Here is a 56,321-nt window from a genome sequence, read left to right as displayed (position 1 = left end):
TCAGCCTGCACACCCTGGAAAGCGACCTGCTCAACCTGAGCGCGGTGCTGGAAGGCGAAACCATCACTATTCAGGGAGCCCAGTACCTGCTGACCAAAGACGGGTTTAAGCTGATTAAAACCCTGTAGCCCGGGGCCAGCCACCGGGCAGCCTGCGGTAGCGGTACCTTTGCGGCCCATTCCCGTTGGCCCCATGAAGCAACACCCCACCGCCGGCTCGCCGGAAAAAGCCGCTCTGCACCCGCGAAACCGCCACCAGGGCCGCTACGACTTCGCCCAGCTGCTGGCCCTCAGCCCCGAGCTGGCCGCGTATGTACGGCCCAACGAGCACCAGGCCGACAGTATAGACTTTGCCGACCCCGCCGCCGTGAAGGCCATGAACCGGGCCCTGCTGAAGCAGTACTACGGCATTGGCATCTGGGACATTCCGCCCGGCTACCTCTGCCCGCCCATTCCCGGCCGGGCTGACTACCTGCACCACCTGGCCGACCTGCTGGCCGCCAGCAACGGCGGCCAGATTCCGCGCGGCAAAGGCATTCGGGTGCTCGACGTGGGCGTGGGGGCCAACTGCATCTACCCCATTATCGGGCACCGCGAGTACGGCTGGCGCTTCGTGGGCTCCGACATCGACCCGGTGGCCATTCGGGTGGCCCGGCAGATTGTGGCGGCCAACCCCGGCCTGGCCGGCACCATCGACTGCCGCCTGCAGCCCAACCCGGCCGACATCTTCCGGGGCGTCCTCAAGCCCGGCGAGCTGTTCGACCTGGTGCTGTGCAACCCGCCCTTCCACGCCTCGGCCGAGGATGCCGCCGGCGCCAACGGCCGCAAGCGGCAGCAGCTGGGCACGGCCCCGGCCCAGCCCGCCCTCAACTTTGGCGGGCAGGCCGGTGAGCTGTGGTGCACCGGCGGCGAAGAAGGCTTTGTGCGCCGCATGGTGGCCGAAAGCGCCCGCCTGCCCACGGCCTGCTTCTGGTTTACGGCCCTGGTGTCTAAAAGAGACTCGCTCTATGGCATCCAGAAGGCGCTGGACAAGGCCGGAGCCCGGGCCGTGCGCATCGTGCCCATGGCCCAGGGCCACAAAGCCAGCCGCTTCATCGCCTGGACGTTTCTGGATGAAGCCCAGCAGCAGGAGTGGCGCGAGAAGCGGTGGAAGTAGTTGGCTATGTAGTTGTCAGTTGTTCGTTGTCAGTTGTTAGTGAGCTTTTGGGCGCTGCAATGATGGCCGCAGCAATTAGAATGCGGCCACGCCCGCAACAGCCTTCATCTGCCAGGACATACTATAGGAATTCACCCTGGCTGCCTGGCGGCATGTAGATGAACGCGCCTACGGACTGCCCTCGCCATAACAGCGCCCCTATGCTCACCGACAACTGACAACGAACAGCTGACAACTACATAGCCAACCCATGCCCCACCGCCACTTCATCCTGCACAAGCCCTATGGCTACCTCAGCCAGTTCCGGAGCCAGGACCGGAACGAGCGGAAAAAGCGTTTTCTGGGCGAGCTGTACGACTTTCCGGACGGCACCATGGCCGTGGGCCGGCTCGACGAAGCCAGCGAGGGCCTGCTGCTGCTGACCACCGACGGACAGCTAAGCGCCGAAATCCGCAGCCAGCACGTGGAAAAGGAATACTACGCCCAGGTAGATGGGCTGATAAGCGAAGCGGCCCTGGAGCAGCTGCGGCAGGGCGTGGAGATAGGCTTGGCCGAGGGACGCTACCTCACCCTTCCCTGCCAGGCCCGGCTGCTGCCCGCCCCGCCCGACTTCCCGCCCCGCACGCGCAAGGTGCGCGACGACCGGCACGGGCCTACCAGCTGGGTATCCATCACCCTCACCGAGGGCCGGTTCCGGCAGGTGCGCAAGATGACGGCCGCCGTCGGCTTTCCGACCCTGCGCCTGTTTCGCGTGCGCATTGGCGGCATCCAGCTGGGCAGCCTGCCGGCCGGTGCCGTGCTGGAAGTACCCGATTTTCCGGGGCTGGCCGGCTGTAGTGCCGCATAGCCCGGCCGTGGGCGCTGGCAATGCTCTACCTTGCGGCTTCTCTTACACAATTTTCATGCTGCAGCGCCGCACCTATTTTATCCGTGAGCAAGTCGGGATTTTCAAGCTCAAGGACACGTACGACATTCTCGCTCCCGAAACCCAGGAGCTTATCGGGCAGGCCACGGAGGCCACCCCCCAATGGGCAGTTTATCTGCGCCTGCTGCTGCACAAGCGCCACCTGCCCATGTCGGTGGTGGTGCGCGAAACGCCGGAAGCGGCACCGGTGCTGCGCATCGAGCGGGGCTGGTCGTTTATGCGCTCCAAGGTGTCGGTGGTTGATGCCCAGGACGTAACCATCGGCTACTTTAAAAGCAAGCTCTTTTCATTTTCGGGCGGCTTTTACGTCTACAATACCGAGGGTGTACAGGTGGCCGAAATCAAGGGCAGTTGGAAAAGCTGGGACTTCAAATTCATCAGCGATACAGGCCAGGAAATTGGGGTCGTGACGAAAAAGTGGGCTGGCTTTGGCCAGGAGCTGTTTACAACCGCCGACAACTACCTCATTTCGATTAACGACATGGGCGCGGCCCAGCCCGCCTCCAGCATACTGCTGCTGGCCGCCGGACTAGCCATCGACACTGTATTTAACGAGCAGCAGTAAGCCCGCCCATCCCCGCCTCCGCTTATTCGGCAGGCTTGGCCGGGGAAGCGGCACAGCCTGCGGCTGTTTTCCGTATCTTCGCGAACATCACACCCTGTTTTGACCGCCCAATCACGTTTGGCAAAGCAGGCTTCGCTTAAACCAACAACTATGGGTAGGTCACAAGAATCCTTTGGTAAAAAAGACAACGAGAAGAAGCGCCTGAAAAAGCGCACCGAGAAAGAGGAGAAGCGCGAGGAGCGCAAGGCCAACGCCAAAGCCGGCCAGGCCCTGGAGGAAATGTTTGCCTACGTCGACGAAAACGGCAACATCACCAGCACGCCGCCCGACCCCACCAAGAAGCGCGTCATCAAAGACGAGGACATCCGCATCAGCGTGGCCAAGCAGGAAGACCGCGAAGAAGACGACCCGCTGCGTACTGGCACGGTAAGCTTTTTCAACGACTCCAAGGGCTATGGCTTTATAAAAGACAGCCAGACCCAGGAAAGCATTTTTGTGCACGCCAACGGCCTGGCCGCCGGCCCCATCCGGGAAGGCGACAAGGTGCAGTTTGAAGTGGAGATGGGCCAAAAAGGGCCCACGGCCGTGCGCGTGAAGCACGCCAGCGCCACGCCCCCACCGCCCGCCGCCGAATAGCCGCCGCACGAACACCCCGCACTACAGGCGGCCGAAGCTCGGGAAGCTTCGGCCGCCTTTTTGTTGCCCCTGTAATTCACTTCATTTGTGCGGCCTGACTCCGTGCCGGCCACTTCTTTTTCTTGCCCTGCTGCATATGGAAACCCTGCTCACCGCCCCCGCCGCCACCCACCAGCTCCTGCAGCTGCACAGCGAAGCCAGCGGGCAGGTAGCCCTGGAGCTGCTGCTCTTCGATGGGGAGTCGCCGTTTCAGGCCGTGCAGCGGCTCAACCGCTACTCCCTGCTGTGGCTGCAGGCCGGCCCGGCCGAGTGCCGGGTCGAAACCCAGGCGCAGCCGGTAGCCGAGCACTCCCTGCTGTTTTTCACCCCCTACCAGCCGTTTCAGCTGCTGGCCGCCGGGCCGGTGCGGGGGGTGGCCCTGCGCTTTGCCCCCGAGTTTTTCTGCATCGAGCTGCACAAGCGGGAGGTGGGCTGCAACGGCGTGCTGTTCAACAACGTGTTTGAGTTTCCGGTGCTGCCCCTGCCCGAGGAGGCCCGGCCCGAGTTTGCCGAGCTGCTGCAGAAGCTGGCCCGCGAGCTGGGGCAGGCCAGCCTGGCCCAGGAAGAGCTGGTATTTTCCTACCTCAAGATTCTGCTCATTGCCGCCACCCGCCTCAAGGTGGCCCAGCTGGCCGCGCTGCCGCCCAGCACCGCCGAGCCCCACGTGCTTAGCCGCCTGAAAAGCCTGCTGGAAACCCACTTCCGCGAGCACCACCAGGTGCAGTACTACGCCGAGCGCCTGCACCTGACGCCCAAGGCCCTGGGCAAAATCGTGGCCCGCACCTACGGCAAGTCGGTGTCGCAGCTGATTCAGGAGCGCCTCATCATCGAAGCCAAGCGCGAGCTCTACCTCACACCCAGGTGCGTGAAGGAAATCGGCTACGCCCTGGGGTTTGAGGACAGCGCCTACTTCAGCCGCTTCTTTAAGAAGGCTGCCGGCGTCACGGCCGAGGAGTACCGGCAGCGGGTGGGCAATGTGTCCAATCTTCGGCTCCCTTTGTCCATTTTACCCGATTAAGGGCCGCCGGACCTTTGTCTTGTTCTTATTCAACCACCAAACACAAGACAAGCTCATGGCCCGATTTCACGCCCTGAACCCCGCAGCCGCCACCGGCAAAGCCCTGGACCTGCTCACCGCCGTACAGAACAAGCTCGGCGTAACACCCAACATGATGCGCACCATGGCCAGCTCGCCGGCCGTGCTCGACGCCTACCTCGCCTTCAGCGGCGCCCTGAGCAAGGGCAGCCTGGGCGGCAAGCTGGGCGAGCAGATTGCCCTGGCCGTGGCCGAAGCCAACAGCTGCCAGTACTGCGCCTCGGCCCACGCCGTGCTGGGCCAGCGCGCCGGCCTCGACGATGCCGCCATTCAAGCCAGCCGCCGCGGCGCGCCGCTCGATGCCCGCACCGACGCGGCCCTGCGCTTCGCCCGCACCCTGGTAGCCCGGCAGGGCCTGGTGACGGCCACCGACGTAGCCGCCGTGCGCGCCGCCGGCCTCTCGGAAGGGGAAGTAGGCGAAATCATTGCCCACGTGGCCCTCAACACCTTCACCAACTACTTCAACAACACCGCCGAAACCGACATTGACTTTCCGGTGGTGGAGCTGCTGGAAAAGGAAGTAGCCTAACAGCACCCTAGCTCCTAAAGCACAACAGGCCGCCGCTCCGGGAGCGGCGGCCTGTTGTGCTTAACTGGCGTTGCACAAAGAGCCTAGGCCCCGTTTTCGTCCAGAGCCGCCAGGCTTTCCTCGGCCGCGGCCATGTCGGCAGTAGGTGCGGTGCTGCCGTTCAGGCGCCGGGCCAGCAAGCCGAGGCCCACGGCCAGCAGGGCTGCGCCGCCCACTACTTTCTGGGTGGTGCTAAGCCGGCTTTTGCGCAGCTTCTTAATGGATTTGGTGGCGCCGCTGAGCACAGACTTGCGGGCCGCCTTCTTCTTTTTGGTCTTTTTCATAGCTGATTGGAAAGGGTGCTTGGTGTGTATTTTTCGACGACATGCTTCTACTCGCCGGAGCTATCCGTCGATTTCCTGCTGCCGCTGTGCGACTTGCTTGATTTCGGGCTTTTGCGGCTTTTGCGAGGAGCGTCCGGCTGTTTGGCTGGCGTGGGCTCATCTGCTTTCACTTCATCTGTCGCCTCCGCTTTGGCTTCGGGCAGCCTGTCGGTAGCAGCTGACACGCCGGACGGTCCTTTGTCTTCTGACTCCACGTCCTGCACCACCAGGTAGAGCAGGCCGGCGGCTACCAGGGCAGCCCCGCCCAGCAGCTTCTGCCCGGTGCTGAGCTTGCCAATCTCCCGGGTTACTTTCCGGAACTTCTTAACCGACAGGACGGCTGCGTCCAGCAGGTCGCCGGAAACCGTTTCCTTGTTCGAGTGCTTTTTCTTGCCTTTGCCCATGCTGGTAGGAGGATGAATGCGGTGCGGAATGAAACAGGCCCCGCCTGTAGCTGGCGGGGCTTGGGTATTCGCAAGCGTGGGCGTTAAGGTTGCTGCCCGTAAGGAATTCGTGCAGCAGGACCGCACCGGACTACTCCCGGTCGACGTTGGCGCGCTTGTTCAGGGCGGCCAGGCGCACGGTTTCGGCTACGCGGCGGGCGCGGGTTTCCGGTCGCCTGGCTCCCAGCACCCAGGTCAGTATCACAGACCTGCTGGGGCTGAGGCTACTCCCCTACCCGAAACATCCTGCCATTTCGGTAGCGGTAGCGGCCGGCGGCCAGCCGGGTAAGCTCGTTGTCGCCGTTGTCGCGGCCCAGACCTTCGGGCTCGCCTACCACGATGTCGCGCTTCAGCTCGATGCTGCGCGTCCAGCCGGTGGTGCGCTCGTAGTCGGGGTCGTGGGTGCGGCCGTCGGGCTCGCTGTTGTCGCGGCCGAAGTTCTCGTCTTCTATTTCCGCCATGGCCCCCAGCAGCCGTTTGGGCTCCTGCGTGATATCCAGCAAGCATTTGTAGGCCCAGCGCCGCCCGCCGCCCGAGCCATAGCTGTGCTTGTTAACTGTCACCAGGACCTCCGGGGCACCCTGGCGGTCCAGGTTGGCGGTATCAAGCTCTAAGGTGGCCCAGGTCCAGTCATCTCCGTCAAATTCGGGCAGGGCCAAATCCACTTCCCGCCACTGGACGGCTCGTGGGTCGGCTTTGTAGAAGAGCCGGGGCACGGAGCCGGGCTCCCGCACTTGCAGAAAGCGGCCCAGCAGCGTGTCTACCGTCAGCCTCGTTGCCTGGTCGGGCCGCAGTCCATCCAGGTTTACCTGCTGCCAGGCCAGCGCTACTGGTCCCAGGCTGTCGCGTACCGGTGAGCTGTCCAAGGGCGGCGGCAGGTTGAAAGGAACGGCCGCCTCGGCCGGGGCCCTGGCTGGGTGCGGAGCCGGCACGGGCGGGGCAACCGTTGAGGTTGCCTGCGGCGGCGTTTGTGATTCACAGGAACAGCAAATCACACAACCCCACAGCAGAATGCGAGAGTGTAGCATTAGCTAAAAGATGCAGCATCGGACTACAAAAGGCAACTTATCGGGGGCTTAGCCTGCCCGCCGTTCAGGGTAGCCTACCCGCGTCTTCTCCCCACTTCATCACGTCATTTTACTGCTATGCTCCGCACCTTCGTAACCTGCTGCCTGGTCTTTTCCCTGGCGAGCAGCACCACCGCCTTTGGCCAGGCTGGCAAACGCCCGACCAAGGCAGGGCGGCCATACCGGCTGCGGCGGCTCCCGCGGCCAGGCCGGCCGGGCCCAGCGAGCTGTACCAGACCGTGGCCCGGCTCGACACCGAGCTGTTCGCGGCCTTCAATGCCAAGGATGTCGATAAGCTCATGTCCTACTTCGCCCCGGAGCTGGAATTCTACCACGACAAAGGCGACCTGAGCAGCTTCAGCCAGACCCGGGAAGGCTTTGTGCGCTGTTTGCCCAATCGCCCGACATCCGCCGCACGCTGGTACCGGGCAGCCTCGAAGTGTATTCCATCAAGGGCTACGGCGCCACGCACATCGCCACGCAGCGGTTTTGCCACGTCGAAAACGGCCGCGACGCCTGCGGCAACTCCAAATTCATGATGGTATGGCAGCAGCAGGGCGGCAGCTGGAAAATCACGCGCGTAGCGAGCTACGACCATTAGGCGGTGGCAGGGCCCGGGCGCGTAGCTTTGGCGGCGTTAAACATCCATTCTCACTTCTGCTGCTATGAAACATCTTTTCTGTTTGCTGCTGTCTTTTGGGCTCGTTGCCCAGGCTGCTGCCCAGAGCAAACCCGGCGAAATCCTGCTGCTGGGCACCTTCCACTATCACAACCCGGGCGCCGACCTTGTCAAAACCAAGACCTTCGATGTGATGACCCCCAAGGTGCAGGCCGAACTGGAAAACATCACCCAAAAAATCAGCGTCTTCCACCCCGATAAAATATTTGTGGAATGGGACTGGGAAAACCAAAAGGAGCTGGATGAGCTGTACAAAGCTTACCTCGGCGGCAACTACGAGCAGTACGTCAGCACTACGTATCCTAAGCTGAGCAGCCGGAGCTACTACCTGAAAAACGAAATTATTCAGCTGGCCTTTCGGGCGGGCAAAAAAGCTAAGCTTACCCGAATCTATGCCTTTGACTACCCCAAAGTCGCCCTGAATTTCGACAGCGTGATGAAGGCCATGCAGACGGCCAAGCAAACTGCCCTGATGCAACGCGTGCAGGATGTTACAAAAAACATTGAAACCCGCGAAAACCAAAAACTAGCTACCTACTCGCTCACGCAGCTGCTGCTGGATGCCAACATGCCCGCCAACCTGACTGCCAACAAAGGGCTCTATCTCGACATTCTCAACCAGGCTGGCAACCCCGACAATTTTGCCGGCCCTTTCCTCGTGTCGGAATGGTATCGGCGCAACCTGTACATGTACTCCCTGGTGCAAAAAACCATGACGCCTCAGGACAGCAAAGCCCTCGTGCTGGTCGGCTCCGGCCACGCCGCCATCATCAAGGAATTTATCGAAGCCGGCCAGCAGTTCCGCCTTAAAAGCCTGAAAGACGTGCTGAAGTAGAGCGGCTGTTGCCGCAGTGCCGGCCGAGCTATCCATATTTCTGAACCGGCCGCTGGCGCACGTCGCAGACGCGTGCCAGCAGGAGAGGTAAAGCAAAAAGCAGCGGAAGCTATAGCAGCTTCCGCTGCCTGGCATCGTGGCTTCGTCAGCGTTACTTCCCCACCCAAACCAAGTGGCCATTCCGGTATTGGTAGCGCCCGGATTTTAGAAGCGTAAGCAAACTCTTCCAACCGTATCGATTGGTTTTTATCCTGCTCACCACTACCTCGGCCATTAACTTCACATCTCGCTGCTCATAGTGAATTGAAAAGCCTTCATCCGACGAGTACCCAACGTCGCGCGTTTCGATGAGGGCACTCATTAATAATTTCGGCACCCCGTTAACATCGATAAGGTTGACGGCAGCCCACTCTGTATGCGACGTGCTGCCGCAACAATCCATTATAACGTGCAATAGCACTTCCGGCTCTCCCTGATGGTCTAGATTAGCGGTGTCTAGCTTAAAAATATCCATCTTCCGGTACCCTTCTACTTCCCATTTTAATGGCCCTCGGACCTCGTGACTGGCATAGTCTGGCAAGACCAGGTTGATAACCGTCCATACCGAATCAAGCCGATTTTTCCGGTACAATAAGGCAGGCTTTGCTTGTTTCCACCTTGCCCCATACTGGGTAGAGTCTGTTTCGCCACTAAATGAAACGAACCGTTTAGCAGAAGCTTGTGCCTGGTGCCGCTCCCGTGGGTTATTCCAGATTTGTCGCGATGTCAGCCGTTCAAAGGGCAAATCCTGTACTGGCAGCACCACAGATGCCTGCTGTTGCTGTTGGGCCTGCACCTTGCTTATGCAAAGAAACAAAAGCAGGAAAAGAAGCACGCGCAAACAAGCCATTGCGAATACAGTATTCATCAGACAGGAAATCAGCGTATAAAAAGCAGCGGAAGTTAGGGAAGCCCCCACTACTTGGCGTTGCGGCTGCAAGGGCAGGTTACGGGTGAATGGCCCGGTTCTCTGTGGCGGCCGGCTCCCACTCGCCCACCACGATGCCGGTGCGCTTGATTTCCTGCACGAAGGGGTTCCAGTCGATAAACTGCTTGGGCGAGAAGGTATGGGGCTCGATGTAGAAGAACGGAGCCCGGGCCAGCAGGTGAGCCATTGGCCGCACGTCAATCGGCCCGGCGCCGGTAAAATCTTCACTCACAAGGGCCACGTCAATATCCGACTCTTCCCTTTGCTCATTGCGGGCATACGAACCAAAAACAATAACTTTTTGCAGCCGCAAGCCCAGTTGCTCCAATTCGGCGGCAAAATGCTGCACCAGATTTAAGGCAGTGTGCTGAGTAAACATAGGCGGAAAAGTTTGGTATCGTCCAGGAGTTGCCGGGTATAGGACTCGGTGGCAACGCCGTATACCATACGTTGATAATCAGGATAACGCCCATCCATCTGAAATCTGTTCAACTCGGCGATTAGCACCTCCTGGTCGGGAGTGAGTACGACGGCGGTCGCAGCCAGCACCCGCGCCAGGTTGTGAATGCGCGGCGGGTAGTCGTCCACGTTGTCTTTCACCCAATGCGCTTTGCTGAGCTTTTCAATAGTGAGATGAGCCAGAAACAGGCACTGCAAATACCGCCTGGTTTGAAACAGGTCCTGCGCGGCCAGCCAATCACCCTCAGCTGTTTCTTTCCAGTGCAGTATATGGTCGTGCTTGGTCATGGTCCGAATATACAGGCAAAAGCGGCGGAAGCTTTGGGAACTGCAGGCGCTTTTGTTTCGGCAGCGCCTGGGCTACTTCCCCACCCAGACCAAACGGCCATCGCGGTATTGATAGCGGCCCGACACCAGCGGCGTCAGCTTCTGGTCGCCGCTACTTACCCCGATGCGCAGCTCCTGGCCAAATCGCACGGGCCGATTAGTGAAATGCACTCCGTAATCTATCTGAATCAGCGCGGTTAACAGCAGCCGGGGAGCTTGGCTGACGTCCAGCAGGTGGATTATCTTGGTGTTAATGCTTGATTTGTTCCTCTCGACGCTCCAGCAGGTTAGCAACACCTCCGGCATTCCCTTGCGGTCCATATTACAGGTGTCCAGCAGCGCAAAATCGTCGCGGTTGTGTGGGGAATAGTAGCCGCTACGAAAGCCCTCCAGTTCCCATTCGTTTACATAAACCGGCTCCTGGTCCCACAAGCGTCGTTGCGGCACCCGGATGCGCGTCCAAACCGTATCGGTGGTCGAGTGCCGGCAAAGTAGAAGGTGTCCGTTGTGTATGAGCAAAACGCGGGCGCGGGACTGCAGCACCTGCGCCAACCCCAGACTATCCAAGCCGAGTTGCACGGTGCTGACCGTGTCGTAGGCGACAGGCCGGCTGAGAATGACCACCGGCCGGACCGCCCGGTGCGGCGTGGGGCCACTGAGCCGCGCCTGCTGGGCAGTCGCTTGCGGCGCACCTCCAACTAGACCCAACAGCACCAGTGTCAGCAGCTTTTTTATGCGACAACCGCTGGCCGCACCGATTGCCCAATAGCGCAGATAATTGGCAAGCGTCATATAGCAACAAGATGTGTATCAACGCCCCATCCAAACCAAGTGCCCATTGCAGTACTGGTAGCGGCCAGGGACTAGGGGCGTGAGGTGATATCCAGAACCGGCAGCTTCCGAACGGCACTTGCCGATAATTAGGGTAGGTATAAAGAAAAAGCGACCGAAGTTAGCCTAACTCCGGTCGCTGCTCTTGATGTGACAACCAAAATCACATATGAATCGCCCGGTTCTCCGTAGCTGCTAAACAAGCCTCCTTCATGGCCTCGGCATACGTCGGATGCGCGTGGCTCATGCGGGCCACGTCCTCGGCGGAGGCGCGGAACTCCATGGCCGTTACGGCCTCAGCAATGAGGTCGGCGATGCGCGGGCCTATCATGTGCACGCCCAGGATTTCGTCGGTCTGCTTGTCGGCCAGCACCTTCACGAAGCCGTCGAGGTCCATGCTGGCGCGGGCGCGGCCGGAGGCACGGAAGGGGAAGGAGCCGGTTTTATAGGCGCGGCCTTCCTGCTTGAGCTGCTCTTCGGTGAAGCCCACGCCGGCCACTTCGGGCCAGGTGTACACCACGCCTGGAATCAGCAGGTAGTTGATGTGAGGCTTTTGCCCGGCCAGGGTTTCGGCCACGAACACGCCTTCCTCTTCGGCCTTGTGGGCCAGCATGGCGCCCTTAACCACGTCGCCGATGGCGTAGATGCCGGGCACGCTGGTTTGCAGGTGGGCATCTACCTTGATGCGGCCCCGCTCTTCCATCTCCACGCCGGCAGCGGCCAGGTTCAGGCCCTCGGTGTAGGGGGCGCGGCCCACGGCCACCAGGCAGTAGTCGCCCTCAAACTTCACCTCCTCGCCTTTCGGGTTGGTGGCCGTCACGGTCACGGTGTCGCCCTCGCGGGTGGCGCCGGTCACCTTGTGGCTGAGCTGAAACTGAATGCCGATTTTGCCCAGGATGCGCTTCAGCTCCTTGCCCAGGGCCAGGTCCATGGTCGGGATGATGCTGTCGGTGTACTCGATGATGGTGACCTTGGCGCCGAGGCGGGCATACACCGAAGCCATTTCCAGGCCGATGACGCCGCCGCCAATCACCATCATGTGCTTAGGCACTTCGCGAATGTTCAGCGCCTCGGTGCTGGTGATGATGCGCTCCTTATCCTGGGCGATGAAGGGCAGCACCGTGGGCTTGGAGCCGGTGGCGATGATGGTGTACTTGGTTTCAATCTGCTGGGCCTCGCCGCCCTCGGTAGGCGCGATGCTGATGTGGTTTTTGTCGACGAACGAGCCGACGCCGCGCAGCACGTCAATCTTGTTCTTCTTCATCAGGAACTGAATGCCGTCGGTGTTGGCCTTCACCACGCCGTTTTTGCGGTCGATGAGCTGGTTCATGTTAATCTGGAGGTTTTCCAGCTCAATGCCGTGCTCTTTGAAGGTGGTGTGGGCGTTGTGGTAGTGCTCGGTGCTGTCGAGCAGGGCCTTGCTGGGGATGCAGCCCACATTAAGGCAGGTGCCGCCCAGGGTGGGGTATTTCTCGATAAGCGCGGTTTTGAAGCCCAGCTGCGAGCAGCGGATGGCGGCCACGTAGCCCCCGGGACCGGAGCCGATAACGGTAACGTCGTATTGATTCATGGGAAGCAGTTGATGAAGCGGGGCAAAGGTAACAGGGAACGCGCCCTGATGCTTTTTCACCGCAGAGATGGCGCAGAAGGTATGCTGAGGTCTGGCCGGCCCGCCGGCCCCGGCGACGTCCGGTACCTTTGCCGGCCCGTATAAGGCTGCCGTTGTCAGCTTACCGGCTTTTCCCGCCTACAATGTCTTTACCTGTTGCGCCGGCCGCGCCCTCCCGTTTCCTGGTGGCGGCGGCTTTGCTTTCCCTTTACCTTATCTGGGGTTCCACCTATCTGGCCACGAAAGTGGCACTCACAGCATGGCCGCCGCTGCTGCTTTCCTCGGTGCGCTACCTGCTGGCGGGCGGCGTGCAGTATGCCGTGATGCGCTTCAGCGGCTCGCCTGCCCCCAGCCGGCAGGACTGGTTCCGGGCCTCGGTGGTGGGCTTCTGCCTGCTCTTGTTTGGCAACGGCGGCACCACGTTTTCGCAGCAGTACATTCCTTCGGGGCTGGCCGCGCTGATGGTGGCCTCGGTGCCCATGTTTCTGGCGCTGATGGGCTGGGCCAGCGGCATCACGCCGCGGCCCACAGCCAAGGTCACCGGGGGGCTGGTGCTGGGCATGGTGGGCATGTACCTGCTGGCCAGCAACCGCACGGCCACGGCGGTGCTTTACCCCGGCCACCACCTGCTGGGCGTGGGCCTGGTGCTCATGGCCGCCTTTATGTGGTCGGTGGGCTCGCTGTACTCCAAGAAAAACCCCACCAGCGGCTCGCCCTTCGTCGGGGTGGGCATGCAGATGCTGTGCGGCGGGGTGTTTCTCGGCATTGCCGGCCTGTTGCACGGCGAAGCCACCCAGGTCAACGTCTCGGCCATTTCGCCCAAGGCCTGGGGCGCCTTCGTGTACCTGGTTACCTTCGGCTCCTGGGTGGCATTTTCGGCTTACATCTGGCTGCTGCGGGTGGTAGAGCCCGCCCTGGCCGGCACCTACGCCTTCGTGAACCCGGCCGTGGCCGTGCTGCTGGGCTGGGCCTTCGGCGGTGAGGCCCTCAACCTGCAGATGGGCAGCGGCGCGGTACTCATCGTAGTAGCCGTGATGCTGGTGGTGCTGGGCGGCCGGCGGCCGAACCGGGCCAGTCCGGCCGGGTACGCCTCGGTTTCGGACGCTGAGCTGAGCTCAAAGTGAAGCCCGGCTCGGGCCCGCCGGCTACCCCACTGCCTTGAGCAGGGCCGCTCCGCCGCCCAGCACGACGGCGTCTTCGCCCACGCCCACGGCAGCCATATCGGCCCCCGATTGCGCGCTGATTTCCTTACGCAGGGCAAGGCTGAGGAAGGTAGCGGCTACGGCGCCCAGGCCGCCCACCAGGCCGCCGGCCAGGGCGCTGCCCGCGCGCGACTTATACCAGGCTGCCCCCACCAGCGCGCCCGACAGCAGGCGGCCCAGCAGCACGGGCGGGGCGGTGCGGTCGGGCATGCCCGGCATTTTGTCGGCTACCATCTCGCCGGCCGCCACCAGCTTCAGGCCCGTGGCTACCCAGGGCTTTTGCAGCACTTGCAGCGGCGAGTTGAGCAGAAACCACGAAGGCTTGTTCGACAAATGATGCGTGAGCAGGGCGGGTGCCGACATGCTGCGCATGCCGGCCAGGGTAGCAAAGCCCAGGGCAGGCCAGAATTTGGCGGGGCGGTATTTGGGGGAAGTTTCTGTTTTCATAAGGTGAAAGGAATGAGCACCTGTTAACGCAAGCCCGGGAGCCAGGTTGAGCAAATCATTGGCAGCGGAGCGCAAGTCCTTAAAACCAAAACACCCGTCGGCGCAAGCCCCGGCGGGTGTTGATGTAGTACTCCCCAGGCTCAGGCCTTGGCGTGGTGGTAGGCCGGCTTGCGCGGCGCCAGGTCGCGCAGGAAATACAAGTCCAGAATGCTGAAGCCCACCTTGGAAAAGAACGGCACCACCACAAACAGCAGCGTTTCGGTGGTCTGCCCAAACAAGTGCAGCCCCGACGGACCCAGCGCCCAGATGGTGGGGTAGCTAATCCAGAGAATGGTGAGAAAGCTCACCAGCTTAAAGTAGATGGCGCCCAGCTCGGGGTCGCTGCCGTTGGCGATGCGGCGCAGCGGGCCCCACACCAGGTACAGCACGCCCAGGAAGGCTCCCACACCACACATAAACCACATCAGGCGGGCGGTGCTCGACTCCGAGAGGTCGGCAAACAGGCCGCAGACTATCATCACCACATCGGCCGCCACCAGGCCGAAGAGCAGGGTTTTGCTGCGCTCCTCCTTGGCTACGTAGAACATGGCCGTGAAAGCCAGTGCCAGCAGCAGCAGCGGGGTGCTTACTACCCAGTCGGCGTAGCGGGCGTAGTGCGTTACCTGCCCGGCTACTTCGGTTTTGCCCTGGCCCAGTGCCATGCCCATGTATGCCAGCGCCGACCAGATGGGAATCATCATGGCGATGCTGTACTCGTACTGCGGCACGCCTTTGGGGTTGCGGCTCCAGGTCCAGAACAACAGCGCGCCACCAATCATGGCGCCTACATACAGCCAGTGCAGTAAAGTTTGGGTATCCATACAAATTAAAAAGTGGTAAACACAGGTTTACAAGCTCTACTTTACCAGGGCCTTTTAAGTTAGTTTTAATGACATTAGCTGGCAGTAGCAAGCAACAAAAAACCGGCCCCTGTTTACCAGAGGCCGGTTTTTTGTTGCTGTTATTTCTTGTAGCGCTTACACGCCCAGCAGCAGGCGAGTGGGGTCTTCGAGCAGCTCCTTCACGCGCACCAGGAAGCTCACCGACTCACGGCCGTCGATGATGCGGTGGTCGTAGCTCAGGGCCAGGTACATCATGGGACGAATCACTACCTGCCCGTTCTCAGCCACGGGGCGCTGCACGATGTTGTGCATGCCCAGGATGGCCGACTGCGGGGCATTGATGATGGGCGTGCTCATCATGGAGCCGAAGATGCCGCCGTTGGTGATGGTGAACGTGCCGCCGGTCATCTGCTCGATGGTGAGCTTGTTGTCGCGGGCCAGCGTGGCCAGGCGCACCACTTCCTTCTCGATGCCCTCGAACGACAGCTGCTCGGCGTTGCGAATCACCGGCACCACCAGCCCTTTGGGGGCCGACACGGCGATGCTGATGTCGCAGAAATCAGAGTACACGATTTCACCGTTGTCAATCTGGGCATTCACGGCCGGCCACTCCTGCAGGGCCACGCACACGGCTTTGGTGAAGAAGGACATAAAGCCCAGGTTCACCCCGTTCTTTTCCTTGAACCGGTCCTTGAACTTGGCGCGCAGGTCCATGATGGGCTGCATGTTCACCTCGTTGAAGGTGGTGAGCATGGCCGTCTCGTTTTTCACGCTCACCAGGCGGCGGGCCACCGTCTTGCGCAGGTTGCTCATGCGCTCGCGGCGCTGGTTGCGGCTGCCGGCAGTTGGTGCCTGGTTGTTGGCGCTTGGTGCCTGGGCGGCAGCCGCGGCAGGTGCAGCCTGCGGAGCCGGAGCTGCAGCCGGCTTGGCCTGGGCGTTTTGCGCGTCTTCCTTGGTGATGCGGCCGTCGCGGCCGGTGCCGCTCACGTCGCCGGGCTTGATGCCTTTTTCTTCCAGAATCTTGCCTGCCGCGGGCGAGGGCACGCCGGTAGCATAGGTGCTGGCACCGCCAGCCGAAGGCTGAGCCATGGCCGGCGTAGCCGCTGCCGGCGCCGGGGCGGCTTGCGGAGCGGCCGGAGCACCTCCACCGCTTACCCCGCCTTCAATGCGCGCAATCAGGGCGCCGATGGTGATGGTTTCACCTTCCTTCACGGCGTGTCGCAGGGTGCCGCTACCTTCGGCGGGCAGCTCAAAGGTGGCCTTGTCCGACTCCAGCTCGGCAATCACCTCGTCGCGGCTTACCTGGGCGCCGTCTTCCTTTAGCCACTTGGCCACCGTCACCTCGGTGATGGACTCGCCTACGGCGGGAATTTTCATCTCAATGGAGCCACCGCCCGCGCTGCCCGAAGCAGCACCGCTGGCCACCGGCGCACCGGGCGTATCGGGGTTGCTGCTGGCATTGCCGGCCGGCTCGCCGCCGTAGCCCGACTGGTTGCTGGCTTCGGGCGTAGACTCGCCCTTGGCGATGGGGTCGTCTGAGGAGGCAGCGGGCGCTGCTGCCGGCGATGCAGCGGGGGCAGCCGAAGCCCCGGCGGCACCGTCCAGGTCGGCGATTACCGTTCCGATGCCAATGGTTTCACCTTCGGCCACGCGGATTTTCAGCGTGCCGTCGGCTTCGGCGGGCAGCTCGAAAGTAGCCTTGTCCGACTCCAGCTCGGCGATAACCTCGTCGCGCTTCACGGCCTCGCCGTCTTTCTTAAGCCATTTGGCAATGGTGACTTCGGTGATGGATTCGCCAACGGCGGGGATTTTAATTTCCAGGGCCATACAAAGTGGGGTGGGCGAGAAAAGAATAAAGGTAAGGTTGGGGCCACGCGGCCGGGCACCGGGCGGCAGGATTTGATTTTAGCGGAACAGCAGCTAGTCGCTGGCCTTGGCCGTAGCCACGGTTTCCTTGATGTTGTCGTCGGCCACGGCTTCCCGGGGCTTGTCGAAGGCGCGGCCCACCAGGTCTTTCTGCTCCTTGATGTGGATTTTGTTGTAGCCCGTAGCTGGCGAAGCCGAGGGCTTGCGGGCAATAACATCTTCCAGCTCGCGGCGCAGGTAGCGCAGCATGTAGTTCCAGTAGCCCATGTTCTCAGGCTCTTCCTGCACCCAGTACAGCTTGGCCTTGGGGTACTTGGCCAGCTCGGCGTCGAGCTGCTTTTTAGGGAAGGGGTGCAGCTGCTCCAGGCGCACAATGGCCACATCGGTACGGCCCGAGGTGCGCTGCTCTTCCAGCAGGTCGAAGTACACCTTGCCCGAGCACAGCAGCACGCGCTTCACTTTCTTGGCTTCGGCGTAGGTGTCGCCCAGCACTTCGCGGAAGCTGCCGGAGGTGAACTCCTCCAGGGGCGACACGCACAGCGGGTGGCGCAGCATGCTCTTGGGCGACATCACCACCAGGGGCTTGCGGAAGCTCCAGGTGAGCTGCCGGCGCAGGGCGTGGAAGAAGTTGGCCGGCGTGGTCATGTTGGCCACGATGATGTTGTGCTCGGCCGAAAGCTGCAGGAACCGCTCGGGGCGGGCGTTGGAGTGCTCCGGGCCCTGGCCCTCGTAGCCGTGGGGCAGCAGCATCACCACGCCGTTCATGCGCTGCCACTTGCTTTCGGAGCTCACGATGAACTGGTCAATCATGGTCTGGGCGCCGTTGGCGAAGTCGCCGAACTGGGCTTCCCACACCACCAGGGCCGTGGGGTTGGCCATGGCGTAGCCGAATTCAAAGCCCAGCACGGCGTACTCGCTTAGCAGGGAGTTGTAGATGCTGAGGTTTTCCTGCTCGCCCTCCAGGTGGTTGAGCGAGGTGTAGGGCGCCGAAGTTTCGGCGTCGTGCAATACGGCGTGGCGGTGCGAGAAGGTGCCACGCTGCACGTCCTGCCCGCTTACGCGCACAATGTGGTTTTCGGCCAGCAACGAGCCATAGGCCAGCAGCTCGCCGGCGGCCCAGTTCAGCACGCGGGTGTCGTAGAACATCTTGCGGCGCTCCTTCAGCAGGTTATCAATCTGCTTGATGGGCTTGAAGCCTTCGGGAATGGTAGTCAAGGCCTTGGCCACTTTCTGCACCGTGTCTTCGCTGATGCCGGTTTCCGGCGACTGGTCGAAGTCCTCGGGCTTGGAGCGGCGCAGGCTGCGCCACTCGTTTTCCAGGGCCTGGTAGTTGTAGGGCAGCGGTTTCTGCTTCACCATGTCGAGGCGGGCCTGCAGGGTGTCGCGGAACTCCTTGTCCATCTGGCTGGCCAGCTCGGCATCTACGTCGCCGCGCTGCACCAGCATGGCGTTGTACACCTCCCGGGGGTTGGGGTGGCGGGAAATGACGTTGTACAGCGTGGGCTGGGTGAACTTGGGCTCGTCCGACTCGTTGTGGCCGTGGCGGCGGTAGCACACCATGTCGATGAAGATGTCGGCGTGGAACTGCTGGCGGTACTCGGTGGCCAGCTGCACGGCAAACACCACGGCTTCGGGGTCGTCGCCGTTCACGTGCAGCACAGGGGCATCAATGATTTTGGCCAGGTCGGTGGAGTAAATCGACGAGCGGGCGTCCTCAAAGTCGGTTGTGAAGCCCACCTGGTTGTTAATCACGAAGTGGACGGTACCCCCGGTCTTGTAGCCTTCCAGCTGCGACATCTGCGTCAGCTCGTAGCCAATGCCCTGCCCGGCCACGGCGGCGTCGCCGTGGATGAGGATGGGCAGAATCTGGTGGTAGTCGCCGCCGTACTGGTGGTCAATCTTGGCCCGCACGAAGCCTTCCACCACGGGGTTCACCGCCTCCAGGTGCGAGGGGTTGGGTGCCAGCTTCAGGTTTACTTTCTGGCCGCCGGCGGCTTCCACCTCCGAGCTATAGCCCATGTGGTATTTCACGTCGCCGTCGCCCATGGTCAGGTCGGGCACGGCCGTGCCTTCGAACTCCGAGAATATCTGCTCGTAGGTCTTGCCCATGATGTTGGCCAGCACGTTGAGGCGGCCGCGGTGGGCCATGCCAATCATCACCTCCTGCACGCCCAGCTCGGCGCCCTTGTTGATAATGGCATCCAGCGCGGGAATGGCCGTTTCGCCGCCTTCCAGCGAGAAGCGCTTCTGCCCCAGAAACTTGGTGTGCAGGAAGTTCTCGAAGACCACGGCTTCGTTCAGCTTCTTGAGAATGCGCTTCTTATAGTCTACGCCGGGGTTGAAGGCCAGCGAGTCTTTTTCCACTTTCTGCTGAAACCAGTCCAGCACCTGCGGGTCGCGGATGTACTTGTACTCGAAGCCGATGCTGCGGGTGTAAATCTTTTCCAGCGCGGCCACGATGTCGCGCAGCTTGGCATTCTGGCCCAGGCCCAGCTCTTCGCCCTGGCGAAAGGTCGTATCGAGGTCGGTCTCGCTCAGGCCGAAGTTTTGCAGGTCGAGGCGGGCTTTGCGGTCTTTGCGCTCCCGCACCGGGTTGGTTTTGGCCCGCAGGTGGCCGCGGCTGCGAAACGCATGGATGAGGTTGCGCACAGCCGTCTCTTTGTCGGCCGGGGCACCGCTACCGGTAGCAAAGCTGCCGGCATTATTAGTAGAAGCGCTGGTGTTCAGCACACCATAGTCCTGGGGCTGATTGCCATTGGGCCGGCTGGCGGCCCCGTTGGTCGCTGGCGTAGCGGCCCCGGCGGCACTGCCGTTCAGCGGCTGGCCTTCCTCCGGGAACTGCTGCGAAAAATCGAAGCCCTCGAAAAACTTGCGCCAGCCAAAGTCCACCGATTCGGGATTTTGCTGGTAAGCCTGATAAAGCGCCTCAATTGCCGCAGTGTCGGCGTTGGCGACATAAGAATAAGCATCCATAGAAGGTCAGGGAGCTGGGTGGAACAGCGCAAATGTAAAGCCTCTGAGAGCAAAGCAAAAACCTGTATTCGGGTTTACGAATCAACCTTACAATCAAAGGCTAATTTGAATAAGAAAACCCGCAGTAAGACCTTCTTTGCTGCCCCAAGCTACGCAGAAACAGCTGTTAACACCCAGAAAAAGAACGTCAAAATGCTAGCGCAGGGAATCGGCCAGCCCTTGCTGCTTCACGGCCGAGGGCGTGTGCAGGGTATCGGCCGCCTCTACCGGCACATCGTCGTCGACCTTCTTCTGATTGTGGTTACAGCTGCTGAGCCATAGGGCCGCGCCAATGGCCAACACAGTGTAGCCCTGCTGAAATAAACGTGGCAAACGCATAGTGGTAAGCATTTAGGTGAGGGCAGAGCCGCATTAGCCGGCCCGGCAGACCTTGTGGCATACGCCACTATCCCGTCAGCGTTTCGGCCCGGCGCTCCTCCCCTGCCTGCTAATGAGCCACGGAGTCGGCCACAGTAGCTGTGGTGGACGCGGCAGAGTCGCGAGCGGCGGGCGCAGTCCGGGGCACCGCTACCGACGGCGGTGGGTTAGCTGGCCCCAGTCGTACGGTTTCGGGCTCCGCCAAGGTCTGCTCCCGCCGCTCGGCCTGCGGTCCTTCCTCAATCGTAGCCGAAAGCGAGTCTTCGGCCGTTTTGCTGCCGCTGGTCAGGTGTTCCGAGGAGCGGTTGTTGAACGACAGGTAGAGCACCAGCGAGAGCAGGGCCAGCAGCCCGACTATGGACAGCACCAGGTTGAGCGGATTACGGGGCCGGGGGGCTTCAAACCCTTCCATCTCCTCGTCGGCCAGGGGCAGTCCGGTTACCGGGGGCGTTTCCTCGGCCGGGCCGCTCTGCCACAGCGCCGCCGGCTCCGTGACTAGCGTGGGCATGGGCGACGACTCAGCCGGGCCGGTAATGGGTACCTCCTCCGGCTGCAGCGGTAGTATATCAACACGGTTGTCGTCCGGGTCGGACGCAGCGGCACTTGGCGTTGGGCTGGTAAATACCAGCTGCTGCTTTAGCGTGTCGAACTCGGCGGGGGTAATGGTGCCCGCATCGAGCATTTCCTTGAGCTGGCGCAGGGTTTCAATCGGCGAGAGCGGATTTTGCATGCGTAATAGTACGACTCCAACGAGCCCAGGGCTAATTTTTACGGTCCAGGGCCGAGAGGCGGTCGCGGCGGCGCTGCAGGCGGGCCCGCTCCAGCTCGCGCTGCTGCCCGTTGCGAATCAGCTGGGTGGAGTCGGCCCGCGAGAGCAGGGTATTTTGCTCGTTCTGGCGCTTCAGCTCCTCGATTTTCAGCAGGTTGGCGGCGGTGTTGGCGGCCAGGCTGAGGCGCTCCTTTTCCAGGCGGTTCTTTTCCTTTTCGGTTTCCTTCAGCTTTTTCTCGGCCTCCTCAATCATGTCGCGGTACGCCTTGGTGCGGGCCGCGCTGGCGAAATTCTGCAGCATAGAGCGCAGGGCTGCGTGCTCGCTGGGGGTCTTCTCGGCATCGAAAAAGGTGTTGTCGTCGAAGCCGCCGAACAGGCCTACTTCCGATACCGTGTCGGAGGGCGCGATGATGGTGGCGTAGAGGTTCACTAGCTTGCCCGAGACGGTGCTGGCCTGCACGCCCTTGGCTTCGAGCACGGCATTTTTGCCCATGCCCATCACGCCACCGCTCTTGAACTTCACGTTGTAGCTGTCCTTCATCCACTTCTGCAGGTAGTCGCGCACGTTGCTGGCGCTGCCGTCTACCTGCACGTTAAGCGTAGCGCGGGCGCCCTTGTTGTAGCTGGTTTCGCCGGTGCGTACGTCGTAGAGCTGGGCCGAGGCCGCATGGCTGGTGAGCAGGCCCAGGGCCATCAGCAGTAGAATAACCTTATTCATAATATGTTTTTTGCAGTTAAAAGAACTCAGCGCAGCTCGTGCCGGTCGAATGCAGCCTGTAAGTCGGCCCGCATTGCGGCGAAGCGTGCAATGGCCGCTGCCAGAAACTCCTCGTCGAGCAGCTCCCGTACTTCGGCATCGGTGCCGGTGCTCAGGTCCAGCTCGGCCACCTTATAAGTCTGCTCCAGGTTGCCCTGCTCCAGCTTGAGCAGGAACTTGCCATTCCAGGCCAGCAGGGTGATTTTGACGGAAGGATGCGGAATATCGGCGACGTGGCGCATAAGGAATTCGAACAGCGTAAGCCGTGTGCGAAGATAGCCTCTTGCGAACAGTTGCCGCCCTTTTATCTGCCTTGTCGGGCAAAAAATTCAGTACACGCCAGGGCAGAAGCCAGCCGGCACCGCGCTTTGCTTTGCCAAGCTCAGCTATAACTACCTCCTGGCCCGTTCGTAAACCACCCGGCTGCTTCCTGACCGAAGCAACGTTCCTTCCACGTTTCCAACTACCTACTGCCATGTCACAGGGAGATAAATCCAAGTACACCGACAAGCAAAAGCGTCAGGCCGAGCACATCGAAGAAAGCTACGAAAAGCGCGGGGTATCGAAAGACGAAGCCGAAGCCCGCGCCTGGGCCACTGTCAACAAAAATGACGGCGGCGGGAAACATCCCGGCGGCTCCGGCCGTAAGAAGAGCTAAGAATTCACTGCGCTTATGCGCTACCTGTGGTCCTGAAGCCACCTAAAAAAGCCCCGCCAGTTTGACTGACGGGGCTTTTTCGTGGAATTCCGGGGAGGGACTGGTTTCTGGTTGCTTGTTGCGATAAATAAAATGCTTGTTCCACGGCCAATGCCAAGAGCAGGAAGCCTCTAACCAACAACTGAAACCCATAAACCAGAAACCAGCAACCTTAAACCAAATGCACGGCTGTAACTTGGCAGGCACATTTTCTGACGCATGACCAAACTACTCCCCGCAGCCCTGGCGCTGCTGCCCCTGGCCCTGGCAGCGCAAAATCCCACCAACGTCCTCACCCCTGAAAAGCTCTGGCAGCTGGGCCGCCTCAGCGAGATGCAGGTGTCGCCCGATGGCAAAACCGTGGCCTACACCGTGACCCGCTACAACATCGCCGACAACAAAGGCAACGCCGACATCTGGGTGGTACCCGTGGCCGGCGGCACGCCCAAGCAGCTCACCAGCACCCCCGGCTCAGAAAATACCCTGAACTGGCGCAACGACGGCAAGCTCACCTTCCTATCGGGCGAGAGCGGCACCGACCAGCTCTACGTGATAAACGCCGACGGCTCGGGCAAGGAGCAGCTCAGCAGCTTTCCCGACGAGGGCCTGGGCAACCTGAAGTACGCGCCCAAGGGCAACTTCATTCTGTACACCCAGGACGTGAAGGTGTCGCAGGATGCCAAGGACCTGTTTCCGGACCTGCCGAAGGCCGATGTCAAAATCATCGACGACCTGAACTACCGGCACTGGAGCTCCTGGGACGACCACAAGGCCAGCCACGTGTTCTTCCAGCCCATCGGCCCCGACGGCAAGCCCCAGGGCTACGGCAAGGACATCATGGCCGGCGAGAAGTTCGACGCGCCCCTGCAGCCCATGGGCGGCGCCGAGCAGCTGGCCTTTTCGCCCGACGGCTACCAGATAGCCTACACCAGCCGCAAGCTCACCGGCAAGGCCGAGGCCGAAAGCACCAACTCCGACATCTACCTCTACGACATTCACAACAACAAAACCCAGAACCTGAGCGAGGGCCTGATGGGCTACGACACCGAGCCGGTGTTCTCGCCCGACGGCAAGCAGCTGGCTTGGCTAAGCATGGCCACGCCCGGCTTCGAGAGCGACCGCAACGCCATTATGGTGTACGACTTCGCCACCAAAAAGCGGCAGGACCTCATTGCTGGCTCGGAGCTGAGCGGGGGCAACCTGCGCTGGAGCGCCGACGGCAAAACCATTTACTTCGCGTCCGTGGTGACCGGCGCCGAGCAGCTGTTTGAGGTACCGGCCAAGGGCGGCAAAATCCGCCAGATTACGACGGGACCGCAGAATTTCAACTCGTTTGAGCTTGTAGGGAAAGACCAAGTCGTAGCCAACACCACTAGCCTCACCTCCTTTGCTGATATTGCACTTATTAACCTAAAAACTGGGAAAGGGCAAATGCTGACATTCATTAATCAGCAGGAGCTATCGAATGTGCGGACGGGCCGCGTGGAAGACCGCCGCGTGACCACCACCGACGGCAAACAGATGCAGGTGTTCGTCATCTTCCCGCCCGACTTCGACCCCGGCAAGAAGTACCCCACCCTGCTCTACTGCCAGGGCGGGCCGCAGTCGCCCATCACCCAAACGCAGAGCTACCGCTGGAACTTCCAGCTCATGGCCGCCAACGGCTACATCGTGGTGGCGCCCAACCGCCGCGGCCTGCCGGGCTTTGGCCGGGAGTGGAACGACGCTATTTCGGGCGACTGGGGTGGGCAGCCCATCCGCGACTACCTCTCGGCCATCGACAAGGTGTCGGAAGAGCCGTATGTCGACAAGGACCGGCGCGGCTGCGTAGGGGCATCCTACGGCGGCTACTCGGTGTACTTCCTGGCTGGCAACCACCAGGGGCGCTTCAAAACGTTTATCTCGCACTGCGGCCTTTACAACCTCACCAGCTGGTACCCCAGCACCGAGGAGATGTTCTTTGCCAAGCACGACATCGGCGCCGCCCCCTGGAAAATGCCGCTGCACAAGTCCTACACCGACTTCAACCCCCAGCAGTTTGCCAAGAACTGGGACACGCCCATCCTGGTCATCCACGGGGGCAAAGACTTCCGCGTACCCGAAGGCCAGGGCATGGAAGCCTTCGGCACGGCCCAGCTGAAAGGCATTCCCAGCCGCTTCCTGTACTTCCCCAACGAAGGCCACTGGATTCTGAAGCCCCAGAACGCCATTGTGTGGCAGCGCGTGTTCTTCGACTGGCTGGGCCGCACGCTCAAGCCCGAGGGGCAGGCGGGCAAGTAAGGTTTTTTCAATATTAAAAAGGCCCGCGCTACTGGTAGCGCGGGCCTTTTTAGCTAGCCTTTCGCCTCACTTTGAAGCAGGCAGAAAGCTCATTGTCAAGCGACGGCGCAAACCGCTTTCGGCTGCCCCCGTAGGAGAAGGCAGCGTGATTGCATCTTTCTGCTGCCTTGTTTTTTACCTTACCAACTGTCTGTGTCCTTACGGTTACTGTTATTCTGCCTGGCTGCGTGCGCACTGCTGGCGCCTGGTCGGGCTATGGGAGCCGAGCCGCCCGGCCAGCTGCGCGACACGCTGCTGCTGAAAGACCCCAAAGGCGTGCACATCTCGGAAGCCTACCGCTACTACACTGAGCCCTTTGAGGTGGCCCCCAGCCCCGAGCAGGCCGAGGCCCGCTACCAGGAAGGCAGGTTCCAGCCCGGCCCCTGGCACAAGACCCTGAACCTGGGCATCCGGCACGAGCGGGTGTGGCTGCGGCTGCCTGTTCGCAACACCGAAGCCCAGCGCCTGCGCTTTGTGTGGAGCATCTTCAACTTCGTGGATAGCGCCGCGCTCTACGTGCGGCGGCAGGGCGACCCAAATTTCATCCGGCTGGCCACGGGAAGCTCCTGGGTGCCGGCCGCCGAGCGGCAGTTTCCGGCCCGCTCCGTAAGCCTGCCCTTTACCATGGCCCCGGGTGAGCCGGCCCTGCTGTACCTGCGCATCGACGTGCACACCGGCGGCCTGTATCTGCCCACCTACATCGAAACCGTGGAGCACTTCCTGGCCTGGGAGATGGGCTTTCCCTTCGAGCGGCACTGGGTGTGGCTGCTGGGCTTCTACCTCAGCAGCGCCCTGTTCAACCTGGTGCTGTACGCCTTCCTGCGCGACCGGATTCACCTGTGGTACATTGCCTACGTGCTGTGCGTCACGCTGTTTCTGATGATGGAAGACGGGCTCGACGCCATGCTCATGCCCACCGGACTGTACCAGCTGCTGTGGGCCATCGGCCAGTACAACCTGATGATACTGGCCGCGGCGGGGGGCATCCGCATCATGCAGCTGTTTCTGAGCCTGGGCAGCGGCTGGCCCCGCCTGCACCGGGCCGGCAACTGGCTGGCGGCGGGAGCCGTGGGGTTTGTAGCCGCCTATGCCAGCTTGTTTCCCTGGGCCGTGCGGCACAGCCTGGAGCTGGTTCAGGCCCTCAACACCGCCCGGGAGCTGCTGCTGGTGGCGGTGTTTGCCTACGGCTGGGGCTCGTTGCTTACGGTACTGCTCACCCGCCGGCGCCGGCAGCTGGCTGCCTCCTACGCCCTTACCTACTTCTTCTTTTTTACCGGCTTCGCCATTTTCTGGTTAAACCACCTGGGGTTTAGCAGCTTCAATCCCATCTACCCCAACACCCTCGCCTGGGGCCTGTTTCTGGAGCTGCTGCTGTTGAGCGCCCTGCTTACCGGCCGCTTCCGCCATGCCCTGCGCCACATCGAGCAGCTGCGCATCCGCCAGCTGCGCCAGCGTAACGCCTTAAGTGCCCGCCTCATTGCCGCCCAGGAAGAAGAGCGGGAGCAGCTGGCCCGCGAGCTGCACGACGCCCTGGGGCCCAACCTCACGGCGCTGCACCTGGCCTGGCAGGGCCCGGCCGTGCGCGAGGCCCTGGCCGCCTCCCCGGCTGCCGCCAGCGCCGGCCAGCAGGCCGAGCTGCTGCTGCGCCACCTGCGCGACGACGTGCGCACCTTCAGCCACGCTCTGCTGCCGGCTACCCCCGGTAAGAACAGCCTCGGCGAGTCGCTGCACGCGCTGGGCAGCCTCATCAGCCTGCACGGCAGCCCCAGCGTGCGCATGTACTGCGACCAGGGCCTCGACGAGCTGCCCTCCCCCCTACAGCAGGCCGCCTACCGCATCGCGGCCGAGCTCCTGAACAATGCCGTGCGCCACGCCGGGGCTACCGAGGTACACGTGCAAGTGCTGCGCCACCCCGACCTGCTGGAAGTGCTGGTGGAAGACAACGGCCGCGGCTTTGCCGAGCAGTCGGCGGCCTCGGGAATTGGCCTGCGCGGCGTCCGCGCCCGCGCCGACTACCTGCGGGGCCGGGTGCACATCGATAGCTCGCCCCAGGGCACCAGCGTGGTGGTGCAGCTCCCCTACTAGCTTCCGGCCCGTATATCCTTTTACTACTCTGCATCCTATTCCGCTATTTATTCCCGCCATGCCCTCCCTCCCCCTCTTTCGCTCATGCCCGCGCCCCATCGCCTATTGATTGTAGACGACCACCAAATGCTTACCCAAAGCCTGGCGGCTTTGCTTCACAGCGAAGCCGACCTGCAGGTGGTGGGCCAGCTGGCTTCCGGGGCCGACCTGCTGGCCTGGCTGCCCCAGCCCCCGGTGCCGGCCGCCGCCGACGTGCTGCTGCTCGACCTGCACCTGCCCCCACCCGATGGCTTTACGCTGCTGCCGCGCCTGCGCCAGGACTGGCCCGACTTGCGCGTACTGGTGTTCAGCACCCTCTCAACGACTGAGGTAGTGGCGCGCGTGCAGGCCGCCGGAGCGCATGGCTTTGTCTCAAAGGCCGCCGATGCCAGTCAGCTGCTGGCTGCCATCCGAAGCGTGGCGCAGGGCCAGCTCAGCTTTCCGCGTCTGCCGAGCACCATGGCACCGTCGCTCTCGCCCGATGCCGGCGCCCTGCTCAAGCTGCACCGGCTGTCGACGCGTGAGCGGGAAATCATCCGCCTTATCTGCGAAGGCCTTTCTACCCGCGACATGGCCGCCCGTCTTTCCCTTTCCGAGTTTACCATAGGCACGCACCGGCGCAACATTCTGCACAAGCTGGAGCTCCACAATGTGGCCGCCCTTATTCGCTTTGCCGGCGACCACGGCCTGTAGCAGGCCCCTTTTGGTGTTGAGCGGGCGCTCTAAAAACCTCAACCAACGGGCCCTGCCGGGTGGGTGCTTACCGGCCACGGTGCCCGCCTTCAACCAAAAAAGCCTACCCAACAGGGCAGGCTTTTTGGTTGAAAGAATAGTGGTGTGTGGTGTGGGTTGTTATTCGCGTACGATGCGGCAAACATCGACGCCGCCGGCGGTGCTCACGCGCAGCACATACACGCCGGCTGGAAGCAGGCTCAGGTCGAGCGGGAATGAGGTGCCTTGGGCGTTGGGGCTGGCAATGGCCGCCGACTGCACCGGCCGGCCCAGCACGTCGAACAGGACGAGCGTGGTAGCCTGCCGGTAGCCGCTGAGCAGCACAGTGAGGTGGCCGTCGGGGGTGGGATTGGGCACGATGCGCAGGCTGGAACCGGGCAGCGGCTGCCGGGTTGAAGACACTGCGACGGCAGCCGAGCGGCCCGACTCGCACTGCACGGCCCCACTGCCCGTACGCACCGCGACGGTGTAGCTGCCCGACACACTCGGCGTGAGCGTGTTGCCGGTGGCCCCGCTGATGGCGCTGTTATTTATAAACCATTGGTTGCCAGTGGCGGCGCTGCTTACCAGCATAGCGCCGCTGCGGCTGATATTGGGCGTTGGCGGCTGCGGCGCCACCTGAATCAGCACCGAGGCCGTATCGCCGCACACGCCCTGCTGGAAACCGTTGTTGGGGGTCACGTTGAGGCGGTAGCGGGTGGTGGCTTGCGGGGCCACGGTGATGCTGCGCGTGTTGGAAGTGCCCACAATGCCGGCGCCGGTCCAGGCGTAGCTGTAGGTCTGCAGCCCGTTGCGCACCGAGTCGGGCCGGCTTATCAGGCCGTGCAGCATCAGCGAGCCGCCCTGGCAGGCAGTGGCCAGGTTGGTGGTGACGCTGCTGGAGCCCGACGAGCCGCCCGTGACTGCAATAGTGGCCAGGTCGCGGCGGGCCTGGGCTATGCGCACTACTAGCACCTTTGTTTGGAAGCCCAGTACCGGGCAGGCATTGTCCAAAACAACAAAAGGAATGCGCAGTACCCGCCCGGCATGACTTGGTGATGGCTGAAAATCGAAGCGTATCCTTGGCTGGGCAGTACCATTGCCAGACAGGCTATAACTACCAATGTCGCCGCTTTGCAGAATGTCAGTATTAATGTCGCCTTGACCAGTGTAGATTACCGTCAGTAAGTCCTGGGGGTCGGGGTCAGTGAAGCGCAGTAGCACTCGCGAGTAGTTGCAGGGCTGAATCGTGATAAACAGCGAATCGGCTGTTGAAACGGTAGTAGTGCCCGATCCGGGAGTAGAGGAAGCAGTGGGTGGAGAAGGTACGCTATTGGTGCCGTTGATAATAATTATCACGATTTCGCGGCGCACTGAACCCACCAGGAAGCGGCGGTTACCAAAGCCGGGCAGGCGGCGGTACTCATCGACCTTGCCCACTACCACGTACTTGTTGTCGCCCGCGCTGGGCGCTGAGTTCACGTAGCTGGAGGGGGTGAAGGTAAAATAACCCGCGCTTGCATCAAAGACGAATTGACCACTATTAACCCCTTGCAGCACGGGACAGACTCCGGTAGTGCTAAAAGATAAGGGCATAGGTAGCATGGGGGTGTAATTGGCAGGCGTATTCGTTGGAGGCAGAATGTAGCAGGGCGGGTTGCTGCCCGGTACCACTGCAATAGTATTGTTGGGATAGGGCTTATAAACGACGGGAACGTTGCACTGGTCCAAAGGGGCAACCAATGAGTACACCAGCGAGTCGGTGTCGGGGGCTAGCGGGGTATTGTTAGGGTCGGTGGTGTTGAAGCCGATGGTGGTGCGCTGGTTGACGTACACAAAGGGCACCGGAATGTCCAAGAGCGAGTATTGAGCCGAGCTGTTCTGAATGTCCACGTTCTGACCATTCACCACAATGCGGTTGTTGAGCTGGGCCTCGTAGCGGAAGTTGCCCTGCCCCACAAGGTTAGCAGTATAGGGGCGGCAGCAGATTTCAGTGCTCATTGTCCACTGGCCAGGCAATACGGTAATGGTAGCTGTACGGTACTGCTCAGACTCAAAGTTAGGTAATGTACCAGCGCTGGTACACTGGGCCTGTTGCTGTTGGGCCGGACAGTACTGGCTACCTACATATCGAGAATTTGGTACAGCATTCATAGGGTAGGCAGGAGCCGGCGTGGCGGTGCAGCTGGTGGAGGGCCGCACGGTCAGGGTCATGCTGCCGGGCAGGCCAGCCCCGGAGCAGTCGCGGTACAGGGACAGCGTCACCACGTACTGATTGGGCCCAACGTTCACGTAGGTTAATTGCCCGCCCAGGATGTGGGTGGCGCGGGCCTGCTGTTGGCCACACAAAGCCAGGCCGCAGCTCATCAACAGCGATAACAGGAAGAGTAAAGAGTAGCGCATGGGCAAGCAGATTAGGTGTGAGAAAAATAGTTCCCGCTTAGCCGCAATTTTTACGCCACACATGAATACTCTCCTGATTTTCAGAATAATTATTCTCTAACGGCCGCCCGCGCGGCCAGTGCCTTGCCGGCCGTGGGGGCCAGCCTGCTCAGCCCTGGGCAATGGCTTCCGTTACCTTGCCAATGTCGGTGCTCACCTTCTGCAGGAAAGCCAGCTGCTCCAGCAGGGGCTTGTCGGTGGGCGCGGCGGCCAGAGCGGGCGTGGGCTCCAGAAAGCGGGGCTCGGCCGGCGGGGCCGGGGCCTGGGGCTGCAGGCGGGCCAGGCTTTTCTGCAGGGCAGTGGCGGCGCTGGCCAGGGCCCGGCGGCTTTCCAGGGCCGGCGCCGGAATGGCGCGCGGCACCTCCGGCAAGGCCGCCGTGAGCGAGGCGATGTTGGACGTGAGAATGTGGTTCAGCACCACGAACTCGTGGATTTCCCGGGGGTGGCGCTGGGTGCTCTTGGGCTCCGACAGCATGCGCTGAAAGGCCGCCGCCAGGTTGGCCGAAGCTACGTACACCTCTTTGCGCAGCAGCTTGTAGGCCGTGGGCGCCGGCGGGCGCCCGCCGAGGCGGTCGGCCAGCTGCCGCAGGTAGGCCAGGTTGGCCTTCAGCACAGCCGCCATGAAGTCGTGCAGCTGCTCCGACTCCCAGCGTGGAAACAGGAAGTAGCCCGCCGCAAACGCGATGCCACAGCCCATAAGAGTATCAATAACCCGCTCCTCGAAAATGCCCAGGTAGCCCAGGCCCAGAAAGCTGAACAGCACCAGCACGCACACCGTGAGAAACAGCACCGACACCGCATAGTAGGTACGCTGCACACTGAAGGCCACCAGCATACAGCCCAGCAGCACCAGCAGGCGGCCTTCGGCCTGGGGCAGCAGCCAGAGCAAGGCAGCGCCCAGGGCCCCACCAGCCAGCGTGCCCACAATGCGCTGCACGTTGCGCTGCCGCGTGAGGCTGAAGCCGGGCTTGAGCATGACGGTCACGGTCATCAGTATCCAGTAGCTGTGCCGGCCCTGCCACAGCGTTTCGGCCAGGGTAAACGCCAGCACGCAGGCCAGCATCATGCGCACGGCGTGCCGGAACACGGCCGAGTGGCGGGTCAGGTTTTGGCGGAAGGCCCCCGGCTCCAGGTCCTGGTGGGCCACGAAGCGGGCGTGCTCGGCGGCGCGGCGGCGGTTGCGCTGGGGCAGCAGGCTCTCGTCGAAGTAGCGCCGGATGTTTTCGACCCGCTTGATGATGTCGCGCAGGTTTACCAGGATTTTGCGCAGCACCCGGGTGCGGCCGGCCGCCTTGGGCTCGGCGTCGAGGGCGGCCACGTGGCTTTGCAGCTGGGCCAGCCCGGCTCCCAGGTTGCCTGACGGGCGCGTATAAGGCCGCCCCGCCTGAATGGCAGCTCCGAGGTGGTCGATTTCGGCGCCAATCTCACGAATCAGCCGGGATACTTCCGGCAGAATGCCGCTCTCGCCGAATACTGCCCGCACGTGGGCATAGTCGTAGTGGATGGCCGTGACGTGCTCAAACAAGTCCACCGTCTCGACAAAGGTGAGCACCAGGCGGCGGCCGGTGCTGGTGCTTTCGTTCACAATCTGCCGCGTGCGGAACAGCAGCTCGCGCACGGCCTCCTGCTTTTCATTTACCACTACCTGCTGGGCCACGAGGCGGCGGAAGTCGTCATCCAGGTCGGTGCTGGGGTCGTAGAAGCGGGCCTTCAAATCGAGGAAGTAAGCCAGGGCGTGCACGCACTCCCCTACTGCTTGCTGGGCCGGGCGGTAGGGCTGCACCCGATGCACCAGCAAGGCCAGGCCCATGTACCAGGCACCTCCCAGCCCCAGCTGCAGGGCGTGGGGCAGCACCTCGGCCAAAGGCAGGGGCCGGGCCAGCGTGAGCACCATGGCCAGCAGGGCTGCCGTACCCACAGCCGCAGCACGGGCGCCCCACACCAGCAGCATGGTAAACACAAATGCCTGCAGCGCCACGGCGGCCCCCAGCAGCCACGGCTGCCGGGCTACCAGGCCGGTGAGCACCGACGCCAGCAGCACAAAGCCCAGCGCCGCCAGCATGCCGTTGCGCTTGTGCCCCACCGGGCCGGGCATGTCGGTAATGCTGAGGCACAGGGCCCCGGTGGAAATGGTGAGGCCTTCGGCAAAGTGCCCCAGCTGCGCCAGTACCAGCGCCGGCAGCAGAATGGACAGCGTGATGCGCACCCCATCGGAGAAGTTCTGGCCGAAGAAGAAGTAGTGGAGGCGGCGCGTCTGGCTGTTCATGCAGATGGGCGAATGGCAGGAGCTGCAAAGATGGGCCTGCTGCATTGCTTTGGCATACCACAAGCCGCAAAGCGGCGGCTCATTGGCGTGGGTATGAATGCCGCCGCTTTGCGGCACTTGCTCGTCAAGGGTTTGCTACCAACGGGGCGCCGCTCCGCGGCTGGTTTGACAGGCCTTTTACGTAAGTCCCAGAGAAAACAAACGGTTGGCGCCAGGCTTTTGCCCCCTTTTCTTGCATGTTGCAAAAAAATATTATTACTATTTACAGAAGCACCGGATAATTAATTGCCTTTTAACAAGGTCGTTTTCCCTGGCTGTAAGTTTCAATTTCCCAATCCCTTAGCTAGCTCGCTAACTGGCCGCAGAAAGTATGCATGCTGAGTTTACTTGATTTTTTGATGAAATTTTCAATAAACCGGCAATCCTCCTGCGAATCCATTTCGTAAGTGCGAGCAATTCCTCCATTTTTTACAATCCCAGCTTACCACTTGCTATGAAGAGAATACTACTTATGGCGGCGCTCACAATGGGCAGCACCATGGCGGTAAAGGCTCAGGCCTTGATTGACCCCGAACTACAGGCTGCGGTGGCTGCTACGCCCGGCGTACATCAGGTTATTGTAACGTTCCAGGGCTCGGGTGCGCCCTCTGCGGCGGCACTGCAAGCGCTCAGCAGCGTGGGCATTACCAAGGGCATTACGCTGCGGGAGCTGCCCATTGCCGGCGTGCTGGCCACCGACGCCCAGATTGCCCAGCTGTCCGCCGACCCCAGCGTGCTTTCGCTCTACCTGAACCGCTCCCTGGCCCTGGACAACGACGGCGCCACGGCTCTCACCGGGGCTCAGCGCGTGCGGCTCAACCCCGCCTTTACCATGCGCAACGGCGGCCTGCCCGTTTCCGGCAATGGCATCGGGCTGGTGGTAAACGACAGCGGCATCGACGGCACCCACCCCGACCTGCGCCTGGGCGCCAACCTCAAGCAAAACGTGCTGGGCACTACCAACCTGAACGCCCAGGATGCCATGCTGCCCATCACATACGTTGAAAACGTAGCCAACACCGACCAGACCGGCGGCCACGGCACCCACGTAGCCGGCATCGCCGGCGGCACCGGCGCGGCTTCCAATGGCCTGCACGCCGGCGTGGCCCCCGGGGCCGACATCGTCGGCTACGGCACCGGCGCCGGCCTGTTCATCCTCGACGTTATCGGGGCCTTCGATTACGCCCTGGTCAACCAGTTCCGCTACAACATCCGCGTTATCACCAACTCGTTTGGTACGACCAGCGACATCAGCACCGATGTAGACACCCGCGACCCCATCACCATGGCCACCAAGCGCTGCGTCGACCGCAACATCGTGGTGGTGTTCTCGGCTGGCAACTCCGGCGCCGGCTCGGGCACCATCACCGGCAAGTACAAGAAAGCACCCTGGGTTATCACGGTAGCCAATTCCGACAAGGCCGGCGTGCTGGCGCCCTCGTCGTCGCGGGGCCGCAAGGGCGTGGGCGGCACCATCAGCGCCGACGGCCAGACCTTCAGCTGGCGCGATGAGCCCACGGTGACGGCGCCCGGCACCGACATTATCTCGGCCCGGGCCGTTTCCCCCATCGGGGCCCTCAGCACCCAGCAGGACATCAACTCGGGCATGTCGCCGGCTCACCTGCCCTTCTACACCCACCTCACCGGTACTTCCATGGCGGCGCCCCACGTAGCCGGCGTAGTGGCCCTGATGCTGGATGCCAACCCCGCCCTGACGCCCTACCAGGTGAAAGCCATTCTGGAGGAAACCGCCACCAACCTGCCCAACCGCGAATCCTGGGAAGTAGGCCGCGGCATGGTTAACGCCTTTGCCGCGGTGGACCGCGCCTTCCGCACCGCCGGCTACGGCACCTTCTCCAACGCTACCCGCATCTTCAACAGCAGCGTAAACTCCATCACCTCGCGCAGAAGCTTCACCATCAACTACAACCCGGCCACTACGGCCACCAACTCCACTACCTTTAGCGTGGCCAGCGGCACTTCCTCGCTGGAAGTAAACTGCAAGCTGACCGGCCTGCTCGGTGAAACCGGCAACCCCGTCAACCTGGTGCTGTTCTCGCCCAGCGGCCGCCGCTACGCGTCGGGCATCTCGGTACTGTTTGCCATCAGCCCCGGCCGTGCCGTGGCCGTAGCCTCGCCGGAGCCCGGCACCTGGACGGTGCGCCTCGATGGCCTGCAGGGTGCGGCTTTCCCGGAAACCGTTTCCGGCGCCATCATCCTGAACCAAGCAGCTGGTTCCACCGGCCTGGCCGATGTAGTGGGCCACCCCGCCGAGGCATCTATTCAGCTGGCCGTAAGCAAGCGCCTGGTTGATGGCCTGCCCTCGGGCTTCGCCCCCGACCGCGACCTGACCCGCATTCAGCTGGCCGACTACCTGATGATGGGCCAGGCCATTCGCCAGTACCTGCCCCTCGACGGCTCGGTAACGTTCGGCGACGTGAGCACCCGCGACCGGCTGCTGGCTGAGTCGGTGACGGCCCAGGGTGCGGCCCTGCGCGACCGGTACCAGACCAAAAACGGCGTGATGCTGCCCGTAGCCCCCGGCGTATTCTCGCCCAACGCCGCCGTGAACCGCGCCAGCTTGGCTTACTCCCTGGTGCAGAGCCTGGGCCTGCAGAACCGCGCCCAGAACAGCAGCGGCCCGGTAACGGTGCTGGTAAACGGCCAGCGCATTGCCATCGACGACGAAGCCCAGATTCCGGCCAGCCTGCGTGGCTACGTGCAGGTAGCCCTGGACATGAACATCATCAACGCCTTCTACAGCATCACCCAGGGGCCCAACGACCTGCAGCCCGTGCTGCACGCCACCTTCCGCCCGGCCCAAACCGTGAAGCGCGCCGATTTCGCCGTTATCGTAACCCGCACCCACGACCAGTGGAACATGCCCACCGCGGCCCGCGGCACGGCTACGGCTGGCACCAGCCAGGCTAGCCAGACCGAGGTTGTTGCCGCTGCTCCCAACCCTTTCCAGAACCAGACCGTGCTCACTTACAACCTACCCGAAGCCGGGGCCGTGCGCCTGGAAGTGTTTAACCTGCTGGGCCAGCGCGTGCAGACCCTCACCAGCGAAGTGCAGACTGCCGGCTGGCACGAACAAGTGTTCGATGGCTCCAAGCTGGCCGCCGGCACCTACGTGTACAAGCTCACCACCGCCAGCAAGTCCACTTCCGGCCGCATGGTGCTGACGCACTAAGCCCACTCAGCAATAGCAAAAAGCCCCGCCTGACTAATCAGGCGGGGCTTTCTGCTTTTAATACAATCTGGTTAGCGGTGCAAGTCTTCTTGTACGGGCAGGGTATACCGCTCGCCGTTGCTGAGAATGTGCACCCGCAAATCGCGAATGGTGAAGGGGTCACCGGGCTCAATAACGTGGATGTTGGTGTAGGTGCAGGCGTGCCCATCCACAATGGTTACCACGCCGGAGCCAATCACTTCCAGCTCGCAGCCGTTGGTAACCACCACGCCCGTGTCTTCTTCCAGCCCCAGGCCAATGCAGCCGGGGTTGGTGGAGATAATCTGGGCCATGCGGATGATGCGGCCCCGGGCCACGAAGTGGGTGTCGATGGCTACGTCGTGCAGAAACTCCAGGCCGGTGGTGACGTGGATTTCGTCTTTCATCATGCCCTGGTTGTTGCGGCCCTGGTAAATCATGGGCGTGCTCATGGCCGCAGCCCCGGCGCTAGTGCCCGCAATCACAATTTCGTCGGTGGTGTAGCGCTCCTTCAGGCGGCGCAGCCAGGGCGTGCCGCCCAGCAGGGCGGTGAGGCGCAGCTGGTCGCCCCCGGTAAACATCAGGCCGTCGGCCTCCTCCAGCTGGCGCAGCGCCTCCGGGTCGTGTCCCTGGGCGCGGTCGTTCAGGTCGAACACTTCCAGCTTGCCCACCTCCATGGTACCGAACACGTCGAGGTAGTCTTTGGCAGCTGCCTGCGGCTCCTCCGAGGCAATGGGGACAATCAGGATGTTTTTCTTGCCGCGCAGCTCGGACACAAAGCGCTGCAAAATGCTTTCGGTGGTGTATTCGGCATTGGGGTCGGTGCCGGGGGCGGGTGTTTTGTCTTCGTGGCCACCAATGGCGATAAGTATGCCCCGCGGGGGCGGGCAGGCCGTCTCATTCGGCTCTTTTTTGGTCTTGCGGGTAGGCATGAGGGGTCTGGGCGGGGTTTTCACCCGCAATTATTTATTAGTTAATAGTTAGCAGAATTTACTGTTGGGCTTATACCCAGAAGGCTCTATGCCTCACCCAGGCCGGTATTGGCCGGGCCGCTGAGTAGCTCGCCCAGGGCGGTGAAGCGGGAGCCGTGGCAGGGGCAGTCCCAGCTTTTTTCCAGGCCGTTCCAGTGCACCACGCAGCCCAGGTGCGGGCAGATGGCCGAGCACTCGTGGGTTTCGCCCTGCTCGTCTTTGTACACGGCCACTTTGGTAAGGCCCCGGCGCAGCACGGCGCCGTGCCCGGCCGGTATCTCGTCGGCCGACTTCACATCGCCGCCCGTCAGCAGCTCGGTGTACTCCATGGCCACGTTCGCATTCTCAATGAGGAACTCCTTGGTGCTTTCGGGCTTCACGGTCACGCGGCCGGGGTCGTAGAGCTTGGCCCAGGGGTTTTCGCGGCCCTCAATCAGGTCGGCCACAATCATGGGGCCCAGCGTGCCGTGCGTCATGCCGTGGCCCGAGTCGCCGGTGATGATGTACACATTATCGGAATCGAGGGGGTTGCGCCCGGCATAGCCCAGGCAGTCGACGGGCTCCATCACCTGCCCCGACCAGCGGTACTCGATGGTTTTGATGCTGGGGAACCGCTCGCGGGCCCACTCCTCCAGGCAGCGCAGGCGCGCGTCCGGGTCGTCGTGCTGCCCGGTTTTGTGGTCTTCGCCGCCCACAATCAGCAAGTCGTAGTCGACCTGCCCGCCGCGGGGGCCGGCCTGCACTTCCTGAGTGCGCACGTAGTGATAAGGGTCGGCCGTATCCCAGAACAATGCCTTGCTCACCGAGCCCTTGGGAATGCGGGCCCCGATAACGTAGGTGCGGTAAGGTGCCTGCTTGGTGTGCATCACCACCCGGTCGTTGAAGGGCGTGTTGGAGGCGATGACGATGCCGCGCCGGGCTTTCACCTCGGCACCGTCTTCGGTTACCACGCGGGCGGTACCGCCCCCATGCACCTCGCTCACGTGGGTGTGGGTGCAGATGCGGCCGCCCAGCCGCACAATGGCCTGGGCCAGGCCGCTGAGGTACTTCAGAATGTGAAACTGCCCCTGGTTGGGCCAGCGCAGGCACTCGCCGGTTTCGAAGCCGACGAGGCCGGCGCTGGGCAGCCACTCCACATCGGTGAAGCCTACGCGGTGGGCGGCGTCCAGCTCCTCGGTCAGCTCTTTGTGCTTGCCGTTGGCGGGCAGAAACAGATAGCCATCGAGGCGGGTGAAGTCGCAGTCGATTTTCTCCTCCAGTACAATCTGCTCAATCTTGTCGATAGCGGCCGCGTGGCTTTCGCCGGCCAGCCGGGCGCCCTCCTGGCCAAACAGGCCTTCCAGCGTGGTGTACCGGTCGTCGAGGGCGTACGAAAGGTGAGCGGTGGTGCGGCCCGACTCGCCGCTGGCAATGTCTCCATCTTCCAGCACCAGCACCTGGCGTCCTTTTTTGCTAAGTAGGTAAGCGGTGGTGAGGCCGGCGATGCCGGCCCCGACTATCACCACGTCGGCGGTGGTGTTTTCACGCAAGGGCTCAAAGGTGGGCAGGGCGGGCGCAGTGCCGAACCAGGAAGAAGTGGTGGCACCGGAAGTGCGGGCGGGGTTTGGGAGTTTGGCCATAGAGGTAAGCGAAAGAATAAGGTTCTTCCGCTTACGCCCCGACCCGGGTTCTGGTTAAGGTCGAGCTTCCCTAAAACGTCCTATTTCGGGACTGTGCTTGCCGGGCACCCGGCTCCGCCATCGCAGCGCGGAATGCCATTCCGCGACCCGCGGCTATTCCAGGAGCTACCCATTTGCTTAAAAAAGGCCAGACTCATCCTAATCCTTCTTTGCCGGCGAGCCGGGTGCCGGCTGTATCCGGTGGGCCTATCCGTGCCAGCACGTAGCGCAAAATACCAATCAGGTGGTATGGCAGCCCTGAGTTGAAGGCGGGAATTTTGTCTCACAATTCAAGTCACTCTTTCCCTCTTTTTCTATGTCCTTGATTAAGCGCCTTTCTTCCCTGTTTTCCCGCCCTGCCGGGGCCCTGCTGGCCGCTCTGCTGCTGCCTTGCCTCAGCAGCCAGGCGCAGAGTGCCGCACCCGCCTGGGCCTGGGCTGTTAATTCGGCTACGCCCACTGCCGCCGTGCGGGTATATGGCACAGCCGCCGATGCTGCCGGCAATGTGTACGTGGTAGGCCAGATAAACGGCAGCGGCACCTTTGGTGCCACTACCCTCAGCAATGTGACAGGCGCTTATGTAGGCAAGCTTAACCCGGCAGGCCAGTGGGAATGGCTGCAAACCGTACCCAACGCGTCTACCTTTTTCCCCAGCTATGCCACCGACGTTGCCATCGACAATGCCGGCAACGTGCTGGTGGGTGGCTTCTTCACCGGCACCATCACGGCGGGCAGCAGCCCTACCATTACGGCTACCGGTGGCAACAGCGGCTTTGTGGCCAAGCTGGACCCCAGCAACCGCACCTGGCTATGGGCCACCCGCAGTGCCGCCCTGTTTGGCTCTACCCACGAAACTATCCGTGGCCGGGGCCTGGCGGTGGATGCGGCTAACAACGTGGCCGTATCCGGCAGCTTCAGCGGCAGCATCACGCTGGGCAGCACCAGCCTCACTAGCATCAACAACACCGCCGATATGTACGTGGGCAAGCTCAACGGCAGCACCGGTCAGTGGCTGTGGGCGGTGCGCGCCGGCGGCGGGGGCGGCGATGTGGCCTCCAGTGTCGCCACTGACCCGGCTGGCAACGTTATTCTTACCGGTATGATAGAAGGGCAGGCGCCCACCGCCACGGTGGGCAGCACCATGGTGACCGGAGCCGGCAGCTACGACGGCCTGGTGGCGCGGTTTGCTGCGGCTACCGGCGTTGTGGAATGGGCTTACGCCGTGGGCAGCCCGCGCTCTGACAATTGCAATGCTGCAGCCTGCGACGCGCAGGGCAATGTATACATCACCGGTGGGTTTCAGTCGACCGTGACGCTGGGTAGCCTGACCCTGAACTCTGACTTCCTGCTCCGCATCGATGACATCTATGTGGCCAAGCTCAGCCCCTCTGGTCAGTGGCTGTGGGCCGTGAGCGGCGGCGGCGCGTCGGAAGACTTCGGCGAAGACCTGCAGCTTGATGCAGCCGGCAACCTCTACGTAGCCGCCACCGTGCGCTCCAGCACCCCAACTTTCGGCAGCGTTACCGTAAGCACGCCGCGGCGGGCGGCCTTTGTAGCGCATCTGCTGGCCAGCAACGGCGCCTGGCAGTGGGTAACCAGCGGCGGCGCCGCCCAACCCGCCTACACCTACAACCTGCACCTGACTGCAGCCCCCGGTGGCAACCCGGTGTACGTAACCGGCACGTATTCGCCCAGCGCCGTGTTTGGCCCCATTAACCTGGCCAACAACCGCACCAGCTACACCCCGCACTTCATTGCCAAGCTGGGCAGTGGCCCGGCTACGGGGGTGCGCGGCAGCCAGGCCGCCGCTCCGCTGGGTGCCTGGCCCAACCCCGTGGCGGCCGGCCGCATGCTGCAGCTGCCCTTCGGGGGCGAGCTGCGCCTGCTCGATGCCCTTGGCCGGGAAACGGCCCACACTCTGCTGCCAGCCTCTTTCCCCACCTGGCCTGTCCCGGTTCAGCTAGCCCCCGGCTCCTATACGGTACTGCTCACGGCGCCAAGCGGCAAGCTGTACCGCCAGCAGCTGCTCGTTACCCAATAGCTCTGATACAGCTTCCTGCGCGTTAGCCACCCTGGCGCCGTATCAGAGCACAAAAGCCCGTTGGCAGGTTAGAAGCGAGTATCCGCTTTTAACCTGCCAACGGGCTTTTGTGCCAGTCTGGCTTCGGAGGAATAGCCGGTGAGCTGCCTTGCTACAGAAGAGTGCCGTCTCTGCTACTCACATGGAAATTGACAGCACGAAACAGGTTTCCCGAAACAGAAAAGGCCTGCCCGCTTTGGCAACAGCCCCTCCGTTTTCCGTGCCCCATTACCGCATCACTTCACCTGCGCAATGCACTTTAGCTCGATGGCGATGGGCGTGGGCAGGCAGTTTATTTCCAAAGTGGTGCGGCAGGGCTGGGCCGTGGCGAAGTACTCGGCGTAGAGACGGTTGTAGGTAGGAAAGTCGTCCTTCATGTTGGTCAGGAACACGGTCACGTCCACCAGGTCGTTCCAGTCGGCGCCGGCCTCCTCGAGGATGTAGCGCACGTTCTGAAACACGGCGTGGCACTGGCTTTCGAAGTCGTACTTCAGAATGCTGCCATCGGGCGCCAGCTCCACGCCGGGTATTTCTTTCTGCCCACGCTGCCGCGGCCCCACGCCGGACAAAAACAGCAGGTTGCCTACGCGGCGGGTGTAGGGGTAGGCTCCAACGGGTTCGGGGGCGCGGCTTTCCATGCGAATAAGAAATAACGAGTGAGAATTTTCGGACGAAGGTAAAGCCGGCACCTTTTTTGGCACTATTTGCCGAAATGCTGAATTATGCTGTGCTTGGGGAGGCATAGTATCTTTAAAGCACAGCCGGACGCCGTTGCCAGGCAATCCGGCAGGGTTACATTGGTGCGGCAACCTGTCGGCCTACCTTCGCCTGAAACTCTCCATTCCTCACTCCTTATTCTTCATTAAAGTAATGAAAGCTCCGCTGCCCCTCCTGCTCTGCCTGCTGGGTCTCAGCTTTGGCGCCCACGCTCAGAAGCGTAAAATGCCAGCCAAGCCCGACGCCAGCACCGTGTACGACTCGGTATCCAAGCCCGCCGTGCCGCTGGGCGGCACCCAGAAGTACGCCCAGTTTCTGGCCAACCACCAGAAGTACCCGGCTGCCGCTATGCAGAAAGGCATTCAGGGCACCGTGCCCATTAGCTTTATTGTGGAAAAAACCGGCACTATCAGCAATGTAAAGGCCGACCAGCCCTTGTCGCCGGAGCTCGACGCCGAAGGCATCCGCCTCATCAAGAGCGGCCCGCAGTGGACGCCCGCGCAGCACATGGGCAAAGTGGTGCGGCAGCGCATCGTCGTGCCCGTGTCGTTTGTGATGTCGCCGGGCTCGGAAGTAGTAACGGTGGGCCCCAAAGGCACGCCCGCCGCCCCCGCCAACGCTGCCGACATTGCCGCTTCGGCCAACCCCGATACCCCGCCGGTAGTGGCCCCCGACAAGCCCACCCGCCCCGTGGGTGGCACCGAGGCCTTTTTCGACTGGATTGAGAAAAACCAGAAGTATCCCGACCTGGCCCGCCGCCGCAAGATTCAGGGCAAGGTCATGGTCGAATTCATGGTGCAGGCCGACGGCACCCTTACCGATGCCCGCGTCATCAAAAAGATGGGCTCCGGCCTGGACGAAGAAGCCCTGCGCCTGATTCGCACGGCGCCCAAGTGGGAACCGGCCACCTACAAGGGCAAGCCCTTAAAGCAAAAGATGGTGCTGCCCGTCTTGTTTCAGCTGTAGGGCTGCCGCAAGAACGCCAACACCCCTCCTTGCTAAGGGGGGATGTTTCAGCCTGCGGCTGAAACGGGGATGGTTATGAGCGTCTGCGCCAAAAGAACAAGAGGCGTCGCGCCTGTTATACCACTTCTGCCGGCTCCTGTTTTCGCACCGCTGCCCACAACCACCCCAGTTGCCGATGACGCGGCAACGCCCCTCCTTAACTACGCCGACCTTTGGTTGCTAAGGAGGAGAGTTTTCGCCCTGCTCACCCGCGCATGCCCACTTCCGCCCCCCAGCTGCTTACTTACTCGCCCACCCTGCTCTGGCCCCATCAGGTGCGCTACCGGCAGGTAGCCCAGGCCCTGGCCCAGGACCTGTTCGACTCGCTCGACGACGACCTGCAGCCCTTCGTGCTGCTGCTGGCCCTGCCCCTCGACCCCGCCCTGCCCGCCCGCTGCCTGGAGCCGGAAGACTGCGGCCTGCCCGCCGAGCGGTTTAACGAGGCCGTGGCCCGGGGCCGCGAAATCCAGCACAGCAGCTCCTGGAACTTCCTGGAGCGCGACGGCATGAGCCCGGCCATGATTCGGCGGCGGCACGAAGGCATGGGCGTGCGCACGGCCGTGCAGGAAGTGCTCGACGAGCTGGACCGCGACGCCCGCCACCAGCACATTGCCGGCTTCCCGGTGCAGATTCACGGGCACTTCGTGTTTACCATCCTGCGGGTGCAGCGCAAGCCGCTCAAGCTTTACCCCTCGCTGCGGCCCGACCGGTTCTACACCGACGGACGCCCCCTGGCGCCTTCGCTGCTGGTAGCCGCCATGTACCGCTTCAACGAGGAAGGCATGAAAGCCCTGAGCGAGCCCGAGCCCGGCGCCGGCTTTCTCAGCCGCCCCCGCGAAACCGAGGAGGTGCTGCGGGCCGCCGGCAAAACCTTTCTCGACACGCCCGCCCAGGCCCTAGGCCTGAACCCCGCCACGGCCAAGCTCTACGCCACCTTCAACACCATCTCCAGCCTGCGCTACGAGGGCGCCGAGGGCGTGGGCAAGATGCTGCTGGCCCGCCGCGGCCACCCCAACATCGAGGAGGTGTTTGCCCTCACCTGCCCCACCCAGATTACCGACTACCGCGCCGTGCGCAAGCTGCTGGCCATGGTGACGGCCGACGTACACCTGCTGGCCGATGGCGAAAACGTGTATGCGCTGGGCCGCAAGGTGGGCCAGTACGACCCTGCCCGGGAAGACCTGTTTGTGGTCAATTTCGTGACGCACTACGCCTGGGAGTTTATGCACGGCGGCCACGTGCTGCTGCGGGCTCACTACGGCCTGCCCAGCCTGCCCCGCACCCACCTCAACCGCAGCAGCTTCCGCCGCGACCTGCGCCGCACTTTCGGCCTCACCGACCTGCCCAAAGTGGAGCGCCTCTGGGACGTAGTACTCGAAGCCAGCCGGCAGAAGCACGGCACCCTGCTCGTCATCAGCACCGAGGCCCTGGCCGAGGCTGACCGACTCAAGCTGCAGTGCACCCTCATTGAGCCGGTGCCACTCACGCCCCTCATCACCCGCCTCGTCACCAGCATCGACGGGGCCGTGCTGCTCGACCCCGACGGCTACTGCTACTCCATCGGCGTCATCCTCGACGGCAAGGCCTCTGGCTACGGCGACGGCACCCGCGGCGCCCGCTACAACTCGGCCGTACGCTACGTTGAAAGCTCCGCCTACCCGGTAATGGCCGTGGTAGTAAGCGAAGATGGCCTGGTGGATGTGCTCACCAAGGAAGGCCTGGCCGAGGAGCGCAAGGAGAAGTAAGGCCGTGTGCACAGACTGTTTCCATAAAGGCTACTCTAGTTTCGAGTCCCAGCGCGAATTCGAGGCATTCGAGGCTATGCTGAAGCAGGTGCTTGCTTATAAGTGTGCCGGTGGCCAGCTGCAAGTACTACCTCCTGGGGAGCTGCCTGGCCGGCCTGGGGTTGAAAGCCGCTATTTCTGCCGAAGCTGCAACACCACTTGGGCCCTTTCAACACCCGACAATGCCTGGCGGGGCTTTTTTCTGCCTGAAGCCCAGGCTCAGGCCTATCTGCAACGTGGTGAGCGTACCGATAAAATCCGCCAATGGGGCTGTCTGATTTTTCTACTTCTACTAGCAGCTTTTGCCGGGTGGTACCTATTACGACGCTAGCCTTTGCTGCTATGCTTTCTGCTTGGTCCGAAACGACCAGGTGATGCGGAACACGGCCACCACGTCGCCGGTTTCGTCTACGCCGGTGCTGGTGGCTACCACCGTGCGGCCCTCGCCGGTAGCCCGGCTTTCGGCCAGGGCCTGGGCAATGCGCGGGCCGTCGGGGCAGCTGAAGGCAATGAGGCCCACCGCCTTTTTGGTAAATTCGGCTTCCATTCCCACTACCAGCATGGAGGCCGGCGAGCCCGCCTGCACGTGCATCATGGCCTGAATGCCGCTGGCCAGCTCGGCTGCCATGGCCAGGCAGGCGAAGTAAATGCTCTTGAACGGGTTTTTGGTGAGGTGCTTGAAGCGCACCGTCACCACGGCGTGCTCAGTCGTCAGCTCCCGCAGGCGCAGCCCGGCCAGCCAGGCCATGGGCAGGTTCTGCATCATGAACAGCCGCAGCTTCATGGGGTTGAGTACCTGCTGGCGGAAGGCGGCGGCTTTGGGAGTGTCGGTGGTCATAAAGCCAAAGATGAGGAAATTCGGGCAATAATAGTAGGCACGCCTAACATTTATCGGTCCGGCAGTTCCTTTACAGACATAGCGTCTGCTTCCTGACGAGCAAAAAACATTTCCTTAGTGCAGTTTCGCGGTACATATCTACTGACTTCGAAACCGCTCTAGAGCTTGCCCTTTTTCGCCTTTACCGGGGCAGCTGCCCCCGAGGGCTGGGCCGGATACACCGTCAGCTCTTTGTAGCCGAACGTGGGGTCCGTTTCGCGCTTGAACTCCAGGGCAGGCAGCTCGCTCAGCACAATTTCGGCTGTGGTATAAATGCGGCAGCCATCGAGCAGGTGCCCGCCCAGGGTACGACCGGTGCTGTCGGCAATGGCCAGGTGCAGGTGGGAGCCGGCCGTCGACAGCGTGCCCACCAGCGACACAATTTCAAAGTGGCCCCGGTACTCGGTGGGCTTATCCTGATTGGCCAGCCGCAACGAGGCCACCGTCAGGCTGCCCACGCAGGTGACAATAGCCCCGGCCTTGATATCGTGGGCCTGGGTAAAAGCCAGCAGCTGCTGGCGCAGGTCGTCGCCGGGCCGCAGGCGCAGGGCGTAGGCTTTCTGAGGAGAAGAAGGCACGGAAGGCATGGTTTGGGCCAGCGCGGGGCCGGCCAGCAGGCACAGAAGCAGAGTACGGAACACGTGGCAAGGTAGCACCAAGCCCAGTAGCTGTTGCCCGCCGTTGGAACAAAACAGCCTTCTGCAGCAGGAGTAGTCTACTCGTGCTGCAGGAGGCTGATTATCCAAAGTTCTGCGCCGGTTTCTACTTGCTAAACCGCACCGTACCGTAGCGCACTTTAATGCTCACGTTGCCGGCATTGCGTGCCGGCACCTCCCCGCCAAACACCCCCAGCACGTCGCTCGACTGCGGCCCGTTCTCCTCAGCCAGCACGCGCACCAGCTTGCGGTCGACCAGCAGCTGGCCTTGCTCGGTACTTACATCGAAGCGGAAGCCTGGCACCTCGGCAAAGCCCAGGCGGATGGTGCTAAAGCCCCCGTCGAGGTTGATTTGCCGGAAGTTGGGGCCCGTGTCGCGCACCACAAAGTCGGGGCAGTAGCGCAGGGCCATGTCCAGCCCCTCGTTAAGCTTTTCCACGCTGAAGCGCGAGTAGCCCGACGAGCCGCGCAGGTTGTGCACCGTGCCCAGGGCCACGTCGCCGTAGCGGCTGTGCACGGTCAGGTCGCGCACGGTGCCAATTTCTACGTCCGACGAGTTGTTACGCAGGTCCACGATTTCACCTTCGTCCAGGTTCAGGCGGGCATAGCTGGCGTCGATGCTGCCGCGGCGCACAAATGGAATGCGGCAGTCGCCATTGCCAATGCGCACCAGGTTGCGCTGGCCTTCCAGGCGGGCGGTACGCAGGGAGCCATATTCAACAGCCAGCTCGGTTGGCCCCTTCAGGTCGCCGCTGATGGTGACCGACCCGAAGTTGTTGTACACCCGCAACGCCGTAGTGCGCGGCAGCCACACGGTGTAGTTTACCTCGTAGCGGCAGCCGCCGGCCCGTCCCCGCAGGGCCGGCCCGAACAAGGTACTCACGGCTACGCCGCCAGTGCGGCAGTCGTAGTCGAGCCACTGCACGCCCAGGGCATCGAGCAGCTGGCGGGCACCGGTTTCGCTTTCCGCCCGGGCCACCAGCTCGGCCTCCACCTTGATTTCCTTTTTGCCCCAGGGGTGAATCTGCACCCGTCCGTAACGGGTATCCAGCGAAAACGGGCGACCTGCGCCCGGCACGTCATACGAGCGGCTCAGGCGGCGGCGCTGCTCCACTTGGGCAGTGGCGGCATCGCTGCCCTCGCCGGGCTGGCCATTCTGGCCGTTCTGGCCCACCTGGGGGTTCTGCTCCTGCCCCAGCAGCAGCTCGTCGGGGCTGCTGAGCCACAGGTACTGCACCGCAACCCCTGGGCTGGCCAGCCACAGCTCCTGGGCCCGGGTAGCGGCCGGCGCCAGCCAGCCGGTCAGGCACAGCACAAGCAGTCCGCAGGCCCGGCTACACAGCAAACGGGTGATGTCTCTCATTAGGGTTGACGGCGGCTATCAGCCAGCACAAAGGCGCTTGTCGGTGCCGGGTCGCTGTCGCGGGTAGCGCCCAGGTGCAATTGCTGGTCGAGGATGTCGAGGCGAATCTGCAGGTTGCGGTTCATGGCCATCAGCACGGCCTCGGGCCGCGGGTGGCTGGGCAGCTCTATTTTCAGCTGCCGGTAGCTGGAGTCGAGCGAGGCCAGCTCGCGCTGGTAGTCGTCGGCCATGCCGGCTGCCGCCGGGCCGCCCAGCTGGCTCAGCTCTTCCTGCCGGCGGGCCAGCTGGCTGGCGTAGTAGGCTTCCATGCCCCGCACGGCGGCGCTGAGCTGAATGCTGTTGGAGTCGCTGCGGGCGGCAGCCGTCAGGGCCTGGGGGGCGCCGCCCAGGTAGAGCGCGGCATCTTCGCCCGTCGTAATGCGGCCCGTGCTTTCGGTTTCGGCAGCGGCTATTTCCGGCGTCGCCTGCTTGGTCTTCCAGGCTTCGCTTACCCCGGCCGCAAAGACCAGGGCGGCCAGGGCGGCGGCCACGCCGTAGCGCTGCAGCCAGGTGCCGCGCTCGGCACGGCGGCTTACTTCCGGGGCCACCTCTGCGGCAGAAGCCAGCAGCACGGGCGGGGTAGAAACAGAGGCAGGCGCATCAAGCTGCTGCTCAAGCGCCGCCCACAGGTCGGGGCGCGGCTCGTGCACGTCGAAGTCGGCACGGTGCCGCTCCACGAAGCTTTCCAGCGAATGATTGTTCTTAGTTGTCATGGTAATAAGCAAACGCACGGTTCTTCCGGTTTCACAGAAGGGCTGCGGGGATATACGGGAGCCGCAGCCGAATGAAGTAGGATGAAGAGTAATTTAAAAGTTGGTTTCTAGTTACTGGTTGCTTCTCTCTGGTTTCTTATTTCTAGTTTCTTGTTTCTTGTTTAAATGCCAACAAGAAACCGAAACCAGAAACCTAAAACTTACCGAAGGCCTTGCTGGGCAGCCAGCTCGCGGAGCCGAGCCCGGGCCCGGCTGTACTGCGACTTCGACGTGGACTCGGAAATGCCCAGGATGTTGGCAATTTCCAGGTGGTCGTAGCCTTCGAGCAGGTACAGGGTCAGCACCACGCGGTAGCCGTCGGGCAGCTCCTGAATGCAGCGGCGCAACACGTCGGCCCGGTAGTGGGTTTCGGCTTCGTCCTCGCTGCTGGGGCCGCTGGCCTCGGCGGGGGCCTCGTGGTGCTGCTCGCCCAGCGGCACCAGGGCCAGCCGCCGCTGCCGCAGGCAGTTGATGCTTTTGTTTACCACAATGCGCTTCAGCCAGGCGCCAAAGGAAGAGTCGCCTTTGTAGCTGCTTAGCTCCCGAAAGGCGCTCAGGAAAGACTCCTGCAGTACGTCTTCGGCCTCGGCATAGTCGCCGGTGATGCGCAGGGCCGCGTTGAACATGGCCTTGGCGTAGCGGCGGTAGATTTCAGCTTGCGCCTGCCGGTCGTTCAGGCGGCAGCGCTCTACCAGCGGAGCATTGATGTCGACGTAGGCGGAAATACTCAGGGCTTCCATTGCAGACTAATCAGGAAAAAGGTGTAGAACCAGGGGCCGGGGGTTAGCGAAGTTAAGCCAAGGATGCAGCTTGCCGCCCAGGGTTGCAGGCTGCACCAGACTTAACTTTGTTTAGCGTACCAAATTTAACAAACCATATGTTCATCCAACGTTCCCTACTACTGGGCCTGATGCTGCCAGCGCTGCTTCTGAGTGCCTGCAGGAAAGATGAGCCGGAAATTGACTTTGGCCCGGATGGCGGCTTTCAGTACCGCACCCGGCAAAACATTCCCGGCCCCGGCGATGCCACCGACTGGACAGCCGATGGCCCCTGGAACAGCAAAGAGAAAGGCTTATTTTCCAGCCTGAACCTTTCGCTTGATGAAGCGCAGCAAAGCCGCACCTGGTACTCCAGCGTATACCCCAACCCCAGTGAGGCCGCAGATGGTTTCACTTTCATGACCTCCGTAAGCAGCAACAACCCCGCCCCCGCCGGTAGCCGGAAAGCTTACGTGATTGTCGACCGCCGCTACAACGTGCTCCAGCGCGGCGACATCAACGCCACGACGCACGAGGACGTAGTTTTTGGGCCCAACTCCCTGCCGGCCGGGTCCCTCTACCGGCTCTACTACGTCTGCTATGTGCCCGGCCAGCGCGTGTATTTTCGCAGTCATGGCGACATCAAGGTGGAGTAGCTCATCCATTTCTACAACGCATAAAAAATCCCCCGCCCGGTCATTTCCAGGCGGGGGATTTTTGTTGGCTTCTCAGCCTGGCAAATGCTATACGTCAAACTTAATGCCCTGAGCCAGCGGCAGCTGGTCGGAGTAGTTGATGGTGTTGGTCTGCCGGCGCATGTACACTTTCCACGCGTCGGAGCCCGACTCGCGGCCGCCGCCGGTTTCCTTTTCGCCACCAAAGGCCCCGCCGATTTCGGCGCCGCTGGTGCCGATGTTCACGTTGGCAATGCCGCAGTCGGAGCCGGCCTGGGCCAGGAAGGCTTCGGCTTCGCGCATGTTGAGCGTGAAGATGCTCGACGACAGGCCCTGCTTCACCCCGTTCTGCAGCTCGATGGCATTGTCCACGCCGCCGCTGTACTTGATGAGGTAGAGAATGGGCGCGAAGGTTTCTTCCTGCACCATGTGGTAGTGGTTTTCGGCTTCCACAATGGCGGGCTGCACGTAGTGGCCGCCGTGGTACTCGGCGCCGCTCAGCACCTGCCCGCCCGTGAGCAGCTTGCCGCCTTCTTCCTGCACCTTGGTCAGGGCGTCCGAGAAGCCTTTCACGGCGTCGCCGTCAATCAGTGGGCCTACCAGCGTGCCTTCCTGCAGGGGGTGGCCGATGGGCAGCTTGGGGTAAATGGTCAGCAGGCGGTTTTTCACCTCCTCGTAAATGCTGTCCTCGATGATGAGGCGGCGCGTGGTGGTGCAGCGCTGCCCGGCCGTGCCCACCGCCCCGAATACGATGGCGCGCATAGCCATGTCGAGGTCGGCGTTTTTGGTGAGGATAATGGCGTTGTTGCCGCCCAGCTCCAGCAGGGCGCGGCCCAGGCGGGCGCCCACTACCTCGCCTACCTTGCGGCCCATGCGGGTGCTGCCCGTGGCCGACACCAGCGGCACGCGGCCGTCGGCGGCCATGGCGGCGCCAATCTCGGCCTCGCCAATCACCAGGTTGAAGATGCCCTCCGGCAGCTCGTTGGCCTCCAGCACCTCGCGGATGATGTGCTGCACGGCTACGGCCGTGAGCGGGGTTTTCTCGGATGGCTTCCAGATGCACACGTCGCCGCACACGGCGGCCAGCATGGCGTTCCAGCTCCACACGGCCACGGGGAAGTTGAAGGCTGAGATAATGCCCACAATGCCCAGAGGATGGTACTGCTCATACATGCGGTGCGCCGGGCGCTCCGAGTGCATGGTGAGGCCGTGCAGCTGGCGCGACAGGCCCACGGCAAAGTCGCAGATGTCAATCATCTCCTGCACTTCGCCGTAGCCTTCCTGCAGGATTTTGCCCATCTCCACGCTCACCAGCTTGCCCAGGGGCTCCTTGTACTCGCGCAGCTTGTTGCCAATCTGGCGCACGATTTCGCCGCGCTTGGGCGCCGGCATCAGGCGCCAGGTTTTAAACGCTTCCTGGGCGGTTTTCACTACCTGGTCGTAGTCCTCGGCCGTGGCCATGGCCACGGTGGCCAGCCGCTGCCCATCGGCCGGGGCCAGGATGGTGCGGGTTTTGGCGTTCTGAGCACCGCCCCAGTGCAGGCCGGTGCTGTAAGCCGCGTTCTCAGCCTGGATGCCGAGCTGGCGCAGCACATCGCGAACGCCGTGCTTGTCTTCGTGCGGGTGCTCAACGCTTATGTCAGCTGCTGAGGTAGCTTCTTCGATGGCTAATTTCATGGGAATTTTGGCAATGGAAATTGGAGACCCCAAAGTTACGCAGTTGCGCCGCGCCAACCCGACCAGCCAGGCCCCACTTCTCCCAAAACTCCGTATTTATTTCGGTGCTTGCTTAGGCAGTTGAAGGCTTTGCTTCTTCTCAGCACTGGCCATCTACACCTTGCGGGGAACAGCTGCCTGAAGCTTTCAGGCCCATTGCTAGCGTCCCCCGGCCCGCTCCCGCAGGTCGGCCAGCCAGGTTACGGCATCGGCTTCGTTGTCGAAAAAATTGGGGTACAGCTCCAGGTCGGCCAGCTGACGCAGGTAGTTGCTCATGTGCTCGCTTTCAATGGCAGCCTGCTGGTCGGGCCCTACCAGGAAAGCAGTAAACAGGGCCCCGCCCATGTCGGTGGCGATGACGGGCGTAAACTGCTCGCTAATCCAAACATTCAGGTCAACCTCCGTTACCGGGCGGCGGCGTAGGTCCAGCAGCCAGTAGCGGCAGCTGCTGTGGGCTCGGGCTTCCTCCAACATCACCCGGTAGGTAGCCTGCAGCTCCGGCGGGGGCAGGTTGCGCAGCCAGCGCCCGATAAGTATACCGAGGTCGGGACGATGGTCAAGCGAAAAGGCTCCGGCGGGGAAGTCAGACACGGTGTTAAAGGGCGAGGTAATTATAGCCCAGCTATACGGCAGGAAAAAACCCTAGGTTTATTCAGTCCTTTGCGCGCAGCTGACAGATGCCTCCCCGGAGCCAGGCACCGCCAGCCTGAACGCTGCGGCGCCGAGCTTGCTGAAAGCCAACAAAAAAGCCCCTGCTGGTTTAGCAGGGGCTTTTTTGTTGGGAGAGCCGCTTGCAGCTACTACTCTCCCATGATGGGGTAGTATGCCTTGCGGCCATCCGGATATACGCCTTCTACCAGGGCGTTGGAGTTGTTCTTGGCCTCGTCGAGGTAGGTTTTCACGTCCGAGGGCTTGGTCACCACGTTCTTGTCGATGCGGGTGATGATGAAGCCGTCGCCCATGCCCGTCTCGCGGAAGCTGCTGCCCTTGATGCCCGAGATTTTGGCGCCGCCGGCAATGCCCAGCGCATTCTGCTCGCGGGCCGGCACCGGCGACAGCGTAGCGCCCTCGTACTTGATGGTAGCTGAAGCCGGCTCCTCGCGCACGACGGCCGTGGTGCCGGTGGCATTGCGCAACGTCGTGGTTACGGTGCTGGCTTTGTCGCCGCGCAGATAAGTTACCTTAATCTTGTCGCCGGGGCGGAAGCGGGCTACCTGCTCCTGCAACTGCGAGGAGGTGTTCACGGCTACGCCGTTGATTTCGGTGATGATGTCGCCGGCTTTCAGGCCCGCCTCGGCAGCCGCGCTGCTTTTGCTCAGGCCCTGAATGTACACGCCGTTCAGGGTGTTCAGCTTTTTCTCGGAAGCCAGCTTGGCATCTACCTCCTGAATCTGTACGCCCAGCAGGGCGCGCTGCACTACCTTATACTTCAGCAGGTCGTCGACCACCTTGCTGGCGATGGAGCTGGGGATGGCGAATGCATAGCCTTCGAAAGCTCCCGAGCGCGAGGCAATAGCCGAATTGATGCCAATCAGGTCGCCGTTCAGGTTCACCAGGGCACCGCCCGAGTTGCCCGGGTTTACTACAGCATCTGTCTGGATAAAGGACTCAATGCCCATGTTATCCTCACGGCGCAGGATGTTGATGTTGCGGCCTTTAGCCGAGATAATACCAGCAGTTACGGTGGAGTTCAGGTTGAACGGGTTGCCCACGGCCAGCACCCACTGTCCTACTTTCACGTCGTCGGAGTTGCCGTACTTCACGAAGGGCAGGTTATCGGCCTTTACTTTCAGCACTGCCAGGTCGGTGCTGGGGTCAGTTCCGACCAGCTCCGCCTCAAACTTGCGCTTGTCGTCGAGCACTACCTCAATCTTGGAGGCCTTGTCGATAACGTGGTTATTGGTTACGATGTAGCCATTGGCGGCGATGATAACGCCCGAGCCCGAGCCCTGGCCCCCACCCTGCGGGCGCTGGCCGTGGAACTGCTCGAACTGGTCGCCAAAGAACTGCCGCAGAAAGGGGTCCATCTGCATGCGGCTATTGTCGACGGCCGGGGCCGCATATTCTGTCATTACGTGGACAACGGCGGGCGTTACCGCTGCAGCAGCGGCCACGAAGTTGAGGCCTTCGGGCACCACGTAGGTGCTGCTGCGCATTTCCGACGTGTAACGAACCTGCGGGTCGGCAGCCATTGTCTGGGGCGTAGCCGAAGGAGCCGGCTCCAGCAGCTTGTACCCACCCACGGCCACACCGCCGCCGAGAATAGCGGAGCCAAGCAGGCCGAGCATCATTTGTTTTGCTTGCATGGGTAAGATAAAAATGAAAGGGTTAGAGATTTAAAATGTAATAGTCTACCATTCCATGTACTAAAAAACCACAAAAAAGGCCGGAGAGTTGCGCCCTAACGATGCAAAGATTCAACTTCGTATGCAAGGGTTGCCTTGCAATGGCCAGCAATGCTGCGTACCGGCGAAATTAATAAGGCAACCTCTTTAGTAGCAAAGAGTGAAGTGTATCATTGGCGCTCAAGGCAGCTGCTGCTGCCCGCCGTGCAGCCCTGCTCCCAACGGCTGCTCCGCTGGCTTTGGCCGGCTGGCACCGCACCAGCGCCGTAAAAAAGGCACCCATGCGGGGTGCCTTTTTTACGGTGCCCGCAGGCATTAGCGAATTTCAATTACCTGCTTGGTTACTTTCTCAGTGTCGAAAGGCAGGGTTACGCGTAGGATGCCGTCGCTCATCTCGGCGGCAATGGCCTTCACATTCACCGTATCGGGCAGGCGGAAGCTGCGCTGGAAGCTGCCGAAGTTGGTTTCGGTGCGGCGGAACTTGGGAGCCTGCTCGGCTTCGTGGTTCATCACCACGGGCTTATTGTCTTTCTGCTCGTCGTTGTCGCTGGCTTCAGTGGCCGAGGAAGCAGCTTCTTTGGCGGCCGCGTTGGGGTTGGGGCGCTCACCCGAAATCACGAGCTGGCCGTCGAGGAATTCAATTTTTACCGCTTCTTTCTTCACACCCGGCAAAGCCAGGTGCAGCTCAAAGCCCTGGGCCGATTCCAGAATATCGGTAGCGGGCACGAAGCTGGTAGCGGGCTGGGAGCCGGCCGGCAGCGTGTCGCGCAGCATTTCGCTGAGCATGGTGTTGAAAGCACGGGAGGGGCGCAGAGCGGCGTGGTTGTTATACAACAAGGTAGCCATGGTAGTAGAAAGGTTTTTGGTTAGTAGATGAACTGCTGTACCAGTCGCGGTACAGCTGTCACTCTATAAATTTTGTACCAACCGACCTTCAGCGCCCATTTCGCGACATTTTGTCCAGTTTTCAGAAAAAATCCCTGAACACCACTAAGCCCTTACTCTCGAAAAGCGTCTTCATTAACATTAAACCCACAAAACACCCGACATCAGCTACGGACATTTTGACACAAGCCTGGATATAACCAGCATCACTCACGGAATTACCTTAGCGCAGCCGCATCAATGCTGGGTGGGAAGCTGCTGCCGCTCGCTGCCCTTACGGCCATTCAGGAAGGTATAGCGCAGCTCAAGTCCCAGCGTAGGCGCTACCGCATTAAGCTTGCCGCCGGACGTCTGCACCAGCACACCGTTCACTTCTTTGTACTGCGGCTCGGTGATGAAGTAGTTGGTGCGGTAAGCAAACCAGGGCGTCAGGTCGAATTGCTCGAAGAGCTGGCAGCCCAGCTCCACCCGGGCACTGGTGAACTGAATGAACCGCTCGTTGGGGTCGGTTTCGGCCTTTTGCAGGCGCAGGTGCGTAGCGGCTTCATAGCTGAGGCGCGGTCGCAGGCTGATGCGGCCCAGGGGCAACTGCTTTTCCAGGTCCAGGCGCAGGCGCACCCAGGTCTGCCCTTCTGCTTTGCCGCTCCCTGACAGCCTTTCCACTGGAAAGCTGCGCTCGAGCGAGAGGCGCTGCCCGAACGTGAGCGGGCCAATGGGGCTGCGGTGGCGTAGCAGCAGCTCAGGCAACACATAGTCGTGGCTGCCGCCGTAGGCGATGTAGCGTACCGTGGCGCCACCGCTCCAGCGCTCGTTCCAGAAATGCTCGTAGCCCAAGGTAAGGCGGCGCTCGTCGAAGCCCAGGGCCCGGCTCACGCCTGCGCTGGTGCTGCGCTCGCCCCGTGCCGCCAGCAGCAGGTAGTCGCTGCCGGGCAGGGCCAGCTCGGCCTGCGCCTCGGGCCAGAGCTGCAGGTCCTGCACGGTGCGCGTGGTTTGGGCCGCTGCGGGCAGGCTGAGCAAACCAATCAAGAAATAGCGAAGCTTCATAAGACCAACGGAGGAAGAAAGATGAACAAGCGGCAGGTCGCTGCTACTGCGCCGCCAGCTCCTGCAGGGCCAGCCAGGCCATGAGGCCGGGGCCTACGGTCAGGGCTTGCTCGTCGATATCAAACGTAGGCGTGTGAACCGAGGAGGCAAAGCGGCCGTCGGGGGCTCGGGTGCCCAGGCGGTAAAAGCAGGCCGAGGCGGCCTGGGAGAAGTAAGCAAAGTCCTCGGCCGCCATCCACTGGTCGAGCTCCACCACGTTTTCGGCGCCGAGGTACTCTTCGGCGGCGGCGCGCACGCGAGCCGTCAGGGCGGGGTCGTTTTCCAGGTAGGGGTAGCCGCGGCGGATTTCAAGGTCGCACGTGGCCCCCATGCTGGCGGCCAGGCCCTCGCAGAGCTGGCGCAGGTGCTGGTGGGCTTCGTCGCGCCACTCTTCGTTGAGGGTGCGGAAGGTGCCTTCGATGTACACCTCGTTGGGAATAACGTTGGTGGCGCCGTTGGCAATGACTTTGCCGAAAGACAGCACCGAGGGCAGCTTGGGGTTGGCACGGCGGCTGACAATCTGCTGGGCGGCCACGATAATGTGCGCCGCCACCAGCACCGGGTCGAGGTTCATCTCGGGCATGGCGCCGTGCCCGCCCTTGCCGCGCACGGTGAGGTAAAGCTCGTCGGTGCTGGCCATGTAGCGGCCGGGGCGCAGGCCAATCTGCCCGGCCGGCAGCTTGGGAAACACGTGCTGCCCTAGCACGCTTTTGGGCGCCGGGTTCTGTAGTACTCCCTCTTTAATCATGAGTGAAGCGCCCCCGGGCAGCTTTTCCTCGCCGGGCTGAAACATGAGCTTGATGCTGCCCCGAAACTGGTCTTTCAGCTCGCAGAGGATGCGGGCCGCCCCCAGCAGGCAGGAAGTGTGCACGTCGTGCCCGCAGGCATGCATCACGCCGGGCTGGGTCGACTTGTACGGCACCTCGTTGGCTTCCTGAATCGGCAGGGCGTCCATGTCGGCGCGCAGGGCAATGGCGGGGCCGCCGGGCTGGCCTTCAATCAGGGCCACGACGCCCGTACCGGCCAGGGGCTGGGGCTGCAGGCCCATCCTTTCCAGCTCGCGGGTAACGAAAGCGGCGGTGTTTACTTCCTCGAACGAGAGCTCGGGATGTGCGTGCAGGTGCTGGCGCAGGGCCACGGTGTCGGCCGCATACTGCGCGGCAAGCTGCTTGATTGTCTGAACCACGGATTCTTCGAATTAACCGGATTTCACGGATTTTGTAGACAGTTGTAATTCTTACCACGGATTTCAGCACCGCTGACCTAAGGCTGTGAGCGGCGTGGTCCCGCCCCCTGCTTATTGCATTGCGTAA

52 protein-coding genes (1 of these 52 running past the window's edge) are annotated in these 56,321 nt (G+C 62.2%); 19 read left to right on the top strand and 33 right to left on the bottom strand.

The window, feature by feature from the left end; translation table 11 throughout:
• From ABD919_RS02765 to ABD919_RS02735, 7 genes are all read left to right on the top strand, one after another.
• A protein-coding gene (locus ABD919_RS02765; RefSeq protein ID WP_345233559.1) for a vWA domain-containing protein crosses the window boundary here: on the top strand, positions 1-128 show its final stretch. Its footprint begins 1,468 nt before the window's first position; the window shows 128 of its 1,596 coding nt (coding positions 1,469-1,596); its start codon lies beyond the left edge, outside the window; the stop codon is at positions 126-128.
• A 64-nt stretch (positions 129-192) separates the two neighbouring features.
• Entirely contained in the window at positions 193-1,155 is a 963-nt protein-coding gene (gene rlmF / locus ABD919_RS02760; protein WP_345233557.1) for a 23S rRNA (adenine(1618)-N(6))-methyltransferase RlmF, read from the top strand.
• 250 nt (positions 1,156-1,405) lie between these two features.
• Positions 1,406-2,002: a pseudouridine synthase gene (locus tag ABD919_RS02755; RefSeq protein WP_345233556.1), complete on the top strand. Its 597-nt coding sequence runs from the start codon at positions 1,406-1,408 to the stop codon at positions 2,000-2,002.
• Between the two features lie 55 nt (positions 2,003-2,057).
• Positions 2,058-2,645, top strand: a complete 588-nt coding sequence (locus ABD919_RS02750) for a phospholipid scramblase-related protein (RefSeq protein WP_345233554.1) — start codon at positions 2,058-2,060, stop codon at positions 2,643-2,645.
• A 150-nt stretch (positions 2,646-2,795) separates the two neighbouring features.
• A complete protein-coding gene (locus ABD919_RS02745) occupies positions 2,796-3,281 on the top strand; it encodes a cold-shock protein (RefSeq protein WP_345233552.1) in 486 nt (161 codons plus the stop codon).
• 136 nt (positions 3,282-3,417) lie between these two features.
• A complete protein-coding gene (locus ABD919_RS02740) occupies positions 3,418-4,338 on the top strand; it encodes a helix-turn-helix domain-containing protein (RefSeq protein ID WP_345233550.1) in 921 nt (306 codons plus the stop codon).
• A 55-nt stretch (positions 4,339-4,393) separates the two neighbouring features.
• A complete protein-coding gene (locus ABD919_RS02735; RefSeq protein WP_345233548.1) occupies positions 4,394-4,945 on the top strand; it encodes a carboxymuconolactone decarboxylase family protein in 552 nt (183 codons plus the stop codon).
• Positions 4,946-5,028: 83 nt separating this feature from the next.
• Here the strand turns inward: ABD919_RS02735 and ABD919_RS02730 are convergent, their stop codons facing one another.
• The 4 genes from ABD919_RS02730 to ABD919_RS02715 form a co-directional block, all read right to left on the bottom strand.
• A complete protein-coding gene (locus tag ABD919_RS02730; protein WP_345233547.1) occupies positions 5,029-5,268 on the bottom strand; it encodes a hypothetical protein in 240 nt (79 codons plus the stop codon).
• A gap of 47 nt (positions 5,269-5,315) precedes the next feature.
• Positions 5,316-5,711, bottom strand: a complete 396-nt coding sequence (locus tag ABD919_RS02725; protein WP_345233545.1) for a hypothetical protein — start codon at positions 5,709-5,711, stop codon at positions 5,316-5,318.
• A gap of 130 nt (positions 5,712-5,841) precedes the next feature.
• Entirely contained in the window at positions 5,842-5,955 is a 114-nt protein-coding gene (locus ABD919_RS02720) for a YdeI/OmpD-associated family protein (protein ID WP_345233544.1), read from the bottom strand.
• Positions 5,956-5,974: 19 nt separating this feature from the next.
• Positions 5,975-6,616: a hypothetical protein gene (locus tag ABD919_RS02715; protein WP_345233542.1), complete on the bottom strand. Its 642-nt coding sequence runs from the start codon at positions 6,614-6,616 to the stop codon at positions 5,975-5,977.
• Positions 6,617-7,256: 640 nt separating this feature from the next.
• On the opposite strand from ABD919_RS02715, the gene ABD919_RS02710 reads away from it, so the two are divergent.
• Both ABD919_RS02710 and ABD919_RS02705 read left to right on the top strand, forming a co-directional pair.
• Complete coding sequence (locus ABD919_RS02710; protein ID WP_345233541.1) at positions 7,257-7,418, top strand: nuclear transport factor 2 family protein; 162 nt, start codon at positions 7,257-7,259, stop codon at positions 7,416-7,418.
• Between the two features lie 64 nt (positions 7,419-7,482).
• A complete protein-coding gene (locus tag ABD919_RS02705) occupies positions 7,483-8,331 on the top strand; it encodes a DUF5694 domain-containing protein (protein WP_345233540.1) in 849 nt (282 codons plus the stop codon).
• A 151-nt stretch (positions 8,332-8,482) separates the two neighbouring features.
• On the opposite strand, the gene ABD919_RS02700 is transcribed toward ABD919_RS02705, so the two are convergent.
• From ABD919_RS02700 to lpdA, 5 genes are all read right to left on the bottom strand, one after another.
• On the bottom strand, positions 8,483-9,310 hold the full coding sequence (locus tag ABD919_RS02700) for a hypothetical protein (RefSeq protein WP_345233538.1): 828 nt from the start codon (positions 9,308-9,310) through the stop codon (positions 8,483-8,485).
• A gap of 7 nt (positions 9,311-9,317) precedes the next feature.
• Entirely contained in the window at positions 9,318-9,677 is a 360-nt protein-coding gene (locus ABD919_RS02695; protein ID WP_345233537.1) for a nucleotidyltransferase domain-containing protein, read from the bottom strand.
• Positions 9,653-10,045, bottom strand: coding sequence for a HEPN domain-containing protein (locus tag ABD919_RS02690; RefSeq protein WP_345233535.1), 393 nt, complete (start codon positions 10,043-10,045; stop codon positions 9,653-9,655). The genes ABD919_RS02695 and ABD919_RS02690 overlap by 25 nt, the downstream gene beginning before the upstream one ends.
• A 72-nt stretch (positions 10,046-10,117) precedes the next feature.
• Positions 10,118-10,876, bottom strand: a complete 759-nt coding sequence (locus ABD919_RS02685; RefSeq protein WP_345233533.1) for a hypothetical protein — start codon at positions 10,874-10,876, stop codon at positions 10,118-10,120.
• Positions 10,877-11,078: 202 nt separating this feature from the next.
• A complete protein-coding gene (lpdA, locus tag ABD919_RS02680) occupies positions 11,079-12,485 on the bottom strand; it encodes a dihydrolipoyl dehydrogenase (RefSeq protein WP_345233532.1) in 1,407 nt (468 codons plus the stop codon).
• A 182-nt stretch (positions 12,486-12,667) separates the two neighbouring features.
• Between lpdA and ABD919_RS02675 the strand changes: the two genes are divergently transcribed.
• Positions 12,668-13,648 carry an EamA family transporter gene (locus ABD919_RS02675; protein WP_345233530.1) on the top strand — a complete coding sequence of 327 codons (981 nt, stop codon included), beginning with the start codon at positions 12,668-12,670 and terminating at the stop codon, positions 13,646-13,648.
• Positions 13,649-13,669: 21 nt separating this feature from the next.
• On the opposite strand, the gene ABD919_RS02670 is transcribed toward ABD919_RS02675, so the two are convergent.
• The 8 genes from ABD919_RS02670 to ABD919_RS02635 all read right to left on the bottom strand — a co-directional run bounded on the left by ABD919_RS02670 (position 13,670) and on the right by ABD919_RS02635 (position 22,078).
• A complete protein-coding gene (locus ABD919_RS02670; protein ID WP_345233528.1) occupies positions 13,670-14,173 on the bottom strand; it encodes a DUF4126 family protein in 504 nt (167 codons plus the stop codon).
• A gap of 140 nt (positions 14,174-14,313) precedes the next feature.
• Positions 14,314-15,033 carry a bacteriorhodopsin gene (locus ABD919_RS02665; RefSeq protein WP_345233527.1) on the bottom strand — a complete coding sequence of 240 codons (720 nt, stop codon included), beginning with the start codon at positions 15,031-15,033 and terminating at the stop codon, positions 14,314-14,316.
• Positions 15,034-15,189: 156 nt separating this feature from the next.
• The gene (odhB, locus tag ABD919_RS02660) at positions 15,190-16,881 is read right to left on the bottom strand and encodes a 2-oxoglutarate dehydrogenase complex dihydrolipoyllysine-residue succinyltransferase (RefSeq protein WP_345233525.1); all 1,692 of its coding nucleotides are present in this window, start codon (positions 16,879-16,881) and stop codon (positions 15,190-15,192) included.
• Positions 16,882-16,974: 93 nt separating this feature from the next.
• Positions 16,975-19,893: a 2-oxoglutarate dehydrogenase E1 component gene (locus ABD919_RS02655; RefSeq protein WP_345233523.1), complete on the bottom strand. Its 2,919-nt coding sequence runs from the start codon at positions 19,891-19,893 to the stop codon at positions 16,975-16,977.
• A 195-nt stretch (positions 19,894-20,088) separates the two neighbouring features.
• Complete coding sequence (locus ABD919_RS02650; protein ID WP_345233521.1) at positions 20,089-20,271, bottom strand: hypothetical protein; 183 nt, start codon at positions 20,269-20,271, stop codon at positions 20,089-20,091.
• Between the two features lie 109 nt (positions 20,272-20,380).
• Positions 20,381-21,040 carry an SHOCT domain-containing protein gene (locus ABD919_RS02645; protein ID WP_345233520.1) on the bottom strand — a complete coding sequence of 220 codons (660 nt, stop codon included), beginning with the start codon at positions 21,038-21,040 and terminating at the stop codon, positions 20,381-20,383.
• 31 nt (positions 21,041-21,071) lie between these two features.
• Positions 21,072-21,797: a hypothetical protein gene (locus ABD919_RS02640; protein ID WP_345233518.1), complete on the bottom strand. Its 726-nt coding sequence runs from the start codon at positions 21,795-21,797 to the stop codon at positions 21,072-21,074.
• A gap of 26 nt (positions 21,798-21,823) precedes the next feature.
• Positions 21,824-22,078 carry a hypothetical protein gene (locus ABD919_RS02635; protein WP_345233516.1) on the bottom strand — a complete coding sequence of 85 codons (255 nt, stop codon included), beginning with the start codon at positions 22,076-22,078 and terminating at the stop codon, positions 21,824-21,826.
• Positions 22,079-22,311: 233 nt separating this feature from the next.
• On the opposite strand from ABD919_RS02635, the gene ABD919_RS02630 reads away from it, so the two are divergent.
• The 4 genes from ABD919_RS02630 (at position 22,312) to ABD919_RS02615 (ending at position 27,669) form a co-directional block, all read left to right on the top strand.
• The gene (locus ABD919_RS02630) at positions 22,312-22,494 is read left to right on the top strand and encodes a hypothetical protein (RefSeq protein ID WP_345233514.1); all 183 of its coding nucleotides are present in this window, start codon (positions 22,312-22,314) and stop codon (positions 22,492-22,494) included.
• A 258-nt stretch (positions 22,495-22,752) separates the two neighbouring features.
• A complete protein-coding gene (locus tag ABD919_RS02625) occupies positions 22,753-24,813 on the top strand; it encodes a S9 family peptidase (protein WP_345233512.1) in 2,061 nt (686 codons plus the stop codon).
• A gap of 255 nt (positions 24,814-25,068) precedes the next feature.
• Positions 25,069-26,937 (top strand): sensor histidine kinase, encoded by a 1,869-nt coding sequence (locus ABD919_RS02620; protein ID WP_345233510.1) that lies wholly within the window; start codon positions 25,069-25,071, stop codon positions 26,935-26,937.
• A gap of 84 nt (positions 26,938-27,021) precedes the next feature.
• Positions 27,022-27,669: a response regulator gene (locus ABD919_RS02615; RefSeq protein WP_345233508.1), complete on the top strand. Its 648-nt coding sequence runs from the start codon at positions 27,022-27,024 to the stop codon at positions 27,667-27,669.
• 159 nt (positions 27,670-27,828) lie between these two features.
• Here the strand turns inward: ABD919_RS02615 and ABD919_RS02610 are convergent, their stop codons facing one another.
• Positions 27,829-30,090 carry a T9SS type A sorting domain-containing protein gene (locus ABD919_RS02610; RefSeq protein WP_345233506.1) on the bottom strand — a complete coding sequence of 754 codons (2,262 nt, stop codon included), beginning with the start codon at positions 30,088-30,090 and terminating at the stop codon, positions 27,829-27,831.
• Positions 30,091-30,238: 148 nt separating this feature from the next.
• The gene (locus tag ABD919_RS02605) at positions 30,239-32,395 is read right to left on the bottom strand and encodes an FUSC family membrane protein (protein WP_345233504.1); all 2,157 of its coding nucleotides are present in this window, start codon (positions 32,393-32,395) and stop codon (positions 30,239-30,241) included.
• Positions 32,396-32,888: 493 nt separating this feature from the next.
• Here ABD919_RS02605 and ABD919_RS02600 point away from each other — a divergent pair, with 493 nt between their 5' ends.
• Positions 32,889-35,627, top strand: a complete 2,739-nt coding sequence (locus ABD919_RS02600; RefSeq protein WP_345233503.1) for a S8 family serine peptidase — start codon at positions 32,889-32,891, stop codon at positions 35,625-35,627.
• Between the two features lie 71 nt (positions 35,628-35,698).
• On the opposite strand, the gene ABD919_RS02595 is transcribed toward ABD919_RS02600, so the two are convergent.
• A complete protein-coding gene (locus ABD919_RS02595) occupies positions 35,699-36,577 on the bottom strand; it encodes a cyanophycinase (protein WP_345233501.1) in 879 nt (292 codons plus the stop codon).
• An 86-nt stretch (positions 36,578-36,663) separates the two neighbouring features.
• Positions 36,664-38,235, bottom strand: a complete 1,572-nt coding sequence (locus ABD919_RS02590) for an FAD-dependent oxidoreductase (protein WP_345233499.1) — start codon at positions 38,233-38,235, stop codon at positions 36,664-36,666.
• Positions 38,236-38,590: 355 nt separating this feature from the next.
• Between ABD919_RS02590 and ABD919_RS02585 the strand changes: the two genes are divergently transcribed.
• On the top strand, positions 38,591-40,315 hold the full coding sequence (locus ABD919_RS02585) for an NHL repeat-containing protein (protein ID WP_345233497.1): 1,725 nt from the start codon (positions 38,591-38,593) through the stop codon (positions 40,313-40,315).
• Positions 40,316-40,590: 275 nt separating this feature from the next.
• On the opposite strand, the gene ABD919_RS02580 is transcribed toward ABD919_RS02585, so the two are convergent.
• Positions 40,591-40,992 (bottom strand): RidA family protein, encoded by a 402-nt coding sequence (locus ABD919_RS02580; protein WP_345233495.1) that lies wholly within the window; start codon positions 40,990-40,992, stop codon positions 40,591-40,593.
• Between the two features lie 232 nt (positions 40,993-41,224).
• Here ABD919_RS02580 and ABD919_RS02575 point away from each other — a divergent pair, with 232 nt between their 5' ends.
• On the top strand, positions 41,225-42,037 hold the full coding sequence (locus tag ABD919_RS02575; protein WP_345233493.1) for an energy transducer TonB: 813 nt from the start codon (positions 41,225-41,227) through the stop codon (positions 42,035-42,037).
• 254 nt (positions 42,038-42,291) lie between these two features.
• A complete protein-coding gene (locus ABD919_RS02570) occupies positions 42,292-43,821 on the top strand; it encodes a diadenylate cyclase (protein WP_345233491.1) in 1,530 nt (509 codons plus the stop codon).
• Positions 43,822-44,200: 379 nt separating this feature from the next.
• Here the strand turns inward: ABD919_RS02570 and ABD919_RS02565 are convergent, their stop codons facing one another.
• The 5 genes from ABD919_RS02565 to ABD919_RS02545 all read right to left on the bottom strand — a co-directional run bounded on the left by ABD919_RS02565 (position 44,201) and on the right by ABD919_RS02545 (position 48,287).
• A complete protein-coding gene (locus ABD919_RS02565; protein ID WP_345233489.1) occupies positions 44,201-44,698 on the bottom strand; it encodes a PaaI family thioesterase in 498 nt (165 codons plus the stop codon).
• 158 nt (positions 44,699-44,856) lie between these two features.
• The gene (locus ABD919_RS02560; protein ID WP_345233488.1) at positions 44,857-45,378 is read right to left on the bottom strand and encodes a PPC domain-containing DNA-binding protein; all 522 of its coding nucleotides are present in this window, start codon (positions 45,376-45,378) and stop codon (positions 44,857-44,859) included.
• Between the two features lie 121 nt (positions 45,379-45,499).
• A complete protein-coding gene (locus ABD919_RS02555) occupies positions 45,500-46,756 on the bottom strand; it encodes a DUF4097 family beta strand repeat-containing protein (RefSeq protein WP_345233486.1) in 1,257 nt (418 codons plus the stop codon).
• The gene (locus tag ABD919_RS02550) at positions 46,756-47,508 is read right to left on the bottom strand and encodes a hypothetical protein (protein WP_345233484.1); all 753 of its coding nucleotides are present in this window, start codon (positions 47,506-47,508) and stop codon (positions 46,756-46,758) included. Before ABD919_RS02550 ends, ABD919_RS02555 begins: the two co-directional genes overlap by 1 nt.
• A 200-nt stretch (positions 47,509-47,708) precedes the next feature.
• On the bottom strand, positions 47,709-48,287 hold the full coding sequence (locus ABD919_RS02545; protein ID WP_345233482.1) for an RNA polymerase sigma factor: 579 nt from the start codon (positions 48,285-48,287) through the stop codon (positions 47,709-47,711).
• Between the two features lie 137 nt (positions 48,288-48,424).
• Between ABD919_RS02545 and ABD919_RS02540 the strand changes: the two genes are divergently transcribed.
• Positions 48,425-48,961, top strand: a complete 537-nt coding sequence (locus ABD919_RS02540; RefSeq protein ID WP_345233480.1) for a hypothetical protein — start codon at positions 48,425-48,427, stop codon at positions 48,959-48,961.
• A gap of 87 nt (positions 48,962-49,048) precedes the next feature.
• On the opposite strand, the gene amaB is transcribed toward ABD919_RS02540, so the two are convergent.
• The 6 genes from amaB to ABD919_RS02510 all read right to left on the bottom strand — a co-directional run bounded on the left by amaB (position 49,049) and on the right by ABD919_RS02510 (position 56,194).
• Positions 49,049-50,656 carry an L-piperidine-6-carboxylate dehydrogenase gene (gene amaB, locus ABD919_RS02535; RefSeq protein ID WP_345233479.1) on the bottom strand — a complete coding sequence of 536 codons (1,608 nt, stop codon included), beginning with the start codon at positions 50,654-50,656 and terminating at the stop codon, positions 49,049-49,051.
• A gap of 198 nt (positions 50,657-50,854) precedes the next feature.
• Positions 50,855-51,286, bottom strand: a complete 432-nt coding sequence (locus tag ABD919_RS02530; RefSeq protein ID WP_345233478.1) for a hypothetical protein — start codon at positions 51,284-51,286, stop codon at positions 50,855-50,857.
• Between the two features lie 209 nt (positions 51,287-51,495).
• Positions 51,496-53,001, bottom strand: a complete 1,506-nt coding sequence (locus ABD919_RS02525; RefSeq protein WP_345233476.1) for a Do family serine endopeptidase — start codon at positions 52,999-53,001, stop codon at positions 51,496-51,498.
• Between the two features lie 354 nt (positions 53,002-53,355).
• A complete protein-coding gene (locus ABD919_RS02520) occupies positions 53,356-53,886 on the bottom strand; it encodes an Hsp20/alpha crystallin family protein (RefSeq protein ID WP_345233475.1) in 531 nt (176 codons plus the stop codon).
• A 276-nt stretch (positions 53,887-54,162) separates the two neighbouring features.
• Positions 54,163-54,969 (bottom strand): hypothetical protein, encoded by an 807-nt coding sequence (locus ABD919_RS02515; RefSeq protein WP_345233473.1) that lies wholly within the window; start codon positions 54,967-54,969, stop codon positions 54,163-54,165.
• 43 nt (positions 54,970-55,012) lie between these two features.
• Positions 55,013-56,194, bottom strand: a complete 1,182-nt coding sequence (locus ABD919_RS02510; RefSeq protein ID WP_345233471.1) for a M20 metallopeptidase family protein — start codon at positions 56,192-56,194, stop codon at positions 55,013-55,015.
• Between the last annotated feature and the right edge of the window lie 127 nt (positions 56,195-56,321).

Source organism: Hymenobacter saemangeumensis, assembly GCF_039541835.1.
Taxonomy (GTDB): domain Bacteria; phylum Bacteroidota; class Bacteroidia; order Cytophagales; family Hymenobacteraceae; genus Hymenobacter; species Hymenobacter saemangeumensis.
This window is presented reverse-complemented; position numbering and strand designations above follow the sequence as displayed.

What these genes read in the sequence shown, in the direction of transcription:
- ABD919_RS02655 (WP_345233523.1), bottom strand. Translation starts at nt 19,893, where the DNA reads ATGGATGCTTATTCTTATGTCGCCAACGCCGACACTGCGGCAATTGAG.
- ABD919_RS02580 (WP_345233495.1), bottom strand. Translation starts at nt 40,992, where the DNA reads ATGGAAAGCCGCGCCCCCGAACCCGTTGGAGCCTACCCCTACACCCGC.
- ABD919_RS02555 (WP_345233486.1), bottom strand. Translation starts at nt 46,756, where the DNA reads ATGAGAGACATCACCCGTTTGCTGTGTAGCCGGGCCTGCGGACTGCTT.
- ABD919_RS02635 (WP_345233516.1), bottom strand. Translation starts at nt 22,078, where the DNA reads ATGCGCCACGTCGCCGATATTCCGCATCCTTCCGTCAAAATCACCCTG.
- ABD919_RS02620 (WP_345233510.1), top strand. Translation starts at nt 25,069, where the DNA reads ATGGGAGCCGAGCCGCCCGGCCAGCTGCGCGACACGCTGCTGCTGAAA.
- ABD919_RS02540 (WP_345233480.1), top strand. Translation starts at nt 48,425, where the DNA reads ATGTTCATCCAACGTTCCCTACTACTGGGCCTGATGCTGCCAGCGCTG.
- rlmF (WP_345233557.1), top strand. Translation starts at nt 193, where the DNA reads ATGAAGCAACACCCCACCGCCGGCTCGCCGGAAAAAGCCGCTCTGCAC.
- ABD919_RS02625 (WP_345233512.1), top strand. Translation starts at nt 22,753, where the DNA reads ATGACCAAACTACTCCCCGCAGCCCTGGCGCTGCTGCCCCTGGCCCTG.
- ABD919_RS02575 (WP_345233493.1), top strand. Translation starts at nt 41,225, where the DNA reads ATGAAAGCTCCGCTGCCCCTCCTGCTCTGCCTGCTGGGTCTCAGCTTT.
- ABD919_RS02735 (WP_345233548.1), top strand. Translation starts at nt 4,394, where the DNA reads ATGGCCCGATTTCACGCCCTGAACCCCGCAGCCGCCACCGGCAAAGCC.
- ABD919_RS02690 (WP_345233535.1), bottom strand. Translation starts at nt 10,045, where the DNA reads ATGACCAAGCACGACCATATACTGCACTGGAAAGAAACAGCTGAGGGT.
- ABD919_RS02745 (WP_345233552.1), top strand. Translation starts at nt 2,796, where the DNA reads ATGGGTAGGTCACAAGAATCCTTTGGTAAAAAAGACAACGAGAAGAAG.
- ABD919_RS02755 (WP_345233556.1), top strand. Translation starts at nt 1,406, where the DNA reads ATGCCCCACCGCCACTTCATCCTGCACAAGCCCTATGGCTACCTCAGC.
- ABD919_RS02550 (WP_345233484.1), bottom strand. Translation starts at nt 47,508, where the DNA reads ATGACAACTAAGAACAATCATTCGCTGGAAAGCTTCGTGGAGCGGCAC.
- ABD919_RS02725 (WP_345233545.1), bottom strand. Translation starts at nt 5,711, where the DNA reads ATGGGCAAAGGCAAGAAAAAGCACTCGAACAAGGAAACGGTTTCCGGC.
- ABD919_RS02600 (WP_345233503.1), top strand. Translation starts at nt 32,889, where the DNA reads ATGAAGAGAATACTACTTATGGCGGCGCTCACAATGGGCAGCACCATG.
- ABD919_RS02570 (WP_345233491.1), top strand. Translation starts at nt 42,292, where the DNA reads ATGCCCACTTCCGCCCCCCAGCTGCTTACTTACTCGCCCACCCTGCTC.
- ABD919_RS02685 (WP_345233533.1), bottom strand. Translation starts at nt 10,876, where the DNA reads ATGACGCTTGCCAATTATCTGCGCTATTGGGCAATCGGTGCGGCCAGC.
- ABD919_RS02515 (WP_345233473.1), bottom strand. Translation starts at nt 54,969, where the DNA reads ATGAAGCTTCGCTATTTCTTGATTGGTTTGCTCAGCCTGCCCGCAGCG.
- amaB (WP_345233479.1), bottom strand. Translation starts at nt 50,656, where the DNA reads ATGAAATTAGCCATCGAAGAAGCTACCTCAGCAGCTGACATAAGCGTT.
- ABD919_RS02545 (WP_345233482.1), bottom strand. Translation starts at nt 48,287, where the DNA reads ATGGAAGCCCTGAGTATTTCCGCCTACGTCGACATCAATGCTCCGCTG.
- ABD919_RS02585 (WP_345233497.1), top strand. Translation starts at nt 38,591, where the DNA reads ATGTCCTTGATTAAGCGCCTTTCTTCCCTGTTTTCCCGCCCTGCCGGG.
- odhB (WP_345233525.1), bottom strand. Translation starts at nt 16,881, where the DNA reads ATGGCCCTGGAAATTAAAATCCCCGCCGTTGGCGAATCCATCACCGAA.
- ABD919_RS02595 (WP_345233501.1), bottom strand. Translation starts at nt 36,577, where the DNA reads ATGCCTACCCGCAAGACCAAAAAAGAGCCGAATGAGACGGCCTGCCCG.
- ABD919_RS02565 (WP_345233489.1), bottom strand. Translation starts at nt 44,698, where the DNA reads ATGACCACCGACACTCCCAAAGCCGCCGCCTTCCGCCAGCAGGTACTC.
- ABD919_RS02645 (WP_345233520.1), bottom strand. Translation starts at nt 21,040, where the DNA reads ATGCAAAATCCGCTCTCGCCGATTGAAACCCTGCGCCAGCTCAAGGAA.
- ABD919_RS02740 (WP_345233550.1), top strand. Translation starts at nt 3,418, where the DNA reads ATGGAAACCCTGCTCACCGCCCCCGCCGCCACCCACCAGCTCCTGCAG.
- ABD919_RS02520 (WP_345233475.1), bottom strand. Translation starts at nt 53,886, where the DNA reads ATGGCTACCTTGTTGTATAACAACCACGCCGCTCTGCGCCCCTCCCGT.
- ABD919_RS02630 (WP_345233514.1), top strand. Translation starts at nt 22,312, where the DNA reads ATGTCACAGGGAGATAAATCCAAGTACACCGACAAGCAAAAGCGTCAG.
- ABD919_RS02525 (WP_345233476.1), bottom strand. Translation starts at nt 53,001, where the DNA reads ATGCAAGCAAAACAAATGATGCTCGGCCTGCTTGGCTCCGCTATTCTC.
- ABD919_RS02705 (WP_345233540.1), top strand. Translation starts at nt 7,483, where the DNA reads ATGAAACATCTTTTCTGTTTGCTGCTGTCTTTTGGGCTCGTTGCCCAG.
- ABD919_RS02695 (WP_345233537.1), bottom strand. Translation starts at nt 9,677, where the DNA reads ATGTTTACTCAGCACACTGCCTTAAATCTGGTGCAGCATTTTGCCGCC.
- ABD919_RS02640 (WP_345233518.1), bottom strand. Translation starts at nt 21,797, where the DNA reads ATGAATAAGGTTATTCTACTGCTGATGGCCCTGGGCCTGCTCACCAGC.
- ABD919_RS02650 (WP_345233521.1), bottom strand. Translation starts at nt 20,271, where the DNA reads ATGCGTTTGCCACGTTTATTTCAGCAGGGCTACACTGTGTTGGCCATT.
- ABD919_RS02590 (WP_345233499.1), bottom strand. Translation starts at nt 38,235, where the DNA reads ATGGCCAAACTCCCAAACCCCGCCCGCACTTCCGGTGCCACCACTTCT.
- ABD919_RS02610 (WP_345233506.1), bottom strand. Translation starts at nt 30,090, where the DNA reads ATGCGCTACTCTTTACTCTTCCTGTTATCGCTGTTGATGAGCTGCGGC.
- ABD919_RS02615 (WP_345233508.1), top strand. Translation starts at nt 27,022, where the DNA reads ATGCCCGCGCCCCATCGCCTATTGATTGTAGACGACCACCAAATGCTT.
- ABD919_RS02730 (WP_345233547.1), bottom strand. Translation starts at nt 5,268, where the DNA reads ATGAAAAAGACCAAAAAGAAGAAGGCGGCCCGCAAGTCTGTGCTCAGC.
- lpdA (WP_345233532.1), bottom strand. Translation starts at nt 12,485, where the DNA reads ATGAATCAATACGACGTTACCGTTATCGGCTCCGGTCCCGGGGGCTAC.
- ABD919_RS02750 (WP_345233554.1), top strand. Translation starts at nt 2,058, where the DNA reads ATGCTGCAGCGCCGCACCTATTTTATCCGTGAGCAAGTCGGGATTTTC.
- ABD919_RS02670 (WP_345233528.1), bottom strand. Translation starts at nt 14,173, where the DNA reads ATGAAAACAGAAACTTCCCCCAAATACCGCCCCGCCAAATTCTGGCCT.
- ABD919_RS02665 (WP_345233527.1), bottom strand. Translation starts at nt 15,033, where the DNA reads ATGGATACCCAAACTTTACTGCACTGGCTGTATGTAGGCGCCATGATT.
- ABD919_RS02605 (WP_345233504.1), bottom strand. Translation starts at nt 32,395, where the DNA reads ATGAACAGCCAGACGCGCCGCCTCCACTACTTCTTCTTCGGCCAGAAC.
- ABD919_RS02675 (WP_345233530.1), top strand. Translation starts at nt 12,668, where the DNA reads ATGTCTTTACCTGTTGCGCCGGCCGCGCCCTCCCGTTTCCTGGTGGCG.